56 protein-coding genes and 1 riboswitch (2 of these 57 cut by a window edge) are annotated in these 54,669 nt (G+C 64.4%); of the genes, 22 read left to right on the top strand and 34 right to left on the bottom strand.

Going from position 1 to position 54,669, the window contains the following annotated elements; genetic code table 11:
- Window positions 1-556: the end of an FAD-dependent oxidoreductase gene (locus tag ACWA13_RS16065; RefSeq protein ID WP_463935199.1), read on the top strand. Its footprint begins 578 nt before the window's first position; 556 of the gene's 1,134 nt are visible here — the last part of the coding sequence; the start codon falls outside the window, past its left edge; the stop codon is at window positions 554-556.
- On the opposite strand, the gene ACWA13_RS16060 is transcribed toward ACWA13_RS16065, so the two are convergent.
- Entirely contained in the window at window positions 553-1,179 is a 627-nt protein-coding gene (locus ACWA13_RS16060) for an AmiS/UreI family transporter (protein ID WP_463935198.1), read from the bottom strand. The two genes, ACWA13_RS16065 and ACWA13_RS16060, sit on opposite strands and share 4 nt — an antisense overlap.
- 127 nt (window positions 1,180-1,306) lie before the next feature.
- Here ACWA13_RS16060 and gdhA point away from each other — a divergent pair, with 127 nt between their 5' ends.
- The 3 genes from gdhA to ACWA13_RS16045 all read left to right on the top strand — a co-directional run bounded on the left by gdhA (window position 1,307) and on the right by ACWA13_RS16045 (window position 4,830).
- The gene (gdhA, locus tag ACWA13_RS16055) at window positions 1,307-2,644 is read left to right on the top strand and encodes an NADP-specific glutamate dehydrogenase (protein WP_463935196.1); all 1,338 of its coding nucleotides are present in this window, start codon (window positions 1,307-1,309) and stop codon (window positions 2,642-2,644) included.
- A 25-nt stretch (window positions 2,645-2,669) separates the two neighbouring features.
- A complete protein-coding gene (locus ACWA13_RS16050; RefSeq protein WP_463935194.1) occupies window positions 2,670-3,380 on the top strand; it encodes a TenA family protein in 711 nt (236 codons plus the stop codon).
- A 160-nt stretch (window positions 3,381-3,540) separates the two neighbouring features.
- Window positions 3,541-4,830, top strand: a complete 1,290-nt coding sequence (locus tag ACWA13_RS16045) for an ammonium transporter (RefSeq protein WP_463935193.1) — start codon at window positions 3,541-3,543, stop codon at window positions 4,828-4,830.
- A gap of 121 nt (window positions 4,831-4,951) precedes the next feature.
- Here ACWA13_RS16045 and mmsB read toward each other — a convergent pair whose 3' ends face one another.
- The 5 genes from mmsB to ACWA13_RS16020 all read right to left on the bottom strand — a co-directional run bounded on the left by mmsB (window position 4,952) and on the right by ACWA13_RS16020 (window position 13,696).
- A complete protein-coding gene (gene mmsB, locus ACWA13_RS16040) occupies window positions 4,952-6,256 on the bottom strand; it encodes a multiple monosaccharide ABC transporter permease (protein ID WP_463935191.1) in 1,305 nt (434 codons plus the stop codon).
- A 5-nt stretch (window positions 6,257-6,261) separates the two neighbouring features.
- The gene (gene mmsA / locus ACWA13_RS16035) at window positions 6,262-7,791 is read right to left on the bottom strand and encodes a multiple monosaccharide ABC transporter ATP-binding protein (protein ID WP_463935189.1); all 1,530 of its coding nucleotides are present in this window, start codon (window positions 7,789-7,791) and stop codon (window positions 6,262-6,264) included.
- 114 nt (window positions 7,792-7,905) lie between these two features.
- Window positions 7,906-9,027: a multiple monosaccharide ABC transporter substrate-binding protein gene (chvE, locus tag ACWA13_RS16030; RefSeq protein ID WP_463935188.1), complete on the bottom strand. Its 1,122-nt coding sequence runs from the start codon at window positions 9,025-9,027 to the stop codon at window positions 7,906-7,908.
- A gap of 300 nt (window positions 9,028-9,327) precedes the next feature.
- Window positions 9,328-10,215, bottom strand: a complete 888-nt coding sequence (locus tag ACWA13_RS16025; protein ID WP_463935186.1) for an LssY C-terminal domain-containing protein — start codon at window positions 10,213-10,215, stop codon at window positions 9,328-9,330.
- A gap of 79 nt (window positions 10,216-10,294) precedes the next feature.
- A complete protein-coding gene (locus ACWA13_RS16020; RefSeq protein ID WP_463935184.1) occupies window positions 10,295-13,696 on the bottom strand; it encodes a DEAD/DEAH box helicase in 3,402 nt (1,133 codons plus the stop codon).
- Window positions 13,697-13,805: 109 nt separating this feature from the next.
- Here ACWA13_RS16020 and ACWA13_RS16015 point away from each other — a divergent pair, with 109 nt between their 5' ends.
- Window positions 13,806-14,036: a DUF2000 family protein gene (locus ACWA13_RS16015; protein WP_463935183.1), complete on the top strand. Its 231-nt coding sequence runs from the start codon at window positions 13,806-13,808 to the stop codon at window positions 14,034-14,036.
- A gap of 26 nt (window positions 14,037-14,062) precedes the next feature.
- On the opposite strand, the gene ACWA13_RS16010 is transcribed toward ACWA13_RS16015, so the two are convergent.
- Window positions 14,063-14,416: a hypothetical protein gene (locus tag ACWA13_RS16010; protein WP_463935182.1), complete on the bottom strand. Its 354-nt coding sequence runs from the start codon at window positions 14,414-14,416 to the stop codon at window positions 14,063-14,065.
- 163 nt (window positions 14,417-14,579) lie between these two features.
- Here ACWA13_RS16010 and ACWA13_RS16005 point away from each other — a divergent pair, with 163 nt between their 5' ends.
- A complete protein-coding gene (locus tag ACWA13_RS16005) occupies window positions 14,580-15,470 on the top strand; it encodes a DMP19 family protein (protein ID WP_463935181.1) in 891 nt (296 codons plus the stop codon).
- A gap of 220 nt (window positions 15,471-15,690) precedes the next feature.
- Here the strand turns inward: ACWA13_RS16005 and ACWA13_RS16000 are convergent, their stop codons facing one another.
- The 6 genes from ACWA13_RS16000 to ACWA13_RS15975 form a co-directional block, all read right to left on the bottom strand.
- On the bottom strand, window positions 15,691-16,170 hold the full coding sequence (locus tag ACWA13_RS16000; RefSeq protein ID WP_463935179.1) for an SRPBCC family protein: 480 nt from the start codon (window positions 16,168-16,170) through the stop codon (window positions 15,691-15,693).
- A gap of 47 nt (window positions 16,171-16,217) precedes the next feature.
- Window positions 16,218-17,042 (bottom strand): DUF1206 domain-containing protein, encoded by an 825-nt coding sequence (locus ACWA13_RS15995; protein ID WP_463935178.1) that lies wholly within the window; start codon window positions 17,040-17,042, stop codon window positions 16,218-16,220.
- A 104-nt stretch (window positions 17,043-17,146) separates the two neighbouring features.
- Window positions 17,147-18,061, bottom strand: a complete 915-nt coding sequence (trmB, locus tag ACWA13_RS15990) for a tRNA (guanosine(46)-N7)-methyltransferase TrmB (RefSeq protein ID WP_463935177.1) — start codon at window positions 18,059-18,061, stop codon at window positions 17,147-17,149.
- 25 nt (window positions 18,062-18,086) lie between these two features.
- On the bottom strand, window positions 18,087-18,782 hold the full coding sequence (locus tag ACWA13_RS15985) for a FadR/GntR family transcriptional regulator (RefSeq protein WP_463935175.1): 696 nt from the start codon (window positions 18,780-18,782) through the stop codon (window positions 18,087-18,089).
- Between the two features lie 10 nt (window positions 18,783-18,792).
- Entirely contained in the window at window positions 18,793-19,932 is a 1,140-nt protein-coding gene (locus ACWA13_RS15980; protein WP_463935174.1) for an L-talarate/galactarate dehydratase, read from the bottom strand.
- A gap of 80 nt (window positions 19,933-20,012) precedes the next feature.
- Window positions 20,013-20,918, bottom strand: a complete 906-nt coding sequence (locus ACWA13_RS15975; RefSeq protein ID WP_463935173.1) for a DNA/RNA non-specific endonuclease — start codon at window positions 20,916-20,918, stop codon at window positions 20,013-20,015.
- A 187-nt stretch (window positions 20,919-21,105) separates the two neighbouring features.
- Here ACWA13_RS15975 and ACWA13_RS15970 point away from each other — a divergent pair, with 187 nt between their 5' ends.
- Window positions 21,106-22,332: an MFS transporter gene (locus ACWA13_RS15970; RefSeq protein ID WP_463935172.1), complete on the top strand. Its 1,227-nt coding sequence runs from the start codon at window positions 21,106-21,108 to the stop codon at window positions 22,330-22,332.
- Between the two features lie 67 nt (window positions 22,333-22,399).
- On the opposite strand, the gene soxR is transcribed toward ACWA13_RS15970, so the two are convergent.
- Window positions 22,400-22,870, bottom strand: a complete 471-nt coding sequence (gene soxR / locus ACWA13_RS15965) for a redox-sensitive transcriptional activator SoxR (RefSeq protein ID WP_463935171.1) — start codon at window positions 22,868-22,870, stop codon at window positions 22,400-22,402.
- A 77-nt stretch (window positions 22,871-22,947) separates the two neighbouring features.
- Here soxR and ACWA13_RS15960 point away from each other — a divergent pair, with 77 nt between their 5' ends.
- Entirely contained in the window at window positions 22,948-24,405 is a 1,458-nt protein-coding gene (locus tag ACWA13_RS15960; protein WP_463935170.1) for an MFS transporter, read from the top strand.
- Here the strand turns inward: ACWA13_RS15960 and ACWA13_RS15955 are convergent.
- The gene (locus ACWA13_RS15955) at window positions 24,392-25,099 is read right to left on the bottom strand and encodes a class I SAM-dependent methyltransferase (RefSeq protein WP_463935168.1); all 708 of its coding nucleotides are present in this window, start codon (window positions 25,097-25,099) and stop codon (window positions 24,392-24,394) included. The genes ACWA13_RS15960 and ACWA13_RS15955 overlap by 14 nt on opposite strands.
- Window positions 25,100-25,459: 360 nt before the next feature.
- Between ACWA13_RS15955 and ACWA13_RS15950 the strand changes: the two genes are divergently transcribed.
- Window positions 25,460-27,373, top strand: a complete 1,914-nt coding sequence (locus tag ACWA13_RS15950; RefSeq protein WP_463935167.1) for a DEAD/DEAH box helicase — start codon at window positions 25,460-25,462, stop codon at window positions 27,371-27,373.
- A gap of 68 nt (window positions 27,374-27,441) precedes the next feature.
- Here ACWA13_RS15950 and ACWA13_RS15945 read toward each other — a convergent pair whose 3' ends face one another.
- On the bottom strand, window positions 27,442-28,092 hold the full coding sequence (locus ACWA13_RS15945; protein ID WP_463935166.1) for an MBL fold metallo-hydrolase: 651 nt from the start codon (window positions 28,090-28,092) through the stop codon (window positions 27,442-27,444).
- Between the two features lie 357 nt (window positions 28,093-28,449).
- Here ACWA13_RS15945 and ACWA13_RS15940 point away from each other — a divergent pair, with 357 nt between their 5' ends.
- Window positions 28,450-29,490, top strand: coding sequence for an NAD(P)-dependent alcohol dehydrogenase (locus ACWA13_RS15940; protein WP_463935164.1), 1,041 nt, complete (start codon window positions 28,450-28,452; stop codon window positions 29,488-29,490).
- A 30-nt stretch (window positions 29,491-29,520) separates the two neighbouring features.
- Here the strand turns inward: ACWA13_RS15940 and ACWA13_RS15935 are convergent, their stop codons facing one another.
- The 3 genes from ACWA13_RS15935 to ACWA13_RS15925 form a co-directional block, all read right to left on the bottom strand.
- Window positions 29,521-30,510: an aldo/keto reductase gene (locus ACWA13_RS15935; RefSeq protein WP_463935163.1), complete on the bottom strand. Its 990-nt coding sequence runs from the start codon at window positions 30,508-30,510 to the stop codon at window positions 29,521-29,523.
- Between the two features lie 139 nt (window positions 30,511-30,649).
- The gene (locus tag ACWA13_RS15930; protein ID WP_463935162.1) at window positions 30,650-31,372 is read right to left on the bottom strand and encodes a class F sortase; all 723 of its coding nucleotides are present in this window, start codon (window positions 31,370-31,372) and stop codon (window positions 30,650-30,652) included.
- A gap of 4 nt (window positions 31,373-31,376) precedes the next feature.
- Window positions 31,377-32,804 carry an ice-binding family protein gene (locus ACWA13_RS15925; RefSeq protein ID WP_463935161.1) on the bottom strand — a complete coding sequence of 476 codons (1,428 nt, stop codon included), beginning with the start codon at window positions 32,802-32,804 and terminating at the stop codon, window positions 31,377-31,379.
- 1,147 nt (window positions 32,805-33,951) lie between these two features.
- On the opposite strand from ACWA13_RS15925, the gene ACWA13_RS15920 reads away from it, so the two are divergent.
- Window positions 33,952-34,572, top strand: a complete 621-nt coding sequence (locus ACWA13_RS15920; RefSeq protein WP_463935160.1) for a hypothetical protein — start codon at window positions 33,952-33,954, stop codon at window positions 34,570-34,572.
- A 95-nt stretch (window positions 34,573-34,667) separates the two neighbouring features.
- Window positions 34,668-35,678, top strand: a complete 1,011-nt coding sequence (locus ACWA13_RS15915; protein ID WP_463935159.1) for a YdcF family protein — start codon at window positions 34,668-34,670, stop codon at window positions 35,676-35,678.
- A gap of 12 nt (window positions 35,679-35,690) precedes the next feature.
- Here the strand turns inward: ACWA13_RS15915 and ACWA13_RS15910 are convergent, their stop codons facing one another.
- The 5 genes from ACWA13_RS15910 to ACWA13_RS15890 all read right to left on the bottom strand — a co-directional run bounded on the left by ACWA13_RS15910 (window position 35,691) and on the right by ACWA13_RS15890 (window position 40,452).
- Complete coding sequence (locus tag ACWA13_RS15910; RefSeq protein ID WP_463935158.1) at window positions 35,691-36,323, bottom strand: nucleoside/nucleotide kinase family protein; 633 nt, start codon at window positions 36,321-36,323, stop codon at window positions 35,691-35,693.
- 99 nt (window positions 36,324-36,422) lie between these two features.
- Window positions 36,423-37,082 carry a GntR family transcriptional regulator gene (locus tag ACWA13_RS15905; protein ID WP_463935156.1) on the bottom strand — a complete coding sequence of 220 codons (660 nt, stop codon included), beginning with the start codon at window positions 37,080-37,082 and terminating at the stop codon, window positions 36,423-36,425.
- Window positions 37,083-37,196: 114 nt separating this feature from the next.
- Window positions 37,197-38,216 (bottom strand): transketolase family protein, encoded by a 1,020-nt coding sequence (locus ACWA13_RS15900; protein WP_463935154.1) that lies wholly within the window; start codon window positions 38,214-38,216, stop codon window positions 37,197-37,199.
- Window positions 38,213-39,079, bottom strand: a complete 867-nt coding sequence (locus ACWA13_RS15895) for a transketolase (RefSeq protein WP_463937954.1) — start codon at window positions 39,077-39,079, stop codon at window positions 38,213-38,215. Before ACWA13_RS15895 ends, ACWA13_RS15900 begins: the two co-directional genes overlap by 4 nt.
- Window positions 39,080-39,114: 35 nt before the next feature.
- Complete coding sequence (locus tag ACWA13_RS15890; RefSeq protein ID WP_463935153.1) at window positions 39,115-40,452, bottom strand: MFS transporter; 1,338 nt, start codon at window positions 40,450-40,452, stop codon at window positions 39,115-39,117.
- Window positions 40,453-40,640: 188 nt separating this feature from the next.
- On the opposite strand from ACWA13_RS15890, the gene ACWA13_RS15885 reads away from it, so the two are divergent.
- From ACWA13_RS15885 to ACWA13_RS15865, 5 genes are all read left to right on the top strand, one after another.
- Entirely contained in the window at window positions 40,641-41,465 is an 825-nt protein-coding gene (locus ACWA13_RS15885; RefSeq protein WP_463935152.1) for a sugar phosphate isomerase/epimerase family protein, read from the top strand.
- A 66-nt stretch (window positions 41,466-41,531) separates the two neighbouring features.
- A complete protein-coding gene (locus ACWA13_RS15880) occupies window positions 41,532-42,308 on the top strand; it encodes an SDR family NAD(P)-dependent oxidoreductase (RefSeq protein ID WP_463935151.1) in 777 nt (258 codons plus the stop codon).
- A gap of 32 nt (window positions 42,309-42,340) precedes the next feature.
- On the top strand, window positions 42,341-44,107 hold the full coding sequence (locus ACWA13_RS15875; protein WP_463935150.1) for a dihydroxyacetone kinase family protein: 1,767 nt from the start codon (window positions 42,341-42,343) through the stop codon (window positions 44,105-44,107).
- 2 nt (window positions 44,108-44,109) lie between these two features.
- A complete protein-coding gene (locus ACWA13_RS15870) occupies window positions 44,110-44,601 on the top strand; it encodes a ribose-5-phosphate isomerase (RefSeq protein WP_463935149.1) in 492 nt (163 codons plus the stop codon).
- A 29-nt stretch (window positions 44,602-44,630) separates the two neighbouring features.
- Window positions 44,631-44,882 carry a hypothetical protein gene (locus ACWA13_RS15865; RefSeq protein ID WP_463935147.1) on the top strand — a complete coding sequence of 84 codons (252 nt, stop codon included), beginning with the start codon at window positions 44,631-44,633 and terminating at the stop codon, window positions 44,880-44,882.
- On the opposite strand, the gene ACWA13_RS15860 is transcribed toward ACWA13_RS15865, so the two are convergent.
- The 4 genes from ACWA13_RS15860 to ACWA13_RS15845 all read right to left on the bottom strand — a co-directional run bounded on the left by ACWA13_RS15860 (window position 44,866) and on the right by ACWA13_RS15845 (window position 46,996).
- Window positions 44,866-45,276, bottom strand: a complete 411-nt coding sequence (locus ACWA13_RS15860) for a DMT family transporter (protein ID WP_463935146.1) — start codon at window positions 45,274-45,276, stop codon at window positions 44,866-44,868. The genes ACWA13_RS15865 and ACWA13_RS15860 overlap by 17 nt on opposite strands.
- On the bottom strand, window positions 45,276-45,599 hold the full coding sequence (locus tag ACWA13_RS15855; protein WP_463935144.1) for a DMT family transporter: 324 nt from the start codon (window positions 45,597-45,599) through the stop codon (window positions 45,276-45,278). Before ACWA13_RS15855 ends, ACWA13_RS15860 begins: the two co-directional genes overlap by 1 nt.
- A 9-nt stretch (window positions 45,600-45,608) precedes the next feature.
- Window positions 45,609-45,674, bottom strand: a riboswitch (guanidine-III (ykkC-III) riboswitch).
- 88 nt (window positions 45,675-45,762) lie between these two features.
- Window positions 45,763-46,293 carry a ferritin gene (locus ACWA13_RS15850; protein ID WP_463935142.1) on the bottom strand — a complete coding sequence of 177 codons (531 nt, stop codon included), beginning with the start codon at window positions 46,291-46,293 and terminating at the stop codon, window positions 45,763-45,765.
- Window positions 46,294-46,360: 67 nt separating this feature from the next.
- Window positions 46,361-46,996 carry a HutD/Ves family protein gene (locus ACWA13_RS15845; protein WP_463935140.1) on the bottom strand — a complete coding sequence of 212 codons (636 nt, stop codon included), beginning with the start codon at window positions 46,994-46,996 and terminating at the stop codon, window positions 46,361-46,363.
- 78 nt (window positions 46,997-47,074) lie between these two features.
- Between ACWA13_RS15845 and ACWA13_RS15840 the strand changes: the two genes are divergently transcribed.
- Entirely contained in the window at window positions 47,075-47,698 is a 624-nt protein-coding gene (locus tag ACWA13_RS15840; RefSeq protein ID WP_463935139.1) for a phosphoribosylanthranilate isomerase, read from the top strand.
- 9 nt (window positions 47,699-47,707) lie between these two features.
- Here the strand turns inward: ACWA13_RS15840 and ACWA13_RS15835 are convergent, their stop codons facing one another.
- Window positions 47,708-48,376: a cation diffusion facilitator family transporter gene (locus tag ACWA13_RS15835; protein WP_463935138.1), complete on the bottom strand. Its 669-nt coding sequence runs from the start codon at window positions 48,374-48,376 to the stop codon at window positions 47,708-47,710.
- Window positions 48,373-48,699, bottom strand: coding sequence for an ArsR/SmtB family transcription factor (locus tag ACWA13_RS15830; protein ID WP_463935137.1), 327 nt, complete (start codon window positions 48,697-48,699; stop codon window positions 48,373-48,375). The genes ACWA13_RS15835 and ACWA13_RS15830 overlap by 4 nt, the downstream gene beginning before the upstream one ends.
- A gap of 138 nt (window positions 48,700-48,837) precedes the next feature.
- On the opposite strand from ACWA13_RS15830, the gene ACWA13_RS15825 reads away from it, so the two are divergent.
- From ACWA13_RS15825 to ACWA13_RS15815, 3 genes are all read left to right on the top strand, one after another.
- Window positions 48,838-49,956, top strand: a complete 1,119-nt coding sequence (locus ACWA13_RS15825; RefSeq protein ID WP_463935135.1) for a WXG100 family type VII secretion target — start codon at window positions 48,838-48,840, stop codon at window positions 49,954-49,956.
- The gene (locus ACWA13_RS15820) at window positions 49,953-50,480 is read left to right on the top strand and encodes a hypothetical protein (protein ID WP_463935134.1); all 528 of its coding nucleotides are present in this window, start codon (window positions 49,953-49,955) and stop codon (window positions 50,478-50,480) included. Before ACWA13_RS15825 ends, ACWA13_RS15820 begins: the two co-directional genes overlap by 4 nt.
- Window positions 50,481-50,551: 71 nt before the next feature.
- Window positions 50,552-50,953, top strand: coding sequence for a YccF domain-containing protein (locus ACWA13_RS15815; RefSeq protein ID WP_463935133.1), 402 nt, complete (start codon window positions 50,552-50,554; stop codon window positions 50,951-50,953).
- 1 nt (window position 50,954) lies between these two features.
- On the opposite strand, the gene ACWA13_RS15810 is transcribed toward ACWA13_RS15815, so the two are convergent.
- Window positions 50,955-51,341, bottom strand: coding sequence for a VOC family protein (locus tag ACWA13_RS15810; RefSeq protein WP_463935132.1), 387 nt, complete (start codon window positions 51,339-51,341; stop codon window positions 50,955-50,957).
- A gap of 107 nt (window positions 51,342-51,448) precedes the next feature.
- Between ACWA13_RS15810 and ACWA13_RS15805 the strand changes: the two genes are divergently transcribed.
- A complete protein-coding gene (locus ACWA13_RS15805) occupies window positions 51,449-51,715 on the top strand; it encodes a hypothetical protein (RefSeq protein ID WP_463935131.1) in 267 nt (88 codons plus the stop codon).
- 20 nt (window positions 51,716-51,735) lie between these two features.
- Here ACWA13_RS15805 and ACWA13_RS15800 read toward each other — a convergent pair whose 3' ends face one another.
- The 3 genes from ACWA13_RS15800 to ACWA13_RS15790 form a co-directional block, all read right to left on the bottom strand.
- Entirely contained in the window at window positions 51,736-52,602 is an 867-nt protein-coding gene (locus tag ACWA13_RS15800; RefSeq protein ID WP_463935130.1) for a DUF4031 domain-containing protein, read from the bottom strand.
- 54 nt (window positions 52,603-52,656) lie between these two features.
- Window positions 52,657-53,148: a cupin domain-containing protein gene (locus ACWA13_RS15795; protein ID WP_463935128.1), complete on the bottom strand. Its 492-nt coding sequence runs from the start codon at window positions 53,146-53,148 to the stop codon at window positions 52,657-52,659.
- 136 nt (window positions 53,149-53,284) lie between these two features.
- Window positions 53,285-54,669, bottom strand: partial view of a catalase gene (locus ACWA13_RS15790; RefSeq protein WP_463935126.1) — the 3' portion only. The gene runs 832 nt beyond the window's last position; the window shows 1,385 of its 2,217 coding nt (coding positions 833-2,217); the start codon falls outside the window, past its right edge — the gene reads right to left on this strand; its stop codon occupies window positions 53,285-53,287.

The raw sequence follows: 54,669 nt of genomic DNA, 5'->3' as shown, positions 1-54,669 counted from the left end.
CAACGTGGTGGTCAGTGCCGGCGGCTGGCTGCCGCGGCTGCTGCAGGATCTGGCACTTCCGGCCGGTTTCCTTGCTGCGCTGCCGGAGATCACGGTGCGGCAGGAGCAAGCGTTCCATTTCCGTTACCTGGGCCAGGGCGCTGCCCGCTCCTGGCCCACGTTCATCCACGGTGCCGGGGGGATGATGGTGTATGGCCTCCCCGGCGGGCGCGATGCCGGATTCGAGGGGCAGAAAGTGGCCGAGTTTAACGGCGGTCCCCTGATCCCGTCCGCCGCGGAGCAAACCGGAATGGTGGATCCGGCCAACCGGGAACGCGTGGTGGAGTATGTACGGCGCTACCTGCCCGGCGTCGACCCCCAGCCCTATGCCGAAACCACATGCCTGTTCACCAGTACCCCTGACGAGGAATTCGTGATTGACCGGGTGGACGGCATCACTGTGGTTTCGCCTTGCTCCGGCCACGGGGCCAAGTTTGCGCCGTTGATCGGGCGGTGGGCGGCGGACCTGGCCTGCGGGTCAGGCAGCGTGCCGCCCAGGTTCCGCCCGTCCCGCTAGGACGGCAGGCCGGTCAGTGGCGCCGGAAGGCGCAATGCGGGTGTTGCGCGCCTGGCCAGTACGCCCGCCACCAGGAACAGCGCCGCAAGGAAAGCCGCCAGGCCCAGGGCAACCTCCGCGCCGTAGGGCCACAGCCCGGCGATACCCAGGAAAGCCGGCACCGTTGCGGTGACCTGGCTGGTCAGCACCAGGGACCAGCCGGTGAACAGGTCCACGCCGGTCTTTCCCAGGGCCATGGAAGCGAAGAAGAGGCCCCACAAGACGGCCCAGCCCAGCCACAGGACGGCCAGTACGGGGTCGCTGCCCAGCCATGCGAAGGCCAGCAGCACGCCCAGAACGGCCACCATGCCGCAGAACCAGCCAAGTCCCTTTGAGCCCAGCCTCAAGAAGGTGTCCAGTCCTACATAGACATATGTCAGGCCGAACAGGAGCATCCCTGCAGCACTGAGCAGAACCTGAGTGCCGCCGTCGTGCGTGGCCACATAGCCGACGGCGAGCGAGACCTGGATCGCGCCCACCAGCGCGCTCAATGCGCCGGCATCGCGCCGGGGGAGGCGGCCCAGCAGGCCCAGCCCGTTGATCAGGAGGGCGGCTCCGGAAAGGAGCAGGCAGAGATAAGGCATGACGACCTCTTTGTACGCTGAATGACTTGGGGGCGGTTGCGGGAGTGGAAAATCCGCTATTCTCGATTCCAAGATATGAAAACTTGATACCGTCACGTGGAATTATAATCGATCTGAGGAGACACTCATGGATGCACGCCTGGCCGCCATCAGGGACACGGTCCTGGCGCGAAACCCCGGTGAAGCGGAGTTCCACCAGGCCATCACCGAGGTGTTTGAGAGCCTGGGTCCGGTGCATGACCGGCACCCTGAATTTCTCCATGGCGCTGTCCTGGAACGGCTCTGCGAACCGGAACGGCAGATCATTTTCCGTGTTCCGTGGACTGACGACCAGGGTCAGGTGCAGATCAACCGCGGCTTCCGGGTCGAATTCAACTCAGCGCTGGGCCCATATAAAGGAGGCCTGCGGTTTCATCCTTCGGTGAACCTCGGAATCGTAAAATTCCTGGGCTACGAACAGATTTTCAAAAACGCGCTGACCGGAATGCCGATCGGCGGCGGCAAGGGCGGCTCCGATTTTGATCCGCGTGGCCGCAGCGACGGGGAAGTCATGCGGTTCTGCCAGTCGTTTATGACCGAGCTGTACCGTCACATCGGTGAATACACCGATGTCCCGGCGGGGGACATCGGCGTGGGCGGCCGCGAGATCGGCTATCTTTTCGGTCAGTACAAGCGCATCACCAACCGTTACGAGTCCGGTGTCCTCACCGGTAAAGGCATCTCGTGGGGCGGTTCACTGGTACGGCCAGAGGCCACCGGGTTCGGCACCGTCATCTTCACCAACGAGATGCTCAAGACGCGCGGCCTGTCCTTTGACGGCCAGCGCGTGGTGGTCTCCGGTTCGGGCAACGTGGCCATCAACGCAATCGCCAAGGCCCAGGCGCTCGGCGCCGCCGTGGTGGCCTGTTCAGATTCAAGCGGGTACATCGTGGACGAGGCCGGTATTGACGTTCCGCTGCTCAAGGAGATCAAGGAAGTGGAGCGCGCGCGGCTCAAGGAATACTCGGTGCGCCGGCCCGGCGCCAGGTACGTGGAGGGCGGTTCCGTCTGGGATGCCGGCGCCACCGTGGCGCTGCCCTGTGCAACGCAGAACGAGCTCGACGGCGGAGCTGCCGCCGCCCTGATGCGCAGCGGTCTCCTGACAGTTGGCGAAGGCGCGAATATGCCCTGCACCCCTGACGCGGTGGCCGCGTTCCAGGCGGGCGGCGTGCTGTTCGGACCGGGCAAGGCCGCTAATGCCGGTGGCGTGGCCACCTCTGCCCTTGAGATGCAGCAGAACGCCAGCCGCGATTCCTGGTCCTTCGAACACACGGAGAACCGGCTGACGGACATCATGGTGGGGATCCATGACGCCTGTGCGGCCACTGCCGAAGAGTATGGTGCTCCCGGGGACTATGTCCTCGGGGCCAACATTGCCGGCTTCGTGAAGGTTGCCGACGCGATGCTGGCCCAGGGCCTGATCTAGCCACCAACGCCAAAAGAAAAAGGGGATGAAGCGCTTGGGCTTTGCCGAAGATCTGAGAAGCAAGTGTGCCGCGGAATGGGACGCGGCCGTCGGGCATGAATTTATTGACCAGCTGCTGGACGGAAGCCTCCCGAACTCCGTGCTGCGGCACTACCTGGTGCAGGATTACCAGTTCTGCGATGCCTTTGTTGCCCTGCTGGGACAGGCCGTTGCGTCTGCGCCGTCCTTGTCATCCAGGTTGGTCTTCGCCGGTGTCCTGGGGGCTTTCGCCGCCGACGAAAACAGTTATTTCCGGGACTCCTTTGAGGAGTTGTCCGTCCCGGAAGCTGACCGGAACGCACCTGAGCTGACCCCGGCAACCCGGGATTTCGATGCCCTCATGGGCCGTGCCCTGGACACCCGCTCCTACCCGGATGTCCTGGCTGTGCTGCTCGTGGCGGAGTGGCTGTATGGCGACTGGGCAGCCCGGGCCGGTGATGAGGAATCCTGGCCTGCGGCCGCGAGGCACCGGGAGTGGATCCGGCTGCACAACAACCCCGGTTACAACGGCTGGGTGACGTGGCTTAGGGAGGAGTTCGACGCCGTCGAGCCCGCGGATGCCGCAACCCGCGGGCGGGTGGCGGAGACTTTCACGGAGGCCGTCCGGCTTGAGCGGGCATTCTTCGACTCGGCAATGGATCGGCCATCCGGTCCACCGGAGGCCGCTACTGGTCCCGTCCCGGGAGTTAAACGTTGATTTAACCCGGCCGAAACCTACTTCCGATTCCCCGGCCTACTCTGGATTCCAGACGGCAGCCGCTGCCTCCCCTTGCCCCGCGGTTCTAACTCCGCTTTCCGGTACAGGCAGGTTCTCCGGGCGGCTGGCGCTCTCTCTTCGCATCTAGAAAGGGGCTTCCATGGACTCCGGAAACGTCGCTTGGATCCTGGCAAGCGCAGCACTGGTCTGTATGATGATCCCCGCCCTGGCGCTGTTCTATGGCGGAATGGTGGGTTCGCGCCGCATCCTCAACATGATGATGATGTGCTTCGGTGGAGCCAGCCTGGTGGCTGTTCTCTGGGCGCTCTTTGGGTACTCCCTGGCTTTTGGCAACTCTGTTGGCGGGCTGGGACTGATCGGGGACATTACCGAGTTCCCCGGCATGGGGCAATTGCTGGCCGCCGACGAGGAATCATCTATTCCGGTGATCCTCTTCGCAGCCTTCCAGCTGTTCTTCGCCTGCGTGACCACGGCCCTGGTGGCCGGAGCCGCCGCCGGCCGGATGAAATTCGGCGCCTGGATGCTGTTCGCGGGCATCTGGGCCACCGTTGTCTACTTCCCGATCGCCCACTGGGTTTTCGCATTCTCCTCCGAAGATGGCACTGTTACCGGCGGCTGGATTGCCAGCGGCATTGAAGCCATCGACTTCGCCGGGGGCACGGCAGTACACATGAACGCAGGTGCGGCAGCTCTGGCGCTGGCGTTGGTTCTGGGCCGCAGCTCAGGGTGGCCCACCATGGAGCACACCAAGCCGCACAGCCGCCCGCTGGTCCTGATCGGCGCAGGCCTGCTCTGGGTCGGCTGGTTCGGTTTCAACGCTGGTTCGGCACTGTCCGCCGGCCATTCGGCGTCGGTGGTCTTCCTCAACACCGCAGTCGCGGCCTCCGCGGGCCTACTCGCCTGGGCGCTGGTGGAACGCCTCCGTCACGGTGCCGCAACCAGCATGGGCGCCGCCTCGGGCCTGATCTCGGCACTCGTCGCCATTACGCCGGCCTGTGGCGCGGTGAGCCCTCTTGGTGCGCTTGCTATTGGCGCCATTGCCGGCGCCGTCTGCTCCCTTGCCATTGAACTGAAGTTCCGGCTCGGTTATGACGATTCGCTCGACGTCGTTGGCGTCCACCTGGTGGGCGGCATCCTTGGGACGCTGCTGATCGGCTTCTTTGCTACGGACGCGGCTCCCAACGGTGTGAGCGGACTGTTCTACGGCGGCGGATTCGCGTTGCTCGGTGTCCAGGCACTGGCCACGGTCGCGGTCCTGGCGTACTCGTTCGGCATCACCTGGATCCTGGCCAAGATCCTGGACAGGGTCATGGGCCTTCGCATCCATCCGGAAGACGAGCTCCGCGGCATCGACATTGCCGCCCACTCCGAGTTTGCCTACCTCACGGATGAAGATCCCGTGGAACTGGGGTCTGCGCGCCAGTCATAGGGCCCCTTTATTCGGAAGCCTATTCGGACGCCTGGATTACGCAGAACGCCCGGCCGGAAAACATCCGGCCGGGCGTTCTGCATGCTCCCTGCTTGCTTGCGGTGCAGGGACTATCTACGGGTCAGGACTTGGCGGACGAACCTGAGGAGGCGGCCACCGGCTGCCCGGGCGCCTTGTCCTTGGACGGCGCCGCGTCACCGGAAGTCGGGGGCTTGGTCCGGAACGTGAAGATCTTGCCGATCTTGCTGCTGCCGCCGGTGCGTTTTTTGTTGAAGACGTCGAACGCTACGGCGAGGAGGAGCACCAGGCCCTTGATGAGCTGCTGGTAATCCGTGCCCAGTCCGAGGATGGACATGCCGTTGTTGAGCACACCCATAATGAGGCCGCCGATCATTGCTCCGGCTACCGTGCCAATGCCACCCGTGACGGCTGCACCACCAATGAACGCTGCTGCAATGGCGTCGAGTTCAAAGCCTGTGCCACCCGCGGGCTGCGCAGAGTTCAGCCGTGCCGTGAACACCAGCCCCGCCAATGCGCCGAGGATGCCCATGTTGACGAACAGCCGGAAGGTGACCTGCTTGGTTTTGATGCCGGAGAGCTCAGCCGCGTGAAGGTTGCCGCCGATCGCGTAGATATGGCGGCCGAAGATGCTGTTGTTCATAAGCGCCGAGTAAACGATCACCAGGAGGGCCAGGACAATCAGGACTAGCGGGGTTCCGCGGTAGCTTGCCAGCAGGAAGGTGATGATGAGCATCAGGACGGCAATGAAGCCGTTCTTGACGGCGAACCATGCCATCGGTTCATTTTCCAGGTTGAACTTCCGGCGGACCCGGCGTTCCTTGATGGCCTGGAACAGGATGGCGGCAGTACCGCCGACGCCCAGAATGACAGTCAGCCACTCCAGCACAGATGTTCCACCCGAAATATCGGGCAGGAAACCGCCGCCCAACGCGCGCAGTTCGTCGGGGAACGGAGTGATCTGCTGGTTCTTGAGGGTGATCAGGGTCAGGCCGCGGAAGATGAGCATGCCCGCCAGGGTGACGATAAAGGCCGGGATACCCACGTAGGCGATCCAGTAGCCCTGCCACGCACCTACCAGTGCGCCCACCAACAGGCAGGCAGGGATGGCAATCCACCAGGCCCATCCCCAGTGGACCATCATGACGCCGGAGACGGCGCCGATGAAGCCCGCAACGGAGCCTACGGAAAGGTCAATGTGGCCGGCGATGATGACCATCACCATACCGATGGCCAGAATCAGGATGTAGCTGTTCTGGACCACCAGGTTGCTGACGTTCTGTGGCTGCAGCAGGATGCCGTCAGTCAGTATCTGGAAAAGGATGACGATGAGGATCAGGGCGACGAAGATGCCAACCTGGCGGAGGCGGCTTGTCAGGAAGCCAAGGGATTCTCGTAGGGCGGACATGTTCGCTATTCCTTCTCTTGGGTCATGAAGTGCATGAGGGATTCCTGGGTGGCTTCGGCGATGGGAACTTCGCCCGTGATGTGGCCCGCGGACAGCGTGTAGATCCTGTCACAAATGCCCAACAGTTCGGGAAGCTCGGAGGAGATCACAATGACGGCTTTCCCCGCGGCGGCGAGTTCGGCAATGATCGTGTAGATCTCAAACTTGGCGCCCACATCAATCCCGCGGGTCGGCTCGTCCAGGATGAGGACATCGGGGTCAGAGAACATCCACTTGCTCAACACCACTTTTTGCTGGTTTCCACCAGAGAGCTTTCCGGTGATGGCAGCAACGGAGGGAGCCTTGATGTTCATGCTCTTCCGGTACTGGTTGGCCACAGTGGTCTCTTTGTTGGCGTCTACCCATCCGCCTTTGGCCAGCTTGTTCAAGGCCGCCATGGAGATGTTCCGCTTGATGTCCTCAATCAGGTTCAGCCCGTAGTGTTTCCGGTCTTCCGTGGCGTAGGCGATGCCGTGGTTGATTGCCTGGGAAACGGAAGAGGTATTGATCTCCTTGCCGTACTTGTAGACCGTGCCGGAGACCTGCCGGCCATAGGTCCGTCCGAACACGCTCATGGCGAGCTCCGTCCGGCCGGCTCCCATGAGCCCGGCAAGGCCTACCACCTCGCCTTTGCGGACGTTGAGGCTGGCGTTATGCACCACCGTGCGGGAGTGGTCCTGGGGATGCTGGACGGTCCAGTCCTCAATGCGCAGGACCTCTTCGCCGATCGCGGGCGTCCGTTCCGGATAAAGGCTCTTAAGGTCGCGGCCGACCATGCCGCGGATGATGCGCTCCTGGGTGATCTGCCCTTCATCCAGCCGCAGAGTCTCAATGGACTTGCCATCGCGGATGATGGTGACGGCGTCTGCTACCTTGCGGATCTCGTTGAGTTTGTGGCTGATGATGATGCTGGTGACACCCTGGCCCTTGAGGTGCAGGATGAGGTCCAGCAGGTGATCGGAGTCCTCATCGTTCAGGGCTGCGGTGGGCTCATCGAGAATGAGGAGCTTCACCTCCTTGGAGAGCGCTTTGGCAATTTCCACGAGCTGCTGCTTACCAACGCTGATGTGCTGGATGGGCGTAACCGGGTTCTCGCTGAGTCCCACTCGCGCCAGCAGCTTGGCGGCTTCCAGGTTGGTTTTTCGCCAGTCCACCCAGCCGCTCTTGGCCAGCTCGTTGCCGAGGTAAATGTTCTCCGCGATGGACAGATATGGGCTGAGGGCCAGTTCCTGGTGAATGATCACGATCCCGCGCTTCTCGCTGTCCGAGATGCTGGAAAAGTGGCAGGGCTCATTCTCGAAGAGGATGTCGCCATCGAAGGTGTTATGTGCGTAAACGCCGGAAAGCACCTTCATGAGAGTGGACTTTCCGGCTCCGTTCTCGCCACAGATGGCGTGAACTTCACCGCGGTTGACATCCAGAGTGACGTCCTGGAGGGCTTTAACCCCTGGGAAGGTCTTGGTGATTCCTCGCATTTGAAGAATGGGTACGTTCATCGTCAATTCCCGCTGACTGGTTGGAACTTGGCCGGGCCGATGCTTCGACGGGGCTCTTGGGATGGGCTGTGGCCCCGCCTCAGTGCACGGCGGGGCCACAGCTTGGGGACTTAATTACTTGATATCGGCTTCGGTGTAGTAGCCGGAGTCGATGAGTTCCTTCTGGACGTTGTCCTTGGTGATGATCACGGACTCCAGGAGGTAGGCCGGAACAACCTTGACCTTGTTGTCGTAAGTCGTGGTGTCGTTGACTTCCGGTTCCTTGCCCTTGAGTACATCGTCAACCATTTTCACGGCCTGGGCACCGAGCTGGCGGGTGTCCTTGAAGATGGTGGAGTACTGCTCGCCGGCCATGATCGATTTCACGGAGCCCTTCTCGGCGTCCTGGCCGGTGACCACAGGCAGATTTCCGGTGGAGTAGCCACCGGTGCTGGTCAGCGCGGAGATGATGCCGATGGACAGGCCATCGTACGGGGACAGGACGCCGTCCAGCTTGGTTCCGGAGCTGTAGGCCGACGTGAGGATGTCTTCCATGCGCTTCTGGGCTACGGGTGCCTGCCAACGCAGGATTGCGGCCTGCTCAAACTTGGTCTGGCCGCTGGGGACCACCAGGGTGCCGGCGTCCAGGTACGGCTGGAGAGTGGCCATCGCGCCGTCCCAGAAGAAGTTGGCGTTGTTGTCGTCCGGGCTGCCCGCGAACAGTTCGACGTTGAACGGGCCCTTGCCCTCAACCTTGTTGCCGCTGGCGTCAACCAGGCCCAGGCCGGTCAGCAGCGAGGTGGCCTGCTGTACGCCCACGGTGTAGTTGTCGAACGTGGTGTAGTAATCAACGTTCGGCGTGCCGTTGATGAGGCGGTCGTATGCGATGACCTTGACGTTCTGTTCCTTGGCCTTGGCCAGGACATCGGTCAGGGTGGTGCCGTCGATCGCAGCGACGATGAGCGCCTTGGCGCCCTTCGTCAGCATGTTTTCGATCTGGGAAACCTGGGTGGGAATGTCGTCGTTCGCGAACTGGAGGTCCGTTTTGTAGCCCAGTTCCTTCAGTGACTTTTCCACGTTGGCGCCATCTGCGATCCAGCGTTCAGAGGTCTGGGTGGGCATGGAAATGCCGACCACGGAGTCGCTGGGGTTTGCGGCAGTGTCCGTTGCGCCTCCGCCGCGGGTTCCGCAGCCTGCGGCGCTCATTGTGACGGCGACCGCGACTGCGACGGCGCCGAGGAATTTGCTGATTCTCACAATTTTCTCCTTTCGCGGAAAATGCTCCGCGAAGTGGTGCTGGGCCGGCAGGCATCTGCGCCTGCCGACGGGTAGGACCGCCAGACATGTCTGGTTTTGGTGCCGATGCCAAGGTTCTGGAACGGACAGGAAAGCCGGCTCCGCGGTATTCCGGTCGGTGTCCCGCGATGCGTCTATACATCATGGGTGTGTGAGCGCTAACAACGAAAGGATACTATGAGGGCAACTGTGCGTCAAAACACATCCCGTACCTATGGGAAGGGGCCCGGTCTCCTGGCCAACCGGTGCCGGACCCCCTGGCTACAGTTCCACTGCTCGGCTCTTCCGGGTAGCCGGGCGTAGCGGACCAAGGTCAATGATGGGAAGGTCGCCGTCAGTTTCTATGGCATCACCGCCACCGTTACGGCTGTGATAACCGGAGGAGAAGTGCCGCACCACATGCACTGCCGCTCCCGCCTCCCTGAGGATCCCAACAATGAAGTCACGTTCCTGGTCTGTGTCCCGGGCGATCTTGTGGGTGATTTGCAAGGTAAACAGCGACAAGCCCACCCTGCGGTCAAAAGTTGCGGCACCCACCAGGTCCACCTCGAATCCGCCGGGCAGCTTCCAGCCGGGAGGGCATACCCAAAACCGCACATGATGACGTTGGGCAGGACTCCCGGCCACCTCCCGCTCAAAAGCCAGATCCTGCCTTCGCTGAAACACAAACAGCGGGCTGACCGGTGCTTGAGGGTAACTCCGGTGCAGCAATGCGGCGCGGATGATGCGCCCGCTACTGCGCAGCGTCACGGGATCCGGTTCGCTCCAGCCCGCCGATAGCATCGATGAGCGCAGCACCTCCTGTGTCCCAACAACCGCCAGGTTGACCGGATCCCCAAGCAACCCATCAGAGGTTCTGGTTCGGCCAATAAAATAGTCGGGGACGTAGATCCTGGTCAGCAGCCTGTTCAGCCTTGGCAGGAGGACATAGGAAGCCAAGACCCAGATGATCAGGAACGGCCAAAGCTGACGCCCTCCCTCGTCGATCTCATCCAGCGCCAGCCCATAGATCACCCAGCCGACCAGAACGGTCAGGACCAAAAAGAGCGTTCGCTTGGACCATAAGAAAAGGGTCTCCGACACATTGGCGAACCGCTGCCGCCACAGCGTCCTGTCTTCCTTTGAGCCTGCCCCGCCCCTACCGGTCATGGTCCCATTATGGAGCCGGGCCGTGCACTCTGGTGGTCTATCGCTTTCCGCCGGCCAAAGGTAGTGCGGGGCGAAACGCCTAGTCTTTGAACAGAGCCGCCAGGTCCTCGGCAGTAATTGCGCCGCCGGCGAGGGCCTCGCCTTCCATCACGTCGGAAAACAGCTGCGACTTCCGGGCCTTGAGCGCCATGACCTTCTCCTCGATCGTGTCCTTGGCCACCAGCCGGTAGACCATCACGTTCTTGGCCTGGCCGATCCGGTGCGTCCGGTCCACGGCCTGCGCCTCGCTCGCCGGGTTCCACCAGGGATCGAGCAGGAACACGTAGTCCGCCTCGGTGAGGTTGAGTCCAAAGCCGCCGGCCTTGAGCGAAATCAGGAACACCGGTGCGGTTCCAGTCTTAAAGGAATTGACGACGTCGGCGCGGTTGCGGGTGCCGCCGTCGAGGTAGCAGAACTCGATGCCGCGCTCCACCAGTCGTTCACGGACCTTGCCCAGGAAGCCGGTGAACTGGCTGAAGATCAGGGCGCGGTGGCCCTCGGCCACGAGGTCATCCAGCTGTTCGAACAGCGCGTCCAGCTTGCTGGACCGCACCGCTGACAGGGCGGGATCCACCAGTGACGCATCCAGGCTCAGCTGCCGCAGCAGAGTCAGCGACTGGAAAATGGTGAAGCGGTTCTTGTTGACGTCCTCGATCAGGCCCAGCACCTTCTGCCGCTCACGCTGCAGGTGCGTCTGGTACACCTTCTGGTGCCGCGGATTGAGCACCACCTCAAGGATCTGTTCCTGCTTTGCCGGCAAGTCCCGGATCACCTGGTCCTTGGTGCGCCGCATCATCAGGGGACGGACCCGACGCCGAAGCTTATCCAGCTGCCCCTTGTCCCCGGACTTTTCAATCGGCTTCTGGTAGTACTCCGCGAAGCGCTGCGGGCTGGCAAAAAGCCCGGGTGCCACAATGGAGGTCAGCGCCCAGAATTCCATCAGGTTGTTTTCCAGCGGCGTTCCGGTGACGGCCAGCTTAAAGCCGGCCGGCAGCTTCCGGGCACACTGGTACGCCTTGGACTGGTGGTTCTTGACGAACTGGGCCTCGTCCAGCACCAGGCCCGCCCACGTGCGGCCGGCGTAGGCGTCGTAGTCGATCCGGAACAAGGCGTAGGAGGTGATCACAATGTCGACGCCGTCCAGGACGTCCGCCGGGGTGGTGCCGCTCTTGGCAAAGGTTTCGCCGATCGCATGGACCTTCAGGCCCGGCGCGAAGCGGGCGGCCTCGCTGGCCCAGTTGCCCACCACGCTGGTGGGGGCCACCACCAGGAACGGGGCAGTGCCGTTGCCATCGGCGGTGTCCTCAACGGCTTCCTTCGCGGCGCACATCAGCGCCAGCGTCTGCACGGTTTTACCCAGGCCCATGTCGTCAGCCAGCACGCCGCCCAAGCCGTGCCGGTACAAGAAGGTCAGCCAGTTGAAGCCCTCCAGCTGGTAAGGACGCAGCTCGGCGTTAAGGGTGTCAGGCAGCGGAAGTCCGTCCACACCGCCGTCGAGCAGGCCGCCTACGGCGTCCCGCCAGGCGGCCGCCTGCTGGTCCACGATCCCCAGGTGCGCCAACTCGTCCCACAGCCCGGCCTGGAAGCGGCTGATCTGCAGCGGAGCGTCCTTGTTGTCCTGCAGTGCGCGGGCCTCGTCAATCAGCTCGCGGAGCTGGTGCAGCTCCGGAATGTCCAGTGAGAAGTAGGCGCCGCTGGGCAGCAGCATGCGGCTCTGGCCCGCAGCGAGGGCGGAAAAGACGTTGCCGAACGCCAGCTGCTGGCCTTCGAGGGTGATAACAATCCCGAGGTCGAACCAGTCCCGTTGCTCAGTGGCGGAGGTGGAAATCGAGACGACGGGCGCTTCCTCGGCTTCGCGGTAATCGGCGATGTCGCCGGTGGTCTCCACCTCGACGCCGGGTGCCTGGCGCAGCTGTGGAAGCAGTTCCTCGGTGAAGGTGAGGGTGTCCAGGCCCTTGAGCTCGGCAGTGGGCGCCAGCCGGGGTGTTCCCCAGCCGCCGGTCATCGACTCGCCCAGTGCAGCCACAACTTCCCAGGGCCTGCCCAGCTCCTCAAGGATGCGGTCTTCGTTGACGGGGTCGCGGAAGCCTTCGTCACCCGGATGCGGCCAGAGCGGCTGCGCGGTGACCTTGGTGCCGGCGCGGTAGTGCCATTCCCAGTGCAGCCGGACGTGGTGGTCCGCCCCGTAGTTGGCCAACAAAGAGAGCGTGGGCACAGCCAGGACGGGCAGCTCCACGGATTCGTCCTTGGCCGTGATCCGCGCGGACTGTTTGAGCTTGGGGTAGTAGCCGGAAAGGAAGCGGGCCTCATCCCGGCCGGGAATATGCAGCGAGCTCCCGGACGTGACAAAGGAGAGCAGCTCTTCGCTGAGGATTTCCTCAAGCGGCGCCAGGCACAGCTGCTGCTCCGCCTTGGAAACCGGCGGCATCTCGGCAGCGATCTGCCCAATGGGCAGCGAATAGAAAATGCCGTGTGCCGGCCTGCCGATCGTGCCCACCAGGGAAGGTTCGATCTCTTCGCCGTCCACGGAAATCGAGGACTCCAGGTCTAACCCGTCGCCGCCGTCGCTGTCCTCGTCGGAGGACCGGCTCAGGTTAAGGCTCACGACGGCGGGATCCCCGGCAAGTGCCACCGGTTCCTGGCCACGGCCGTGGATCAGCGTCAGGCCGATCTGCTTTGCCTCGGCGAGCAGGGTCCAGAGGTTTCGGGAACCGAAGGTGTTCATGCCGAGCCAAAGCGCGGTGGGATCGTAGCTGCCGCTGCGCCGGGTGGAGTGCGCAGCGAAAAACCTGGTCAGCCAGTCAATGTGTGCCTGGTTGGCGTCGTGCTGGTAGGTGAGGTTGTACCAGGAGAGGTCACCTCGGATCCATTTGCCCCTGCTGCCCATCATCATCGGGCGGGCGCGGAGCTGGCGGAAACTTCGGATCGGATCGCGGCGCCCTGTGTAGGAGAAGTGCGGCGGCGGTTCCTCCACCTCGAACTGCAGGGCCAGGGCGGTTCCGCCGGCAGGCTTCCCGGGGCCGCCGCCGGTCCCGGAGAGCAACGGGCCGAGAGCCCTCTCCCAGTCGCTCAGGTCAGCGCCGGCCTGCCGGCGCAGCCCGGTGGCCGCCGGGGGAGCCAACAGCTGGACCCGGATAGCGGAATTATCTTCAGCAGAAAACAGCAGGGCGGCCACATGCTTGCAGTCCTTGCGCACCGGGCAGCTGCAGATGCCCACCGTGCAGCTCCAGCCCCCGCCCTTGCGGACCAGCTTGGCCGACGTCGAATACGGCGTAGCGGCACCGCCCCGGACCTTGCCCAGCAAAAGCCCGGTGCCGGCGTCGAACTGCATTCCGCTCACGCGGCTGCCCATGGCGTAGGCGAGCCCGGCCGCGAGGGAGCGGTCGTTAATGGCAGGAGTCTGGATTGCCAGGGCCGCACTTTCGTCCGGTTGGGATGGCATGGGAGCGCACTACTTTCGGCAGGCCGCCAAATAGTGCGACCGCGGGTTGATTATCTGATCCATCTTAGTCAAGCCCTGACGCCCCTCAAACCTGGGAGAAAAAGCTTGGGTGAAAGCCGGGGTGAAAGCCGCCCGAAGTTCACGCCCGGTCAGGCTACGAACCAGGTGGCTGGGGTGGACGCAGAGTACGCCGGCTGCCTCGGCAACGGTGAAAGACCCGAACAATCGGTCCGCCGTGGCAGAAGTCCACACCCACGAACTCGACCTCGTGCGGATTGGCCTCCGAGGGCCACGCAACGTGATTGACCGCATCGTCAAGGGCGCACGGATGCATGAGTGATACGAAGTTCAGCCTTGCCGTTTCCTTTACCGCGACAGCGGGCGGAGCCGGTCCTCGTTCACCGGGAATGGCAGGGTGTAGTAAATCTGGGGTGCGGTCATATCTCCCCAGTCGTCTTTCTTAACCTTTATCACCGCCGTTGACACCTCGGCGATTCGCACGCGTAACCAGGTGCCGTGCTCCACCAGCAACTCATAGGGATCTGCGAGGTAGCTCAGGCCCAATTCATCCAGCGTCTCCTCGGCCAGCAGCCAGTCCACAGTGTCGGTACGCCTGCGGCCCAAGAGATCGATGGCGACAAAACCGTCGTCGATGGGTTTCATCCAGCCCACCCTTTCGCCGTCGTCGGAACGCCGATGTTCGATCCAGTCCCGTTCCATGACTCAAGACTAACAATCACCCATCTGAGACCCGCAGGGTCATGCCTCCCGTTGATGCCCCTCAAACTTCGCCTGACGTTCACTTTTGGCTGGGTTGGCGCAGAGTGCGCCCGTCCTACGCTGAAAATGTCCCGAACAGTCCGCAACAGCCGTGAGGATCGCCATGACGAACAACCAATACCCCGTAGTCCTGACCATCGACAGCCGGGATGCCAGCGAAGTCGTCGACTCCAACGTTGACGTGGTGAACACGATGTACCAGGAACTCCTGGGCTCGGATGAGATCGCGCCGAACGCCCTGCGCAGCTACTACGTTGACTTCTACCTCACCCAGGCGCTGGGCGGCGGGTTTGCCCAGTACGTCTTCACCGCACCGGAGCGGGAAGAACTGGACGCGTACATCCGCGAAGGCCTCGAGGGCATGGGCGCCACAGCCCACCTGGACCTGTTCAACCGGACTGTCGCCGCGTTCGATGCCCTCAGCGAATCCGAGGCTGACGAATATCTGGACGGCGACACCGACGACGAGGACGAGACCTCCCAGGCCGTGCTGGAGCTGGAGGAACTCGACAACGAGTTCGAGACACTGCTGGAAACCGAGGACATCACCGCCCTCAACGCCGCGTGGCTGCTCAGCCAGGAGGGACTCCTGGTGATGGACAATGACGACCTCAACGCCCATATTGCCGTGCGCGTTTCCCGCGTTCCGGATATGGCCGAGCGCCAGGCCGAAGCAGAGGAGGAAGCACGCGAAAACGCCCCGGAATTTGAGCTGATCATCCTCGAACTGTGCGATGTGGCGGGCTACTCGCTGGAGAAGATCACCATGGGAGATCCCAATTACATGCACGACGGGGCGAAGGTCCTGGCCTGGCACTTCGCCACGGACCACGGCGACTTCATCATGGTTGAAGAGGAAGAAGAGGCCTTTATGATCAACCCCGCCAACGGCGAGATCATTGCCGCCGTCGAGTTCGAAGAAGCGGACACGGAATTCGAAGACGATGACGACTTCGAGGACGCAGAGGAAGATCCGGCCAAGGTAGGCGCCTAGGCTCCTCGCTCAGTGTGTTCGCCGGAACGGAGCGGGTCCGCTTGAACGTTCCGGCGAGCCTGCACTGTTCCGGCGAGCCTGCACTGTTCCGGCGAGCCTGCACTGTTCCGGCGAGCCTGCACTGTTCCGGCGAGCCTGCACTGTTCCGGCGAGCCTGCACTGTTCCGGCGAGCCTGCACTGTTCCGGCGAGTTTGGCGTTAGGGCCTCGGAGCCGTTCCGTCAGCCGTCCAGTGAACGGAACTCACGCACCAGCTCCGGATCTTCACACGCCCTGGCAAACGCCTCGATCCGCCGTTCGATCTCCCGGCCCAGCAGCCACGTGCCGACTCTCTCCGCAACCGGCCGCAACCACGCGGGGCGGCAGGAAAAGGTGTACTTCCAGACTGCCCGGGTACCGGCGTCGTCCTCGGTGAAACGCCAGCCGCCACCGAACGTTTCGAAGAACCACGGGCCGGACACCATGGTCATCCCCACGTTCCGGGGCGGCATGAAGGACACATATTCGCTGACCATTACCAGACCTATCCGCGATACCGTCCGGGTGCGGACACCCTTGCCCGCAGCCGTGGCGCCATCCATCCAGTGTTGACGGGAGATGAAGGGATCCCATTTGCGCCGGAACGCTCCGGAGGACTGGGAGAAGGCGAAGGCGGTATCAGGATCGAGCCTGATGGAGCGTTCGGCGCGTACCTGGGGCATGGCTTCACCCTATCGGCTCCCTGTAGGACAGGGGGAGCCGAGGCGTGTTACATCCGGGCGAGGCGGGCGCGCACCATCATGTAAACGCCGTAACAGATTAAACCGAGGCCGACGGCGATGAGCAGGTATACGCCGAAAGGCTGCTCCCGGAGGGCCTTCAGTCCGCCGTCGAGCCCGGTGGATTGCTCCGGCGTAGCGCGCAGGGTAGCGAGGACGATCAACAGCCCGGCCAGCAGGAGCACGGCGCCTTTGGCCACGTAGCCGCTGATGCCCAAGCCCAGCACCGCGCGCCGCAACCCTGGCTGGCGCGGCAGGCTCAGGTGCTTCGCGAAGGACCGCCTGATGCCGCGGACTGCATAGACGGCTCCGGCAATGGCGATTCCGGCGCCCACCGCGACCATCAGGGCAACGCCGCCGGGCGCCTCCAGGATGTTCAGGGTCAGGTCCGTAGCGGAGCGGCTGTTATCGCCGCTGGAGCCGGTGCCCAAAGCGAAGGATGCGAGGGTGGCGGCTAAACCTGCGAAGATGACGGCCTGTCCGGCGGCCTTCAGTTTGGTTGCTGCCTTCCTGCGTTTGGAAAGGTGGCTGAAGTCGAAGATTGCGTCGCTGGCCTGCCAGATGGCAAGGGCGGCACATGCAGCGAAACTGCTCCAAAGCAGTACGGGTCCGGCAGGCCGGCTGGCCAGTTCGGACACCGCGCCGCTGACGTCGGCGCGGCCACTGCCGCCCACAGCCAGCCTGATCGCGATGAAGCCGATCAGCAGGTGGAGCAGTCCGCTCACGGCGAACCCTGTGCGGGCCACCATTTCCAGGGCATGGGAGTTGGTGACGTCTTCCGCCGTCGCCGCGGCATGCTTAAGTTCGCGTTTCATGTCAGGTCCTCACCGCGGTGGCATCACTGGCTAAATCGTGCCACGCCGGAGTGCACTCTGGAAGCACCGGCCGCCGGACTCGACCGTGGCGCGGACAGGTCCGGCTAGACCCGTCGGTAGCAGAGGTCAAAGATCATCCTTCCGGCTTCGTGGGCCTTGGCCTCGAAGCTGGTCAGGATGCGGCCTTCAAACCGGGGTGCCCAGCCGCCTGCCAGATCCACGCCTTCGTTAGGTCCGGTGTGCGCCGTGCTGACCGGCTCGCGGCCTTCGCGCACGGGCGCACCGCCCACCACGGATTCGACGCCGGATTCCCACACCTGGGTGAGCGGGCTGTCCGCACCGCTGCGCTCGCCTCCGTGGAGGTTCTCAAAGTCCGGAGCCGCAGCCATGACCTCGCGGACGTGCACGGCGTAGTTGGACCAGTCGGTGGCGATCCGGAACAATCCGCCCGGTTCCAGCGCACGGGCCGCCAGCGCAGCGAACTCCGGCTGGATCAGTCGGCGCTTGTGGTGCCGTGATTTGTGCCATGGGTCCGGGAAAAACACCCACAGCTCGCTGACGGAGCCGGCCGGCAGCATGGTGGCCAGGACCTCGGGGGCGTTCGCTTCTACAACGCGGACGTTTTCCAGGCCGCGGCTGTTGATCTTGATGATGGTGTTGGCCAGTCCGGGGGTGTAGACCTCCACCGCCAGGAAGTCTTTGTCCGGGTTCTCCGCGGCTGCGTGGCAGATTGCGTCTCCCAGCCCGGACCCGATCTCCACTACCAGGGGCGCCTTACGGCCAAACTCCGCGACGGCGTCGAACGTGTACTCCGGGTGCACGGAGGTGTTGGCGACGTGCCGGGGAACGTCAATGGCCCAACGCTCTGCATGATCCTCCCAGGCGGTCTGCCGGCGGCCCTGCAGCCGGGTCCCGCGGCGCACAAAACTCACCGGCCGGCCGCCGTAGGTGCCAAAGGATGCCTGCGTTCCGGGCGTGACAGGGCGGGGTGTTTGCGGGGCTTGGGTGGATTCACTCATCCCTTCCAGAATACCCGCGCGTGGATTACTCCTGTGGCGCCCGCATCCTGCGGCGCGAGTTGGCCAGGTGGCTGCGCATTGCCGCCGCTGCTGCCGGGCCGTCACCATCGGCGACGGCGGCCAGCACTGAGCGGTGTTCGTGGACCACCTGCGCGAAGTGGTCGCCCGGATAGTGTTCCTCACCGGTAACGAGGCGAGTCCGGGGCATGGTGATCATGGTCTGGCCCAGGGCGGTCAGGCAGTCCAGGTAGAAGGGGTTCCCGGAGGCCGCCGCTACGGCGCGGTGGAATTCGTAGTCCGCCTTCATAGCCCGGGCCGGGTGTTCCCCACTGTCAGCGAAGTCCGCCAGGGCGGATTCGGCAGCCTTGAGTTGGCGGTCCGTGCGGTTCAGGGCGGCCAGGGCGGCGGCCTCCGATTCCACTCCGATCCGGAACGCCAGGAGGTGGAGGCGGTCCTCCAGGGTGACGGCCGTGCGTGCGCCGGGAGCCGCCGTCGCACCGGCCGACGGCGGCGTGAGAGCAAAGCTGCCACGTCCCCTTTCTGTGGCCACCAGTCCCTCCGCCTGAAGCCTGGTGAGCGCGGCGCGGACCACTGTGCGGCTGACCCCGTGCTCCGTGATCAGCGTGTTTTCGCTGGGCAGTTTCTCGCCGGGGCGGATGGCGCCCTCGACGATGCGGCTGCGAAGGTCCGCAGCAAGGTCTGCGGTCAGGTTCCGGCTCATGGGTCCTAGGTTACGTGGCGGACGGTTCGCCGAACTGCACAGACTCGGTGGTCCAGGCCCGGGCCTGATCGCTGAGGGTAACGCCAAGGCCGGGACGGTCCGGCACGATCATCCGGCCGTCCTTGGTTTCCAGGCGTTCGTTGAAGAGCGGATCCAGCCAGTCGAAGTGCTCCACCCAGGGCTCGCGCGGATAGGCAGCGGCCAGGTGCAGGTGGATTTCCATGGCGAAGTGCGGAGCCAGGCCAAGTCCGCGTTCGTCAGCCAGCGCGGCGAGCCGAAGGAACTGCGTGATGCCGCCGACGCGCGGCGCGTCAGGCTGGATGATGTCGCAGCCGTTGGCGTTGATGAGGCCCTTGTGTTCGGCTACGGAGGCCAGCATCTCGCCGGTGGCAATGGGGGTGTCCAGAACGTTAGCCAAGTGGGCATGGCCTTCGAAGTCGTAGGCGTCCAGTGGTTCCTCGATCCAGACCAGGTTGAATTCCTCCAGCTGGCGGCCCATGCGAAGGGCGTTGGCGCGGTCCCACTGTTGGTTGGCGTCAACCATCAAAGGTACATCCGCGCCGATGTGCTCGCGGATGCCGGCCACACGGCGCAGATCTTCCCTGCTGTCCGGCAGGCCTACCTTGATCTTAATACCGCCGATCCCGTCGGTCAGCGACTGCGTGGCGCGCTCCTTGACCTCGTCCAAAGAGGCGTTGAGAAAACCGCCGGAAGTGTTGTAGGTCTGCACGGAATCGCGGTAGGAGCCCAGCAGTTTGGCCAGGGGGAGTCCGGCACGCTTTGCCTTGAGGTCGTAAAGGGCGATGTCGATAGCGGCAAGTGCCTGGGTGGCGACGCCCGAGCGGCCCACCGATGCGCCGGCCCACAGGAGCTTGGTGTAGATCCGGCCGATGTCGTTGGGGTCCTCGCCGATCAACCCTTCGGCCACTTCCTTGGCGTGGGCATACTGTGCAGGACCGCCGGCCCGCTTGGAGTAGCTGAAGCCGAGCCCGTGATGGCCCAGTTCCGTGGCGATCTCCGCGAACAGGAACACCACCTCGGTCATGGGCTTCTGCCGGCCCGTGAACACTTTTGCGTCGCTGATGGGTACGGCCAGCGGCAGCGTGGCGGTGGACAGCTTGACGTGTCGGATGAGGTCGACTGCACTCATTGGGTTCTCCTCGGCTGGAAGGGCATCATCGCCACTTCACTGAGGATACAAGTTAACAACTTGTAGATCAAGTTGGCTCGTTACCGCTCCAGGTCGAAATCCAAGTCCAGGTCTTCGGGCGCGCCAAGCAGCCGCCAGGTGGTGGCCACCCTGGCGGTGGGCAGCGTTGAGGCTGCAGGCATCCGGTCCGCCGCTTCCAGCTGTGCCAGATCGAGCCCGGTCAGCGCGGCGATGTCCCGGATGGGGACCTGGAAGGTGCGGAACGGACCCAGCGGCGGGGCCTCCTTTTCGCTTTCCCGGGCCCCGGGCCTCGGTACGTCCGGAAGCTCGGCCAGTTGCGGCGTCTGGTCCACGACGTATCCGGTGGCGGCCAGCTGGCCGTCCTGGATAAACGCGGCCACTTTGAAGAACTGCAGCGGGATCTGGACGCCGCGGTACACCGGGTCCTTGCTGCCGAAGATCGTGCCGGTGAACACCACCAGCCGCCTGCTGTAGTCCGTGGCGTGGTCCAGCAGGTAGGACTCCAGCCCCAGCCAGAGTTCCATACCCTGGTTGAAGTCAGCTGCCTGTGGGGCGGCGTTGGTGTAGTAGAAGGTGTCCCGGTTAGCCTGAGCGGCTTCAGCCCGGGTGGTGCCCCAGACGGCGGACGCCCGGCGGACCAGGTGCCCGCGGTCAATGTCGTTCCGGGCGTACAACGCCTCACCTGCCTGCTGGCCCTCCGGCAGCCGCGGGTCCAGCCGCCAATTGATGCCGGAGCGGTCCAGTTCAAACAGCCTGGCGCCATCGATTCCAAGTGCCGTCACCGCGGCAAGGCGCTTGTCCGGGCGCAGCAACACGGAAAAATGCGTATAGGGCAGCAGCACCGTCTTTACGCCACGGAGCGCGGGGACAGGCAGGACCAGCCCCAGGAAGTTTTCATCAAAGCCTTCCCGGTCCGCGAGATCACGGGGGGCTTGCGCCAGCGGGGCCTGCGTTAGATCATCCATGCGCCGAAGCTATCAGGTGCCGGTGACAGCCGGGTGAACGCACCCTGTGAATAAGGTACGCCGGCTTGCCTGCCGATCACCCTGCGGGCATAGGTGGCCTGGCCCCGCATAGGCGGCGCTGGCCAGCACCGTCCCTGTGGGCCCGGGCCGCTCGTGGCCCGAGCAGTTGCCCTGCAAGAATGGCCCCGTGACCAAAGCATCCGATGCAGCGCTGAACATCAAGGCCGCGCCGCCCGGCAACCGCCGGCGCCTGGCCTTCCTGGGCGTCTGCCTGGTACTGATCGGCCTGAACCTGCGCACGGTCTTCTCCAGTTTTTCCGCGGTACTTCCGGAACTAACCGCCGACGTCGGTCTGCCGGGCTGGGCGGTGGTGGTGCTTACCACGGTACCGGTGACCCTCCTGGGCGTTTTCGCGCCGCTTGCCCCCTTCCTGGCCCGCCGTTTTGGGGCTGAGCGGGTGCTGCTGGGTGCCATGGCCGTACTGACAGCCGGCCTGCTGCTGCGTCCCTGGGAGGTGCCGGGTTCCGGCCATCTGCCGACCCTGCTGGCCGGAACTGCGCTGTGCGGGGCGGCGATCGCGTTGTGTAACGTGCTGCTCCCCGGAGTGGTGAAGCGGGACTTCCCGCACCGCCTCGGTCTGATGGGCGGCCTGTACACCACCGCAATCTGCGCCTCGGCCGCGCTGGGAGCCGGCCTTACCTACCCGGTCTACACGGCTACGGGGGAGTGGACCGGGGCGTTGTGGTTCTGGTCGGTTCCCGCCGCCGTCGTACTTCTGCTGTTCCTGCCCTTGGCGCTCCGGAAGCGCACTGATCCTGCCCCGCCTGCCGGTGGCGGCATCAGCGTCTGGCGCTCCGGCGTTGCCTGGCAAGTGACCCTGTTTATGGTGCTGCAGGCCATGATGTCCTTCAGCGGATTCGCGTGGCTCTCGCCCATCCTCCGCGAACGCGGTATCGACGGCGGCACAGCCGGGGCGCTGGTCGCTGCCTCGATTGTGCTGCAGATGCTGGGCTCCCTCTTCGCCCCGGCATTGGCGGCGAGGATGTGGGACCAGCAGGCCATCAACGTGGCAGTGGCGCTGATGACGGGAATCGGGTTCGCGCTGAGTATTTTCGGCCCGCTGGACCTGATCTGGGTGTGGGTGGGCCTGTTGGGACTGGGGCAGGGGAGCCTCACCGCTGTTGCCCTGACCATGATCATGCTCCGCACGCGGGACGGCCACACTGCGGCGCGGCTGTCCGGGATGATGCAGGGCGTTGGTTACGGGCTGGGGTCCAGCGGCACCTTGCTGGTGGGGCAGCTGCACCAGGTGACCGGGACGTTTGCCGCCGCGGGAGTGCTGTTCCTGGTGGTGGGAGCGCTCGCCGCGGTGTTTGGCTACCGGGCGGGAATCAAGCGGTACGTGGGCGGCTGACCTGCGCCCACCCACTCAACTGACTGGCACTTAACGCACTCAAAACGCTAAATGACGACATTAAATGTTAGTCAGTTGGGGAGGGGGAGGTCCACAGCACCGGGCCGTCTCCCTGAACCCGCAGTCCGTCGTCGGGGTTCTGCAGCCGGCAGGATTTCAGGCTGAGGCAGCCGCAGCCGATGCAGCCGTCCAGGTCCCGACGGAGGTGTTCCAGGGCCGCAATACGCTGGTCCAGTTCGGTCCGCCACAGGCGCGAGAGCCGGGACCAATCGCGCTTGGTGGGCGTCCGGCCGTCCGGCAGCGACTCCAGCGCGGTGCGGATCTCCTTGAGCGGAATGCCCACCCGCTGGGACACCCGGATGAACGCCACCCGCCGGAGCGCATCGCGACGGTACCTTCGCTGGTTGCCGGACGTACGCTCGGAACTGATCAGTCCGCTTCTTTCGTAAAAATGAAGGGCCGACGGCGCCACCCCGCTGCGTTGCGCCAACTCACCGATGCTGAGGGTATGGTGCGCCGTGATGCCGTGCTGTGGCATGCTTCCCCCAAGTGGTCCGGTGTTGGGCCGCTGCCCGCCTTGACCTCAACAATAGTTGAGGTTCTAGCGTTGCGTCCATGACTACGAACCAGGCTTCCGCAGTGAGCGATTCCAGCCCTCCCATAGATTCCCAGCCGGGCACCGGGGTCTCGACGGGCTCGACCGCCGGCGGCATCCTCAGGCGCCCGTACCTCTGGGCCACCATCGGCTCGTGCGCGCTGGTCTTCCTCACCGCTTTCGAGTCGCTGGCGGTCACCACCATCATGCCGCTGGTCAGCCGTGAACTCGATGGAGCGGCGCTCTACGCCCTCGCTTTCGCGGGCCCGCTGGCCACCGGCGTGATCGGCATGGTCGCGGCCGGAAACTGGTCCGACAGGCGGGGACCCGCGCTGCCGCTCTACACCTCCGTAGCCCTGTTTGTTGTGGGCCTGCTGATCGGTGGAACCTCCACCACCATGGGCGCGCTGGTGGCAGGCCGGCTGGTGCAGGGGCTGGGCGGCGGAGCCATCACCGTGGCCCTCTATGTGGTGGTGGCCCGGGTGTACCCGCCGGTGCTGCACGCCAAGATCTTCGCTGCGTTCGCCGCCGCCTGGGTCATTCCCTCGCTGGTAGGCCCGGTCGCTGCGGGCGTCGTGGCTGAGGTCATCAGCTGGCACTGGGTGTTCCTTGGCGTGGTGTTCCTGGTGGTTCCCGCGCTCGCCATGATCGTTCCGGTGCTGCGCGGGATCGACCATCAACCGGCTGCCGAAACGGTCCGCTGGGATTTGGGCCGCCTCGGCTGGGCTCTGCTGGCTGCCGTCGCCGTCCTGGCGCTCAACCTGTCCAGCCAGATCCGTGCGGAAGGCCTGGTGCTGGCCGGACCGCTCGTGGCCCTTGCCGCCGTCGTGGTTGCCTTCCTTGCTGTGCGGCCGCTGCTGCCGCCGGGAACGCTGGTATCCCGGCGCGGACTGCCCAGCGTCATCCTGTCCCGCGGCATGGTCTCCGCGGCGTTCTTCGGCGCCGAGGTGTACCTGCCGTACCTGCTGATCGAGCGCTACGCCTTTACCCCGGCGTTTGCCGGCCTGGCACTCACCCTCGCAGCCGTGGCGTGGGCGGCAGCGTCAATGATCCAGGGACGGCTCGGCACCAGGCTGAGCCACCGCACCGCCGTATGGTTCGGTACCTTGATGGTCGTCGGCGCTATCGGCATGGTGTTGGCCACTGCCACGCTCAACTGGCCTGCCGCCGTCGCGATTGTTGCCTGGTTGTTCGCCGGAGGCGGCATGGGGCTGATGTACCCGCGCCTGAGCGTGATGATGCTCGCACTGTCCACCAAAGACACCGAGGGTTTCAACAGCTCCGCCCTCTCCATCGCGGACTCGCTGGGCGGAGCGCTGGCCCTCGCCGCGACGGGACTGGTTTTCGCAGCGTTTACGACGCCGGAAGGGTCCTTTGCAGGGGTCTTCGCCTTCGCGGCGGTGCTGGCGGTCGCGGCGGTCCTGGTGGCGCCGCGGGTGGGGTCAGGGGTTCAGGAGGACCAGCCTAGATATCAATGATCAGACGGGTGGCGCGGAGCACGGCATCGCCAATGGTGAAGTCCCGGCCGTCCGGTGCCGTGGCGCTGCGTTCACGTACGGTGCAGACTTCAAGCTGCCATTCGGGGGTTTCCAGGCGTAGCTCGGCAACGACCTCCTCAGACGTGAAAAACATGTCCGATCCCTCATGGTTGCCTCCCGGCGGCAGATGGTCCGGGTGGTGGCCGACCACCAGCAGCGTCCCGCCGGGGCTCACTCCCGCAGCCGCGGTGGCCAGTGCATGCTGCCACGGCAGCACGGTGGAGTGCAGGAACTGTGCGGAAACCAGGGCGAATTCAGGCTCCGGCGTCCACTCCGCGAGGTCGTGCTGTTCCCAGGAAATCCGGTCCCCATGGACGTGGACGCTGCCCTGTGCGTGTTCTTTTGCGCGTTCCAGGGCGACGGCGGAAACGTCGACGGCGGTCACGGTCCAGCCCTGTTCAGCGAGCCAGAGGGCGTCCGCACCTTCGCCGCAGCCCAGGTCCAGGGCCTTGCCCGGTTTCAGGCCACCGGCTTCCTTGACCAATTGCGGATTGGGCCGGCCGCTCCATTTCTGCGGGCGTTCCGAGTAGATGCCATCCCACAGCTGTGCGGCGTCCGCGGGCAACCCGTCTCCATGCTCGTGGCCGGAGTCGTGGGAGTGGGCAGTGCGGGCCTCGTGCGTGTGTTCGGTCATGGTTCCAAGCCTGCCCCGGCCGGTCCGCAACCGCAACACATAGTCCGCCGCAGCAGCACGGGACGGCTCGGTAGCCAGCCGCCCGGGAGGGGCCGGCGGCCAAAGATGCTAGACTGGTGGAACTTGATGTGCAGTGATGCCCGCTTGCTCCTTGTTTGGAGTCCCTTTATTGGGGGAAGCGGGCTTTTTCATGTGAGAGGCACATCCTGCGTCGATGAACGCGTTCCATTTGGTCCCGGACAAAGCCTAGAAGGCTGAAAGCCTGGTTGATCACCTGACTTTTCTTCGGCGAACCCTTGGGCCAACCGGCACCGGGGGCCGATATCCGCTTGGATACCGCCTGAAAGACCGTATAAATACATGACTACTTTTGCTGCCCTCGGAACTCCCAAGGCTCTCGCAGACACTCTGACCGCACAGGGAATTGTTGAGCCGTTCCCCATTCAGGTCAAAACTCTCCCTGACACCCTGGCCGGACGCGACGTCCTTGGCCGCGGCCGCACCGGCTCCGGTAAGACCATTGCCTTCGCCATCCCGCTTGTAGCAAGACTCGCTGAGCGGGAAGCAAAGCACTTCCGTAAGCCCGGCCGCCCCATGGGCCTGGTGCTTGCACCTACCCGTGAACTGGCCACCCAGATCAACGCCACCATCGAGCCGATGGCCAAGGCGCTGGGCCTGAACACCACCGTGATCTACGGCGGCATCTCCCAGGCGCGCCAGGAGAAGGCGCTGCGTGCCGGCGTCGACATCGTCATCGCCTGCCCCGGCCGCCTGGAGGACCTGATCCGCCAGCGCATCCTGACCCTTGAAGCCGTGGAAATCACCGTCCTGGACGAGGCGGACCACATGGCTGACCTGGGCTTCCTGCCCGTGGTCAAGAAGCTTATGGACATGACCCCCAGCCAAGGCCAGCGACTGCTGTTCTCGGCCACCCTGGACAACGGCGTGGACAAGATCGTCCAGCGTTACCTGTCCAACCCGCTGACCCACTCCGTGGATGACCCGCAGGCCGCGGTCACCACCATGGAGCACCACGTCCTGGTGGTCAATGACCAGACCGTCAAGAAGCAGCTGATTGTTGAGCTTGCTTCCGGTGCCGGCCGCCGTGTCCTCTTCATGCGGACCAAGCACCACGCCCGCAAGTTGGCCAAGACCCTGACCGACGCCGGGATCCCGGCTGTTGATCTGCACGGCAACCTTTCGCAGAACGCCCGTGACCGTAACCTCGCTGAGTTCTCCACCGGGGACGTTCGCGTCCTGGTGGCCACCGACGTCGCAGCCCGCGGCGTGCACGTGGATGACGTCGAATTGGTGATCCACGTTGATCCGCCCACAGAACACAAGGCCTACCTGCACCGCTCAGGCCGTACGGCCCGCGCAGGTTCGGACGGCACAGTGGTCACGTTGACCCTTCCGGAGCAGCAGAGCGACGTCAAGAAGCTCATGAAGGCTGCCGGCGTCGAGGTCAACTTTGAGCGCGTCACTGCCAACTCCCCGTTGGTGGCCGAACTCGTAGGTGACATCGCGGACAAGGTTGATCCTCGCACCCGCGCCGCGCTGCAGGCAGCAAAATCCAACCAGGGCGGTGGCACTTCCACCGGGGCCAACGCCCAGCGCAAGCGTGCCAACCGTTCAGTTCAGGGCGCACCCACTGCGGGTGGCCGTGGCGGGCGTGGCGGACGCGGCCGGGTGGCCGCTGAATCAACACGCACCGATGTACCCCGCGCCGAGCGCCGCGCTGTAGCCTTCGAAGGCCGCACCGAGGCCCGCGCGGCGGTAGACCGCATGAACGAGCAGAATGAGGATCGTGCCATCGCAGCAGCGGCGGCACGCCGCAACGCACGTGGCCGCGGTACCGCAGCCGGAACGCACCGCAACGACGTCCCCGCGGCAGGTGGCCGTGCATCGGCTGGCCGCGGTTCGGACGGACGCGCCGCTGAAGGCCGCACGGATTCCCGCGTTACGCGCAGCGCCGCTCCCCGCGGTGGCACCGGACGACCGGCTACCGGCGGTGGCCAGCGCAGCGGCCGTCCCGCGACCGGCCAGCGTGCAGCTGCTGCCACCGGCGGCCAGCGTTCCGGCTCTGCCTCGAGCAGTACCGGCAACGGCGGTAACGCCGGCAACGCTGGAAACAAGGCCGTCTGGTCCTCCAACACCGGTGGCACCTCAGGCGGATCCTACGGCGCCGGCACCGGCAACGGTGGCGGCCGTCCCGCCCGCAGCGGTCCTCGCCGCGCATCGGCTCCGGCTTCGAATGAACGCCGCGGCCGCTAAAGCCACTGAAATGTCAACGACGGCCGCACCCCTCGTCAGGGGTGCGGCCGTTCGTTGGTTATAGGGGGCTACCAGCCGCGGGCGCGCCACTCCTGAAGGTGCGGGCGTTCCGCGCCGAGGGTGGTGGGCTTGCCGTGGCCGGGATGAACGAAAGTGTTGTCCGGGTAGGCGTCAAAGAGCCGTTCCGTAACATCTGTGATCAGCTGGTTGAAGCGCCCGGCGTCCTTCTGGGTGTTGCCCACGCCGCCGGGGAACAGCGAATCTCCGGAGAAGATGTGCGCCGGCCCTTCGGGGTCCTGGTACACAAACGCCATTGATCCCGGAGTGTGACCGCGCAGGTGGACTGCTGTCAGCTCAAAGCCATGCACAATGCACGGGTCACCGTGTTCCAGAGTTTGGCTGACCGCTACCGGCAGCGCCCCGGCGTCGTCGGTTCCCGCAGCAGTTGGCGCTCCTGTCAGGCCCACCAGTGCCGACAACGCCCGCACATGGTCCCAGTGCTGATGGGTCGTGGCAATCAGTTCCAGCTGCGGCACGGCCGTAGCGTCGGAAGCGGCGTCGGACAGCAGCGCCTGAATGGCCGGAAGATCATCGGCGGCGTCGATCAGCAGCTGCGCGCCGGAGGCCTTAGAGGTCAGCAGGTAGACGTTGTTATCCATCTCGCTGACGGAAATGCGCCGGATGGTGATGTCCCGCATGTCGTGAATGAGTGAGTCCATGCGACCAGTCTATTCACGGCCCTCGGACACCCAGGTTCTTGTCCTTGCCTTGCGACATCAGTGCCGCCTTTGCCTCCACGGTTTCCACATTCGGAACGCGGCGGTCGCGGCGGTGCATCGCCGTCTGGTGGTCTTGAGCTTGCGTTCCTTCGTTATGGCGGGCGTGCTCCTCACCGTTGGCCAGGCTTCAGCTGTTATCGTTATTGCCGCGATGAGCCTTCGACGGGCTGGTCCTGCCGGTCGTCATGGCCTGGCCGGGCGCCGTCGCGCTCTTGCTCACATGGCCGGACACCGCACAGCGTTTCCAAGATAACCACCGTCACTCCTATCACCCAACCAACAACCAACAGGAGAAACATGACAACCGCAGTTTCCTACGCTGCCCCGTCCGCTACCGGCGACCTGGCCCGCACTACTATCGAACGCCGTGCTGTGGGCCCGCACGACGTGCTGATCGACATCAAATTCGCTGGAATCTGCCACTCTGACATCCACACCGTCCGCGGTGACTGGGGACCACAGCAATACCCGCTCGTCCCCGGCCACGAGATTGCCGGCGTCGTCAGCGAAGTGGGTGCAGAGGTGACCCGCCACAAGGTGGGCGACCGTGTCGGCGTCGGCTGTATGGTCAACTCCTGCAGGGAGTGCGCGAACTGCCAGGCCGGTGAGGAGCAATACTGCATCAAGGGCATGATCGGGACCTATGGCGCCGTGGACCGCGACGGAACGATCACCCAGGGTGGCTACTCCAGCCACGTCGTGGTGAACGAGGACTTCGTCGTCACCATTCCCGGATCCCTTGCCCTCGACGCGGCCGCGCCGCTGCTATGCGCAGGCATCACTACCTACTCGCCCCTGAAGCACTGGGGCGCCGGGCCCGGCAAGAAGGTGGCCGTCGTGGGACTAGGTGGACTCGGCCACATGGCCGTGAAGACGGCCCATGCCATGGGTGCTGAGGTCACGGTCCTCTCGCAGTCGCTCAAGAAGCAGGAAGACGGGCTGCAACTCGGCGCCGACTACTTCTACGCCACCAGCGAGCCGGAAACCTTCCAGCAACTCGCCGGGACCTTCGACCTGATCATCAACACCGTCAGCGCATCGATCGATATCAGCGCGTACTTGCAGCTCCTGAAGCTCGACGGCGCACTGGTGAACGTGGGTGCCCCGGCGGAACCGCTCCCGGTGAACGTGTTCGCGCTGATCACTGGCCGCCGCTCCTTCGCCGGCTCGTCCATCGGTGGTATCCGCGAGACCCAGGAAATGCTTGACTTCTGCGCAGAGCACAGCCTCGGCGCAGAAATCGAAGTCATTGCCGCTGACAAGATCAACGAAGCCTACGAGCGCGTACTGGCTTCCGATGTCCGCTACCGCTTTGTGATCGACACCGCCACCCTCTAAGGGTGTCCGCTGCGAGCCAGGGTACTGACCTTATTCACGGCCCTCGGACACCCAGTTGGGGTCCGCGGACCGTGAACCCACGACGGCGGCTGCTGCCTGGTCCAGTGCCTCCAGTTGGGTGCCGCTCAGTTCCAGGGAAAGCGCGCCCAGGTTCTCGTCGATCCGGTGTGTCTTGCGCGTGCCGGGGATGGGGACCACCGACAGGTTCAATCGCGTGCCTTGGTTGAGGAGCCAGGCGAGGGCAACCTGCGCGGGCGTCGCGGAAAGCTGGTCCGCGACGCCGCGCACGGTGTCCACCACCTGCTGGTTCGCGGCAGCGGCGTCGTCCGCAAACCGGGGGATCCGGCGTCGGAAGTCGTTGGCTCCCAGGCTGGAGGTATCAACGGTGCCGGTGAGGAATCCCCGGCCCAGCGGTGAGTACGGCACAAAGCCCACGCCCAGGCGGGCCGCTTCAGGAACAACGTTGCGTTCCACGTCCCGGCTCCAGATGGACCATTCGCTCTGGACGGCGGCGATCGGATGGACGGCATTGGCTTCGGCCAGCTCGGCAGCCGTCACCTCGGACAGGCCAAGGTGCTTGACCTTGCCTTGCTGCACCAGGGCCGCCATGGCCTCCACGGTTTCCAGAATCGGAACCCGGAGGTCGCGGCGGTGCATGTAGTAGAGATCAATCACGTCCGTGCCCAGCCGTTGCAGGCTGGCGTCGACTGCCTGCCGGATGTAGGCGGCGTCGCCCCTGATGTCTGTGTAGCCGGCCGCGGGATTGCCCACCAGGCCGAACTTGGTGGCCAATTGGACCTCGTCCCGTCGTTCTTTAAGCAGCCGGGCAATAAGTTCCTCGTTGCCGCCGCCGCCGTAGATGTCCGCCGTATCAATGAACGTGACACCGCAATCGACGGCGTGGTGGAGGGTTTTCAGGGCATCGTCCGGGTCCACCCCGCCGTAGACGGGCGTGAGCGCCATTCCGCCGAAGCCGAGCGGGCTGACCGAGAGGTTGTCGCCGAGCTGTACCTGCGCCATAAGTGTCTCCGTTTCGTTTCCGCAATTGGGATCACTGCTGGCAACCCCGGCATCCGGGGGTGTATTCCCTGCGCGTGGAGCAGGGCAGCTCCCTGACAGTGAACGCGTGGGGGAGTGGCGCAAATCGGAGGCACACGAACTAACCGGCAGGCTGGGGGCTGGCCTGAATGATGATGTTTGTTTCCCATATATCTGCCGTGTAGCAGGTGATGAGGACAAGCTTCCCCGGCACCTTCACCCAGATCGAGCTGTCTTTCAGGCTGTCTTTGTCCTCAGTGGTGACCTCATCGATTGTGTATTTCAGGGGCCCTTCTTCCGTGGTGACGGTGAGCTGATCACCAGGTTTTGCCCTGGCGCTGATGTTGTTGAAGGCAGAAGTCCTGCCCTCCCAGCTGTGCCCCACGATGTAAGTGGTGTTCGTTGATTCCACACCCGGCATTCCATACATGCTGAGCCAGTATGCATCTGTGGTCTGAGGCGGGACGATCGAGCCGAGCTCCGTCTCCTGCTCCGTCGGAGACAGGGGGAGGACAGCCTGGTCCATACCTACTGCCTCATAGGCGATGTGTAAGGGCGGCGAGCCATTGCCGGAAGCCGGAACCTCAGCCGCCGCCTCTGATGACTCAGACGGGGCGCCTGGGGAGTACGAAACGGCCGGGGCGGCTGCTGGAAGTGAATGGTCAGGGCTGGTAGTGGAAACGGGAGATGCCACCGAGTCCGGCATTTTGACCTGTGTCCACCACCAGCCCAGGAGCACCAGGGTCAGCAGGACCGCAGTACAGACGGTGGCCAGGCGGCGGGCGCGTTCTTCCGAGACAGACCTGGAGCAATGCCGGCCTTGTGGAACGCGTTGCCGCCGCAAGGCGCTAGTCCTGACTGTCCCGGCGTTTGCCGACCATCAAGCAGGCTCCGAGGAGAATTCCGCCCACCCCGGCCAGCCCGACCACGAATGAACCGGAGGCCGTCAATCCGCCGCCGGAGTGGTTATCGAAGGCGTAGGCCGCAGTATCGACATTGGTCCCACGATTTCTGGCAACGATGGCGGACTTGGTAGCCGTGGCGGTTGCCTTACCTGTGGCCGTTTGGGTGGCGGTTGCCTTGCCTGTGGCCGTTTGGGTGGCCGTTCCGGTTTGGGTCGCGGTCGCGGTGCCTGTGGCGGTTGATGTCTGGGTAGCCGTTTGGGTGGCCGTTCCGGTTTGGGTCGCGGTCGCGGTGCCTGTGGCGGTTGATGTCTGGGTAGCCGTTTGGGTGGCCGTTCCGGTGTCGGTCGCGGTCGCGGTGCCTGTGGCGGTTGATGTCTGGGTAGCCGTTTGGGTGGCCGTTCCGGTGTCGGTCGCGGTCGCGGTGCCTGTGGCGGTTGATGTCTGGGTAGCCGTTTGGGTTGCCGTGGCGGTGTCGGTGGCGGTCGCGGTGTCGGTGGCGGTCGCGGTCGCGGTGCCTGTGGCGGTTGATGTCTGGGTAGCCGTTTGGGTTGCCGTGGCGGTGTCGGTGGCGGTCGCGGTGTCGGTTGCCGTGGCGGTGTCGGTCGCGGTTACCGTGTCGGTGGCGGTTGCCGTGCCTGTTCCGGTAGGTATTGTTGTGTCGCAGGATGGCATGGTGAAGACATTGGAATCCAAGGTGACCGCCCCGGTGAGGGCGATTGCCCGGCCTTCAATTCTTGCGCCAGTCTGAACTGTAACCGACGTCTGAGCGATGATAGTGCCTACGAAATCCGCGGTGGTGCCTATCGTTGCTGAACTGCCTACCTGCCAGAACACATTGCAGGCCTGGGCGCCGTTTATGAGAACGATGCTGCTGCCCGAGGCCACGTCTAATGCGGAGCCGACCTGGAAAATAAACACGGAGCCAGGATCGCCTTGGCCATCAAGTGTGAGCTGTCCGGTCAACCCCATAGTGCTGGTTGACGTGTAGACACCTCCGACCAGCGTCTGGCCCGCGAGGTCGGCCGTTACAACGGCAGTCGTTGGCTGCCCGGCGGCATCGTTGTAGGCTGTTGTGGCGTCTGCCTGCGCCTGCTGGGCCACTGCATCGGCCGAATGAATAGTCGCCGGAGGGAGGACTTGGCCGGGGGGGAACCCGGTGATTGCAGTTCCCGGGCTCACCCCGAGATTCCCCTCCAAGGTGGTGGGGCCGGTGTTGGTAACAGTTTCGGCGCCAAGGACTGAAAATGAGGCTGCGGTGCCAAGATCGGGTGCCGTGGCCGCGAACGCGGGTGACTGTGGCGAGAGCATTGCAAAGGCCAGCAGGGCGACCCCGGATGCCGCGCTCAGTGCTGCTGCGGCTTTTCGTCGCATCAATCCCGTGGCTGGCTTTCGTGAATCGACTTGTTCAGAACTGTGTCGCATGGCAATTCCTCCCCCAACAGGCAAACCCAAAAAACCAGCCGCCCACGGGCGCAGGTGGCTTTAACGAAGGACTGTACGCCCGAAAGTGCAGCCTGCCTAGAGCCTCATATGCCCGGAATACAGTCGCGGAGGAGTGCTAGTCGTCAGGCGGGAAGGACAATTCCAGCATTATGGCTGTTCAGGGGCATTTAGGGGAAGTGCCAAACGGTGAGCTCCGCGAGGAAAAACCCCGTATTACTCCATTTGCCGGGTATATAACTTGCGCATGTTTGGATACCCGAAAAACCGGGACCTAACCCGGCTGGTCCTGTGGGAGAACTTTTAGAGCGAGTCCCGCCGTCGCGCTGTCCGTCCGGAGAACGGTGCGCGAAGAATTTTCACCCACAGCGACCGAGAGCGGGGACTGGGAGAAGCGCCGCATTCCCTTTCCGCGCGGTCTAAGGCGTCTTCGATCAGCGCATCATGCATGGGATGAAAAAACAGCGGCCAGCTAAATACCGCTGTTCCGCTTAGTGACATATGAAGCTCGTGGCGGAGCAGGGTCGAATTTTCTGTGCGGGCCACGGCGGTCAAGGAATGGCCGCCGTTGAAACCCGCTGGGCCGGTGAATTGAAACTCGACCCGTCGTCCGGGCTGGTATGAGGTCACGAAATACCGCACTGGGCCATGCCCTCCGGCCGCACCCACACCAAGAGGACCGTCTAAGCGCATCGCCGGCCATTCATACCGTGGCCAGAGCCGGTCCTTCCTGCTGGCGAGCGAATCGATCAGCATTCCTACCTCGTCTGCCGGTGCCGCTATTACCCGCTCATGCACGTTATGGATCATGCGATGAACATACCGTCGTATCGCCATTTGCTGCGCCATCCCCAACGCCCCGCGCTAAACTGGCTCCATCATGACCGGTGCCCATCCCCGTCGTCTGGCCTGGCTCGTAGCCCTGGCCACCCTTGTCGCGGGCTGCACCCCATCGATCGGCCTCGACGAGGTCGCCAGCGAGCAACCGACCACGACCTTATCGGTCCAGCCGCCTGCTGCAGATCCCGCACCGGCAACCCCGACGCCGGATCCCACGCCGACACTCACCCCTACTTCGGTGCCTACGCCCGCCCCGGTGCCTCAGGCATTCGCCTACAACCTCTACCAGGAGGGGGACTTCGTGCCGCAGTACACCTTTGACTGGTGTGTTGGGGCGAGCATCCAGATCGCGCACAACCTCATCGATGACACCGGCGGCGGCACGTGGGCCGATCCAGCTCAGCAGAGTGAATTGTGGGAGATGGCACGCGCGCGGTCGTTCGACTCGTACAACGGTGCCAATCCGTTGGGTTGGGCGCAGGTGCTGACCGAGACCGGGATGGGTCCCTATACCGTGGTGAGCATTGCCGACTACGGAGAGGCTCTCCGGACGGCGGCGCGAGCCATCACGGACACAGGCCGACCGGTTGGCCTGGTGATGTGGCGGGGTCGCCACGCGTGGGTTATGAGCGGATTCGAATCGCTCGGCGACCCCGCCCAATATTCCGGGTTCTCAGTCACTGGCGTCCATGTCCAGGATCCGCTCTACCCGCACGGCAGCGGTCAATGGGGCCCGTCGCCCGCTCCTAACAGCCTGCTCACCCCCGAGGAGTTGGCGACGCAGTTCGTTGTCCGCGAGCCGCGACGCTGGAGCAGCGACCTGCCCTCTGGCTACCTCCTGGTGCTGCCGGTCGCCTAGGCCACCGCAGGCCCAGGTCTGGTGAGGGAACTCGCGGCTTGCACCAGTGCCGCACAGAGTCCGCACGGAGAAGGAGTTTTGCCTAGGGTTGGATCATGATGAATCTGGTCCTTGGCCTCCTTTTTGCCGGCCTTTTCCTCGCCTCGTTTCAGACGGACCGGCGGAGGCTGCGCAACGGTGTGCTGCTGGCGGCGGCGTCCTGGTTCCTCCTTCAGGCCCTCTTCGTGTTCCTGATTTCCTTGAATCCCTGGTTCGAGTGGCTGCACCTCGCTGTGCTGCTTCTCCCTCCGCTGTGTGCTTTGGTCTTCGCTGGGTTCCTGATCGCTAACGGGGTGACCATGGTCCGAAAGGAGGGCCGGGGGATTACCAGCCTTTTGCCGTTCGTGGTTGGTTTAACGGTGTTCCTGGCTCCAGTGATCGCGTCTTTCTTGGTGCTGAGCGGGCAGCCGGTGCTGGCCGGCGTCGCAGTGCTGGCGTTCTTCCTGTGCTCCTACCTTGGTTGCGCGTTCGTCGTGTTCCTGGGCTACGCCGTCGTGTATTCGCGGATGCGTTTTGACTCAAACCCGGCCGCCGTCATTGTCCTGGGTTCCGGACTGATCGACGGCGGCGTTACGCCGTTGCTCGCCTCACGGCTCAACAAGGCCCTGGAAATCTATGAGCGAACCAGACCCGCGAAGCCGTTGCTGGTCCCTTCCGGTGGTCAGGGGCCGGACGAGCCCCGGGCGGAATCGGAAGCTATGAAGGAGTATCTGGTGGCAAAGGGCGCCGACGAGCTCGATGTTGTGGAAGAGGACCAGTCTCGAACCACTAGTGAAAATCTCGGCAACTCCGCACGCCTACTGGCCGAAAGAGGCATCAAAGGCCCCTTGCTCGTCTGCACCAACAACTACCACGTGCTCCGGGCGGCCCTTCTATGCCGTCGTCAACGGCTGAACGCGGAGGTGGTGGGTGCCCCGACCGCACGGTACTTCGTTCCCGGTGCGTTCCTGCGTGAATTCGTGGCCGTGATGAGGGACAACCGGCTAACGAACATCCTGCTCGGCCTGCCGATGCTGGGCATCTCAGTGCTGATCACTGTGGCTCTGATGAACGCGTCTGTAGTCTGAGTCCTGCCGCCGTCAACCCCACGCAATGACGACGTCGGCAATCGCCCGGGTGCGCCGGACCAGGTCCGCGTTGACCTGGTCCGGCCCGGCCGCCCACGCGGCGGCTGCGGCCCGGTCCATGCCGAATGCCATGTGCCGGGCCACCAGCCGTTCGATCCGCAATTCCTCTGGGGTTTCCACAAACCAGGCCTCCGTGAGGATTGATCTGACCTCTTTCCAGGCCGGGAGACCTGCCAGCAGGTAGTTGCCCTCGGTGATGACAACCGGCACGTCCGCCGGGACGGCAATTGAGGCCGCCACCGGCTCGTCCAGCTCGCGGCGGAATTCCGGGGCGTACACAACATCCTCGTCCCGCCGTACCAGCCGGGCCAGCAGCGAAGAGTACCCGCCGACGTCGAATGTGTCCGGTGCGCCCTTCCGCTCCCGCAGTGGAGTGCCGTCGATGATCGCATTCCCCAGGTGGAAACCGTCCATGGGAACCACGACGGCGGCCACCGGCTGAAGGAGCTCCCGCACCGCTGCCGCCACGGTGGATTTTCCCGCGCCGGGCGCTCCGGTGATGCCGAGGATTACGCGGTCACCACCGGCGGCGCGGCGCCTCAAACGCTCGACGGCTCGGGCGAGCTCAGGCGAAGTCGATTCCATGGCTATAGCCTAGCCAGCGGAGGGCAGTGCCTGACATGACACACATGCGTGGTCCTGATTCACCGGCATCCTTTAGGGGATTACGGGCGGGTGGAAGCCTCAGGCCATGAGATTGGCGGCGGCATTCTCCATATGAACGATGATGGTTTGCCGGGCCATGGAGGCATCGCCTGTTTCAATGGCGGCAACGATTTCCCGGTGGCGGTCCACACCCATGTTCTTGATGCCTTTTTCCCGGCCGGCAAACATAATGGACATCCGGATGGAACCCTCCAGTGAATTCCAGGAGTGCAGCAAAGTTTCATTCCCGGTCAGCCTGCACAGGGTGCGATGGAATTCGAGGTCCGATTCAACCCTGTCCTCCAGTGACTCGTCCTGGGCTGCTTCCATAACATCGATGGCCTCGTGCAGCGCCTTGACCACAATGGCGCGGTCCGGAATTTCGCATAGCGTCCGGGCAGCGAGGGCTTCGAGGGCGGCGCGGACGGCGTAGATGTCGCGGATCTCCTTGGCGTCCAGGTGCCGCACGGACAACCGGCCGCGGGGCCCGGCCGACAGGAGGCCTTCCTGCTCCAGCTGGCGCAGGGCTTCACGCAGCGTGCCCCGGCTGATCTGGAGCATGTCCGACAGTTCCGTCTCCACCAGGTGCCGGCCCGGCTCCAGCTCGCCGCTGGTGATGGCGGCGCGCAGAGCGGACAGCGCCTGTTCGCGAAGGCTCTTCTTTTGCAATCCCAACAGGGTTGCTGATGCTCCGGCCATCCTGGTCCGTCCTCAATGTCAGTGGTCGACTGTTTACAGTCGATGTTTTATCTTTTGATGCTACGTCAGAAGCGCGGGGCCGGCTGGTGCGGCCCCGCGCTTCTATGGAAATGCCTACTTCAGTTCGGCGAGGATTTTCGCCACGATGCGGTCTACGGTGAGTCCGTAGCGGTCGTGGAGGGTGGGTAGGGCTCCGGCGTCGAGGAACTGGTCCGGGAGTCCGATGGGTACCACGCGTTTGCCTACACCGGCGGTGACGACGGCGGAGGCCACGGTTTCGAACAGCCCGCCCACCACGGAGTGGTTTTCCAGTGTTACGGCGAGCCGGTCGGTGTTGATCTCCTTGAGGACGGTGGCGGCGTCGAACGGTTTGATGGTGGGGGTGTGGACGACGGCGACGTCCACGTTGTGTGCCGCGAGTGCCTTGGCTGCCTGCAGCGCCCGCATGGTCATCAAACCGCTGGAGATGAACACGACGTCGTTGCCGCCACGCAGGACCTTGGCTTTGCCGAGTTCGAAGGTGTAGTCGTACTCGTCCAGGACGGTGGGGACGTTGCCGCGCAGCAGCCGCAGGTAGGTGGGGCCGTCGCTGGCTGCCAGTTGCGGGACGGCCTGCTCGATGTCGATTGAGTCGCAGGGGTCGACGATGGTGAGGTTGGGCATGCCGCGGAAGATCGCCATGTCCTCGGTGGCCTGGTGGCTGGGCCCATACCCGGTGGTGAGCCCGGGCAGGCCGCCGACGATGTTGACGTTCAGGTTCGGTTCTGCAGCATCCAGGCAAAGGAAGTCGTAGGCGCGGCGGGCGGCGAACACGGAGTAGGTGGACGCGAACGGCACCAGCCCGGTCTCGGCCAGGCCGGCCGCTGCACCGAAGAGCAGCTGCTCGGCCATGCCCATCTGGAAGAACCGCTCCGGGAAGGCCTTGGCAAAGATGTGCATGTCCGTGTACTTGCCCAAGTCCGCGGTGAGCCCGACGATCTTGTCGTTTTCCTGCGCGGCCTTGACCAGTGCGTGCCCGAACGGTGCCGAAGAGGTCTTCTGGCCCGGATCGGCGAAGGACGCGATCATCGCTGAGGTCTTCAGCTTCGGCTTGGTTGCTGTTGTTGTGTCCGGGGCCTCGGTGGTGGTGCTCATGCTGAAGCCTTTCCCTCGTAACCGGCAGTCAGCTGCTCGCGGCAGGTCTGCCATTCGTGTTCTTCGATGCGCATGAAGTGCGCCTTCTCGCGGTCTTCCAGCAGCGGAACACCGCGTCCGACCTTCGTGTCGCACAAGATGACGGAGGGACGTCCGACGGCGGCGGCCTGGGCTGCTGCGTTATCGAACGCTTCCAGCAGCGCGGCCATGTCGTTCCCGTCTACCCGCTGGGTGTACCAGCCGAAGGATTCCCACTTCTCGGTCACCGGCTCGGTGCGCAGCACCGTGTCGGTCTTGCCGTCGGCCTGCAGGGCGTTGATGTCCACCATGGCGGTCAGGTTGCCCAGCTGGTGGTGGTGGGCACCCATGGCAGCTTCCCACGTTGATCCTTCGTCCAGTTCGCCGTCGGAGAGGAAGTTGTATACGCGGGCCTGGGAACCCTGATGACGCAGGCCCAGGGCCATCCCGACGGCGATGGTCAGGCCGTGGCCCAGGGACCCACCGGAGATTTCCATGCCCGGGGTGTAGGTGGACATCCCTGACATGGGGAGCCGGGAGTCATCCGAGCCGTAGGTTTCCAGTTCCTCCACCGGGACAATGCCGGCTTCGGCGAGGGCCGCGTAATGGCCGATTGCATAGTGGCCGGTGGAGAGCAGGAAGCGGTCGCGGGCTTCCCAGTGCGGATCCTCGGCGCGAAAGCGCAACTGATCCGCGTACACGGCCGCGAACATATCCGCGGCTCCCAGGGCCTGCCCCACATAACCCTGGCCCTGTACCTCGCCCATATTAAGGGCATGATGCCGGATCCGGTACGCAGCGGCACTGATCCTGGTGACCCGGTCCTGAACCGTCGCTGTTGGCATGACTGCTTCCGTCTCTGCGTGGTGTGTGGTGGTCATCAGACGCTCACCGTGTTGGGCGTGTTGATGGTTGCTTCGTCAGCAAGCTGGCGTTCCCGCCTGCCCCAGGTTTCACGGGTGACGAGTGCTGCCCACAGGCCGATTGCGGCGTAGAAGCTGAAGAGCAACGCCGGGCCCATCCAGCCCAGGGCCACAAACAGCAAGGTGGTGATGAAGGGGGTGAAGCCCGAGACCATTGCCGAGATCTGGTAGGCAAGCGATGCGCCGGACGAGCGTGTCTTGGCCTGGAACAGCTCCGGGAACCAGGAGCCCTGGGCGCCGGCAAGCGAGTTCTGGCAGACGGCGTAGGAGATGACGATGGTGGCGATGACGAAGATAAACATTCCGGTGTTGACGAGCAGGAACATTGGAATGCCGAACAGTGCGGCGAAGGCCGTAGACCAGATGTAGAGGGGACGGCGGCCGATGCGGTCGGTGAGGCGTGCCCAGGCCATGGTGGCGAAAATGCCGATGAAGGAGGCGATGCAAAGGGCAACGAGGGTTTCGGTCTTGTCCGCCAGCTGCTGGGTGTGGAGGTAGGAAATCATGTACGTGATGGAGACGGCGTAGCCAGCGGTCTCGGCGATGCGAAGGCCGATGCCGCGGACGATGCTGCGCCAGTCGGTCTTGATGACCTCGATGATGGGATTCTTGACGATTGCGCCGCTGTCCTTCACCTCGTCGAAGACCGGGGACTCAGGCACCTTGGCGCGGATGATAAGGCCGACGACGACAAGTACGATGCTGGCCAGGAAGGGAACGCGCCAGGCGAGCTCGCCGCCGAGGTTGACGCTGAACAGGAAGACGAGGTTGGCCAGCAGGAGTCCTACCGGGAAGCCGGCCTGCACGATGCCGGTGTATTTGCCCTTGGATTTCCATGGTGCGTGCTCGTAGCTCATGAGGATGGCGCCGCCCCATTCGGCACCAAACGCCAGGCCCTGGACGATGCGGACGAACACCAGCAGGGCCGGAGCGAGCAGTCCCACCTGCTCGTAGGTAGGCAGCAGGCCAATGAGGAACGTGGCCACGCCCATGAGGATCAGGGAGGCCACCAGGACCGGCTTGCGGCCGACTTTGTCACCGAGGTGTCCGCCGATGATGCCGCCGATGGGGCGGGCGGCGAAGCCGACGCCGAGGGTGGCAAAGGCGGCCAGGGTTCCGGTCACTGGGTCGGTGTTGGGAAAAAAGACTGTCCCGAAGTACAAGGCCGCGGCAGTGCCGAAACCGATGAAGTCGTACGTCTCAATGACGGCGCCGACTCCGGAGCCGATGGCGACGCGCTTGGCGTCTTTGGTGCCGTGGACGTGGCCCCGCATTTTGAGAGCTTCGTTGCTCATTGGTGAATCCCTTTCGATGAGTGTCGCGGCGGTTGGGCGCCCCAGCACTGTCGACTGTTAACACATGATACGACAAGTGTGACCTGCGTCATTATCAATGTCAACCGTCAATGTCTGAGGTTGACTGTCAACAGTGGGATGCCTATAGTGATACAAGTCACCCATGACCTTGTAGAGGATCAACGAAGATGTTCAATACCCGACTCGGTTGCTCGTCCATCAGCTTCCGGCACCAAAAGCTCGGTACCGCACTGAAAACAATCGCGGGCCTTGGTTTCAAAGAAATTGATCTGGGTGCCCTGCCAGGCGTCTGTGACCACGTTCCGTACGAACTGGATGCAGCGGCTATCAATGAAGTAGCAGTGGAAGTGCAGGCTTCCGGGCTCCGGGTGCGCTCCGTGAACGGGGACATCGGTGATCTCAACGCCGTACTCGGCGCGGACGAGCAAGCCGCACGTTCCCGGCACCTGGACGCGCTCCTGGCCCTGACAGCCAAAACCGAAGCGAAGGCCCTGGTCCTGCCGTGCGGAGCACTCAGCCACGAGCCGGTCCTAAGCCTCGAAGAGGATCTGGACACCATTGCCGGTCAGCTTCGGTGGGCCGGAGCGCGTGCGGAGGATGCCGGCGTCGAACTGTGGACCGAGTCCCTGCACTTCCTGCGCTTTTGCTGGAACCTGGAGCGGGCGGAGCTGCTCGCTAAGCGCCTGAAAGGAAGCGACGTCGGAATCGTCATGGACTTCAGCCACATCGTGGCAGCGGGGGAGGTCCCTCTGGAGTACCTGGACCGGCACCGGGGCCGAATCTCCCATGTCCACCTGCGGGACGCCGTGCCGGGGAACATCAACCTCAGCATCGGCAACGGGGCCGCCGATTTTGCGGCCGGCCTGAAACGACTCGCCAACCACGGCTACACCGGCCATTTTTCACTCGAGCTTGAAACGCGGGACGTAACCGACGACGAACGCCCGGCGGCCGCCGCCAGAGCTGCAAGCTTCATCTCGGATCTCATCTAATCCGTACAACCAGCACTTCCAACGTAAACAACAACTCTTTCATCTATCGCACTAAGTAGGAGCATCATGAGCAACACCATCCAGCGCACCGCCGTCCTTACCGGGGCCACCTCCGACCGCGGAATCGGTCTCACCACTGCCCGCCGCTACGCCAGCGAGGGCTGGGCCATTGTGATCCTGGACCTCGATGGCGAAAAGTCCGCCAAGGTTGCTGCGGAAATCAGCAATGAGTTCGGCGTTCCCGCGTTCGGCCACGAGATCGACGTCGCCAACGAAGCGTCCGTCAACGCCGCCTACCAGGCGGTCAAGGCCGAGGTCAGCAGCGGTAACCTTCCGGTCGTCGGCGGCCTCGCCAACATTGCGGGCATCACCTCGCCGCTTCCGTTCCTGGAGACCACCCTTGAACTGTGGCACAAGGTCATGGACGTCAACGCCACCGGCACCTACTTGGTGACCAAGGCCTTCCTCCCGGACATGATCGAGAACGGCTGGGGCCGGATCGTCAACATGTCCTCAGTGTCCGCGCAGCGCGGCGGCGGCGTCTTCGGCAAGGTTCCTTACTCCGCAGCGAAGGCAGCCATCCTGGGCTTCACCAAGGCACTGGCCCGCGAGCTGGGTACCACCGGCGTCACCGTCAACGCCATTACGCCCGGCGCCGTGGACACCAACATCCGCGTCGGCAGCACCGAGGAACAGGAGGCTGCCATCAACGCCGGCATCCCCCTGGGCCGCAACGCCACCACTGAAGAAGTAGCCGCCGTGATCACGTTCCTGTCCTCCGAGGATGCCGCGTACCTCACGGGCACCACCGTGGACATCAACGGTGGAAGCCACCTCCACTAAGACTGCGAGCTGACAGGGAACCGGAACACGCCATGACCAAGATCTGCAATGACCCATCGGACTTCGCCGAGGAAGCCCTGTCGGGCTTCTGCGATATCCACTCGGACCTGGTGCGCCAGGTACCCGGAGGGGCCGTCCGGCGGCTCCGTCCGGCACAGCCCAAGGTGGCTGTCCTGGCCGGTGGCGGTTCCGGCCACTACCCAGCCTTCGCGGGCTTGATCGGGGACGGGTTCGCCGACGGCGCCGTGGTGGGAAACGTCTTCACTTCCCCTTCAGCCCAACAGGCGTACTCGGTGGCTAAGGCCGCGGAGTCGGGTGCCGGCGTCGTCTTTACGTACGGCAACTACGCCGGTGACGTCATGAACTTCGGCATGGCCAGCGAACGCCTCAGCGCCGAAGGCATCGCCGTGGAAAACGTCCTGGTGACCGATGACATTGCCAGCGCTCCGCCGTCCGAAGCAGATAAGCGCCGCGGCATCGCCGGCGACTTCGTCGTTTTCAAAATCATGGGTGCTGCGGCTGAGGCCGGAGCAGACCTGGCGGAAGTGGCCCGCCTTGGCCGCAAGGCCAATGCGCAGACCCGCACCATAGGCAGTGCTTTTTCCGGGTGCACCTTCCCGGGTGCTGACGCGCCGTTGTTCTCCCTCCCGGAAGGCCAAATGGGGCTGGGGCTGGGAATTCACGGTGAGCCCGGCCTCTTTGACACCGCGCTACCCTCCGCCAGGGAACTGGGCCAGGAGTTCGTGTCCAGACTGCTTGCCGAAACCCCGCCGAATGCGGGCCAGCGGATTGCGGTCATCCTCAACGGGCTGGGTTCCACCAAGCATGAGGAACTGTTCGTACTCTGGGGCACCGTCGCGCCGTTGTTGCGGGCAGCCGGTTACATGCTGGTGATGCCGGAAGTGGGCGAGCTGGTGACCAGCCTGGATATGGCCGGCGCCTCGCTCACCGTCACCTGGCTGGACGAAGAGCTGGAATCCTTGTGGCGTGCACCCGCGGAAACGCCTGCCTACCGCCGTGGCAACGCTGCCAGGGGGACCGGCCCGGCAGCTTCGGAAGAGATTGGCGACGACGACGCAACCTTTGCCGCCTTCGTCGCAACCGACGACTCACGGGATTACGCCGGCCGTTGCGTGGCTGCCATCACAGCCGTGCAAACCCGCCTGCATGATGCGGAGGAGCGGCTGGGCAGGCTCGATGCCATCGCCGGAGACGGCGACCACGGTCGGGGGATGGTACGCGGTATTGACGCCGCCGCAGCAGCAGCGTCCTCCGCCCTGGAGCAGGGTGCCGGTGCAGGAGATGTCTTGGCGGCTGCCGGTGACGCCTGGGCGGATAAGGCCGGTGGAACTTCCGGCGTCCTCTGGGGGGCCGGCCTGCGGGCGCTGGGCGAAACGCTGGGCAACGCTGCTGCCCCGGACCGCACAAGACTGGCAGCAGCGGTAAACGCGTTCTCGAACCGCATCGTCCAGCTTGGCAAGGCAGAAACCGGCGACAAAACCATGGTTGACGCTTTGCTGCCGTTTACCTCCACCTTCAGCCGGCTCGTAGCTGACGGGACGCAGGTTGATGCAGCGTGGGACGACGCGGCACGGGAGGCAACGGCTGCAGCCGATGCCACGGCGAATCTTCTCCCGCTCAAAGGCCGCGCCCGGCCACTGGCCCAGAAGAGCCTGGGAACGCCCGATCCGGGTGCTATCTCGCTCGCCATGATTTTCACCGTAATGGGAGCGCATCTTGCCGGCAGCGATGCCGCTCCCGCACGTACCGGTTCCGCCCAGGCGGCGGCAGGAGCATAGTCATGACAAGGGAAGGACTACCAATGGGACTAAGGGTTGTACTGGGCGCGGATGAAGCCGGAGTGGATTACAAGGACAAGGTCCTTGAGGATCTCCGGCAGGATCCACGCGTCAGCGAGGTTATCGACATTGGCGTCAATCACTCGGATGCAGCAGCTGACTTCACTAAGCCCTACCCCTATGTGGGGATTGCGGCGGGGGAAATGATCCGCGACGGCGATGCAGACCGGGCCATCCTGTTTTGCGGTACAGGAATCGGCGTTGCCATCGCGGCGAACAAGGTGGACGGCATCCGGGCAACCACTGCCCATGATTCGTTGTCCGTGGAGCGCTCGATCCTCTCGAACGACTGCCAGGTCCTCACCATGGGGCAGCGCGTGGTTGGCATCGAACTGGCGCGGCGCCTGGCCCGGGAATGGATCGGCTACAACTTCGATCCAGATTCCGCGTCGGCGTCGAAAGTTAAGGTCCTGACTGACTTCGAAGGCTGCTAGGCCTGCCCGCGCAGAGCCGGAGGACAATCATGAGCTCGTATTCCTACCGGGACTGGAGCCGCCTGATCGGGGCGCCGGTTGAAATCTGGAAGGATTTCCGGCATGTCCGGTCAGGAGTCGTGGACGACGCTATGCCGGATTCATCCGCGGTTTGGCTGGCTGCGGACAACAGGCACGGGCGGGCAATTTATACCGCCGCTGAAGGCTACCAGGTGCGGATCCGGCCACAGAAGATCGACGGAAAACTCTGTTTCAAGATGGCTGCTAGACATCTTCCCTGACGTTCCTGACCCCTTCTGTAGTGGCGGCCCGGCCGACGGGCTGAGGTGGATCCGGCAGCTTGTCTTCCGGCAGCGCTTTCAGCCCGCCGGCGCACGCCACGATCCCGGCAATAAACAGGAGCTTGAACACGCTGAAGGGCTCTTCACCGGTGGCCATGGCCCAGATGACAGTCAGCGCCGCGCCCACGCCCACCCAGACGGCGTAGCCGGTACCCAGCGGAACGGTGCGGACTGCATACCCCAAACCCAGCAGGCTCAGTGTTGCGGTGACGGCGAAAATGGCGGTGGGCAGCGGCTGGGTGAACGCCTCGGACAGGCCGAGAGCGGTAGCCCACACCGCTTCCAGCACGGCCGAAGCCAGCAGCACCAGCCAGGCAACGGTACTGGTCCGCATTAGGCCACCACCTTCAGCCCGACCACGCAGGTGACGATCCCGGCGAGCAGGAAGATGCGCGCCGCCGTCGGGCGTTCCACCTTGGTGGCGATGGCGTAGATGCTGGTGAGGACTACGCCCACACCTACCCAGACGGCGTACGCCGTGCCGGTGGGGATGGACTGCATAGCGATGGCGAGGCCGCCGGTGCTCGCCAGGACGGAGATGAGGAAGACTGCTGCGGGGGCAACGCGCCGCCGGCCGGTAGCCTTGGAAGCTTTATGCAGGGAGGCGGCCCACACGGCTTCGAGTGCGCCGGACACAATGAGGATTAACCACGACATGAGAGATCCTTTGGCCAGTCTTGTCGCGTTCCGGGTACTGAACCGTCGTCCGGAGGCTCCGGTGGGGAGCCTTGTTTTCAACATAGCAACGCCCGACGGCGGTTGGCCACCTTTGGTGGCCAACCTCACCGCCGGGCGGACTGCCACGGCTGATCAGGTCAGGCTAGAGCGTGCCGCCCGCGGCCTCGGGCGCGGAGGAGTCGTGCCCGGCGTCGCCCACGGATTCGCGGGCAATGAAGTTCTCGATGTCGAACAGGTTGTCCGCACGCTCGGCAATGTTCAGCAGCGTGGTCATGGAGGCAACTTCCTCCACCTGTTCCTTGAGGAACCACAGCATGAACTGCTCGCCCAGGGCATCGTCCTCGGCACGGGCTGCGCGGAACAGTGCCTCGATCGCCGCTGTCACCTGCTTTTCCTGCTCAAGCGCCAGGGCCAGCGGTTCGGTGACGGAGGCAAAGTCATTGCGGATGGTGCCGATGCCGGGGATGGCCACGGGAAGATCGCGGTCCAGCATGTACTGGACCATCATCATGGCGTGGTTGCGCTCCTCGACAGATTGGCGGTAGAAGTACTTGGCCAGCTGCGGGAGATCCTGGTTGGCAAACCAAACGGCCACTGCAATGTACTGCTGGGAGGCCGAGAACTCGTTGCCTACCTGGGTGGACAGAAGCTCGTTGAATCGTGAAGTCATCATAGGCCAGAGTCTAGGCCGGGGTGGTGCATCCCTCCAGTGTGGAAAGGCTGCGATAACGAAGGCGAGCCTAGCCTTCAGCGCTGTCGATGGACACCACGGCGAGAAACCCGCGGCCCAGGATCTCGGGGCTGCGGGAATCGGAACCCACGACGGCGTCGAAGCGGTTGAGTGCCAAGGGTTCAGACGGCGCAAGGGCGTCTTCCCCGGCGCCACCATCAGTGCCGCTACCGGTGTCCGCGGGCGCGGCGCCCTCGCTCACGCTGGCCTGGCCCTGCAGCAGCACGCCGAACTGGCCTGCGAAGACGGGGTGGGCGCGCTTCTTGGACAGCTCGATGATGGAGGTGTAGCCCTTGAAGGCCCCGGCGCGGGTGATGACATTGAGGTCCCGGACGTTACCGGTGGGCAGGGCGCCGTAGGCCCGGGCATCGCCGGAGAACCGGAAGGGGCGGTACTTCTCCAGCGGGTGCTCGGCGCCGTCAACCTTCAGCAGGAACAGCTCGCCATCGACCACGGTGAGGACCCGTTCCATGCCGGGAAACGCGGAAAAATCGCCTTCCTTTGACACCTCGGCGATGCTGATCCGCCAGTCCCACGTGCCGTCCTGCGACGAAGCCGCCTGAGGGTGGCAGGCCAGCTCATGGGTCACCCCGCCGCCGTTGCGCCAGGGTTGGGGCCGAAGGTCTGCGAACCGAATGATCTCCATCTCCCAACCCTAACCGGCTCCTTTCCGCCGCCCGTTCTTGCTAACGTCAAAGAGATGAAAAACGTGGAGGAGCCTGCAATGTTCGTCAAAGTGTGCGGCCTGAGTACGCCGGAGTCCGTCAGGATTGCCGTCGAGGCGGGCGCGGACGCCGTCGGTTTTGTCCTCACGCCCAGCCCCCGCGAGGTGTCCGCCGAGCGTGCCGGCAACCTGCTGCTGGAGGTGCCCAAGGGGGTTGCCGCCGTGGGAGTCTTCCGCCATGAATCCGCCGCTGACGCCGTCAAAGCCGCTCTGGCCGCCGGACTGGAGTGGGTCCAGCTGCATGGCGAGCGGACGGCGGCTGATGTTAAAACAGCGCACGACGCCGGACTCAAGGTCATCCGGGCCGTCACCATCGGCGCTCCGGACGAAGCCTTTGGTGACTTCGGAGAGGACATCATCCTGGTGGATGCCGCCGTGCCCGGTTCGGGTGAGGCCTGGGACTATGCGTCGGTACGGGACCGCTGGGCGGACGACGCCGGTACTTCCGGAGGTGCCGGCGGACGGCAGTGGCTCCTTGCCGGCGGGCTCGATGCCGGGAACGTGGCAGCTGCGGCAGAGGCGGCCGGTGCGTGGGGCGTGGATGTCTCCTCCGGCGTCGAAAGTTCCCGTGGCGTGAAGGACCTGGCGAAGATCACCGCCTTTGTGGCGGCCGCGAAGAAATAGCGGCCGCAATCAGGGCAAAGACGCCCGGGCAGCGCTCTTCACGGGACCGCAGTCTGTGCAGCAGGCCTCGCCCTTCCAGGCGTTGAGGCCTTCCTTGACGGCGATTCCGGCGATCACCAGGGCGGCGCCGGCGTCGGCCCACCACCAGCCGAGCGCGCTGTTCAGCAGCAGCCCCACGAGCAGGACGGCCGAGAGGTAAGTGCACAGCAGGGTCTGCTTGGAATCGGCAACCGCGCTGCGGGATCCAAGCTCGCGGCCGGCGCGGCGCTGCAGCCAGGACAGGACCGGCATGATCGCAAGGCTCAGGGTGGCGATCACGATGCCCGCGGTGGAATGCTGCGCCGGGTCCCCGCCGACGAGAGAGCGGACGGCATCCAGAGTCACGAAGGCGGCCAACGCGAAGAAGGAAATGGCGATGATCCGCAGTGTGAGATGCTCGCGCCGCTCCGGATCTTTGGCGGCGAACTGCCAGGACAGGGCGACGGCGGATGCAACCTCGATCACTGAGTCCAGGCCGAAACCGATCAACGCGGACGAGTCCGCCACGCCGCCTGCCCAGAGCGCTGCCACCGCTTCGATGACGTTGTAGGTGATGGTGCCTGCGGCGAGCAGCCGGATGCGGCGCGTGAGTACAGCCCGTCGTGCAGAGGACGGTGAAAGGGCGATCGTGATGCTCATGCCACGCACTCGCCATCAGGGGCGCAGCAGGCCGGATCCACGGAAAGCACTACGCCGAGCAGGTCCGTGATGGCGTGGCCCAGCCGGGCGTCAGCAAGTTCATACTGCGTCCTCCGGCCGTCAGGAACGGCCACCACCAGGCCGCAGCCGCGAAGGCAGGTCAAATGGTTGGAGATGCTCTGCCGCGATACCCCAAGGGACTCGGCAAGGTCCGAGGGGTGGGCGGGAGCCTCCGCCAGGGCCAGCAGGATCCGGGCACGCGTGGGATCTGACACGGCGTAGCCAAAGCGCGCGAGTACCGGGGCGTGGATGAGCGTCTCCATTCCTCGACGGTACATTGAACAGTGTATTCACGCAACGATGTACTAACTGCCGGTTGAAGACGAGGATGGGCTCCCTGGCTGCTGCCATGGGAACTACTTCCCATGGGCGTTTCCCTACAGCTCTGACAGGATGCTTCCATGACTGATTTTGTTGGTGCCGATCCTGAGCAATTGCGTGCACTCTCCCAGCAGATGGCCAAGAGCGCCGAGCGGATCGGCTCGTCAGTCCGGAACCTCTCCTCGATGCTGGACGCGCCCGGCGCCTGGTTCGGGCCCGATATGCGCGAATTCCGGCAATCCTGGCAGGCCGATTTGATGCCCCGCTCCAAATCGGCGGTGCAGAGCCTCCTGCAGGCTTCCAAAGCGTTGCAGGCCAATGCCGAGCAGCAGGAGAAGGCCAGCCAGGGCGCGGGCGGGCAGGGCGGCGGCCAGTCCGGCGGCGGCCAGTCCGGTGGCGGCCAGTCGGGCAGCACCGACCGCCGGGACGAATCCCGTGGTTCAGCCGGATCGCGCACCGGCCGTGAGGATGAGGGAACCGATCCGGGTGGGCATACACCAGGGGAGGAGGCTTACCCCGGTGGCCTCGGTGAGCCGGTGCCCGGTGAAGACGTACCTAAGCCGGAGGCGCCGCCGTGGTCCTCAGACGGTGATTCACAGGAGCACGGCTCCGAAGATGCCGGTTTGAAGGACCAGGCGGCCAAGCTGGGGGTTGAGGCTGCGGCCAACGCCGCTGCTCCAGTGATCCCCAATGCATCGCGGAACCTGCTGCATTTCCTTGGGAACTCGGGTGAACCCCTTGGACAGGACGTGGACCAGATGCTCAATGACGTCCCCGACTTCTCCGGCCAGGCAGACGCCGACGTCGAAAACCTTGCCAGGAGCGCGGTGGAAGACGCCAGGAACTCCGGCGTCAGCGGACCGGTGACCTATCCGGTGAGCACGGACTGGACCGGCTACTACATCGGCAAGGACCAGAGCGCCGACTGGTTCTATGCCAGCGGCGGCGTCAGTTACAGCACTCAGGGGCAAGTGACCGTATACCCGCCCAGCACGCCGGGAGGTGAGTGGACATACAAGACGGAGACCAGCGTGAGCTATCGTGACCGGTACAACTGGGACGGTGGCAAGTCCACGGACATCGGTCCCTTGAACGTGTCCGACGAACAGCTGGGAAGGCTCAACGAAGTGGGAATCGCGCAGAATTACGACATGACCGGCGAATCTTCCACGCGCCACAGTTCGGGAAGCGTGAAATGAACTGGCGCGCCCTGGCCGGCCTGGTAACCGCCGGCCTCCTGCTGGCCGGATGTGCGGTGCCGGGAAACCCTGCGCCTGCTGGGACTACCGCAGAGGCTTCGCCCGTACGGACAACGACGACAGGAACAGACATGGAACCTCAATCCACCGGCGCCAGCGATACACGCGACATCGTGGTGTCCCTGTTCGAGCCGCTGGGGCTCGAACTCCCTGCAAGCGCGGATAACATCACCGTGGACCAGAGCCCCCTCGAACCCTTCGAGAATGCATCCTTGACCAGCTTCGTGGCTGACACCGCAGAGGTGAAGGCCGCGTGCCAGTCAGCCGGGGCTTTGGTGGCACCGGGCGCCCGGATCGGACCGCAGGACGCGAAGGTCTTCCGTGACGCCGAGCTGGCGGAGGAGTCCACTCTTTGTTCGAAGGATTCGGATTCCGGACGCGGTCCGGCCTTCCGGGTGGCCATCCCGCCGTCGGAACGTGGCACTGTCCACGTTGCCATCTATCAACTCCCCGCCGGGCGCTGAACTCCAAAAATCAGGGACAGGTCAGGCCAACCCCTGGGGTTTTGGTTCACCCCGCAAGGCAGAATGGGACTATGAAAACACTGCTCAACATCATCTGGCTGGTTTTCGGCGGCCTGTGGCTTGCCATTGGCTACTTCGTGGCAGGCATCATCTGCTGCGTGCTGATCGTCACCATCCCGTGGGGTATCGCCTCGTTCCGGATCGCGGCCTACACACTCTGGCCGTTTGGCCGCATGGTGGTGGACAAACCCGGAGGCAGCGGCGCCTTCGCACTGCTGGGCAACGTCATCTGGCTGGTAGTGGCCGGAATCTGGATCGCGATCGGCCACGTCATGACCGCGATTGCCATGGCCGTCACCATCATCGGCATTCCGCTGGCCATCGCCAACCTGAAACTCATTCCTGTTTCGCTGATGCCGCTGGGCAAGCAGATCGTGCCCACCGACCGGCCGTTTGTCAGCGCCTACCGCTGATTCAGTTTTCCGCTTCGCCTTCACGAAGGGCGCGGAGCACGCAGAATTCGTTGCCGTCCGGGTCCGCCAGCACCACCCACGTGACGTCGTCGCCCTGGCCAACGGAGATGCGGGTCGCGCCCAGGGCTTCAAGACGGGCGACTTCGGCATCACGGTCGTCGGGACGGAGATCAAGGTGCAGGCGGTTCTTCACCGTTTTGCCTTCCGGGACACGGATGAACAACAGGTCCGGTGAGACCCCGTCCTCCGGGCTGCCCTTGGGCGGTTCGAGGCAAACCTCGTCGTCGCTGTCCTCGGTGCGGCGCCAGCCCAAGGCCTTCTCCCAGAAGGCGGCCGGGACACGGGGGTTTGTGGAATCGATAACCACGCACTGGAGTCGTAACGTCATTGCAGCAGTTTGGCATGAACTCCCATTCCAAGGCAGCCCCCGGGCGGACCCGGCACGGGACGCCCCATAGACTTGGAGCCCACCAATCGCGGAAGCGGGTACTCCCTTTGATCAATCTGCAGCAGGATCCTGACGGCTTCATTCGGATGAAGCGCCATTTTCCGGCCAGTGTTAACGTCACTGTCATCTTCAACGACGGGACGCAGGAGGTGGTGGCCGGCGGCGCACTGAACGCCGCGTACGACCAAGCGCTTGCCGAATACCGCGCAGAGAACCAGCTCGATGCCAAGGGCTTTTCCCGCGGCTCGAAGAAGCGCGTGAACCAGAGCATCGAGTTTGTCCCGGTCAAGCCGGGTATGGGCGAGCGGCTGTAATTGCGCTGCGCCCCGTCGGGCTACGCGAGTTCGGCCTGGAGGTTCCGCCGGGCGGCGTCGAGCCAGAGGCTCTGTGCGCGTGGGGTGCTGAAGAGTGGTTCCAGTTCCAGAAGGTAACGCACGACGGCGGCGCGCCCGGCCGCGAAGTCGGCGTCGCCGATGTGCGCGTAGTCTTTCCTGACGGCGGCCAGGTAGCGCGAGTATGCCTGGGGTTCGCTGCCCAGAATGGACAGGTCTGCGTCGCAGAGCAGGGCGCCGTCAGGATCTTCCGGTCCGGGCCGGTGGCCGGCAGTGAGGCGGACCAGCCGGGCAACCTCCGCAGTATCAGCCTCCGGAATGCCCGCCTGCAGCAGCCGAACCTCGGCGAGCCGGGCTGATTCCTCCTCGTCCTCGCCCGGTATCCCGCGGTACACGGCATCGTGAAACCAGGCGGCAAGAACTACGGTCCTGGGCGGGGCGGCGGGCTCGGCCAGCAAGTCAAGCGCCTCGAGGATGGCCAGCAGATGGGTGCGGCCATGGTAGTTGCGGTGCTCCTCGCCCCAGCGCTCATAGAGGTCCAAAAACAGGGCGTCGTGGCCCGCCATAACGTCATTCCAGCGGTTCAACAACGGCACCTTGAGGGAGGAATTCCTGGCCCGGGCCGGGATCCGCAGGCCGCTGTCGATCAGCTTCCGCACCAGCACCCGGCCCTCCACGGGGATGGCGCCGGCGGCAACGAGGTCCGGAATGCGGCGTTCCGGGACGTCGTAGTGATCGCCGTCGAACGCCCGTTCCGGAATCCCCGCCGCCGTCGCGAAGGCGTGCAGTTCCGCCAGCGAGGTGTCTGAAACCAGGTGCGCAAAGTGCGTGCCGTGGGCAGGCCACAGTGGCGGGTCGAGGTAGATCATCCCGGAAGTCTAGCCGGGGCAGGGTCGCGGTCGGAGGACATCCCTGCCGTCCGGTCAAAACACCAGCCCGTGCCGCTGAACCACCGGCATCGTGGCATCGAAGTCCACGTCGCAGCCGTACTCGGCTGCCAGGGCAGGCAGCGTTTCGGGGGAGTACTCTCCTCCGGGTTCGGCAAGTCGGCGGAACAGCTTGTCAATGCCGCCGGGTACGATTATTTCCAGCACGCGGAGTTCGTCGTCGCCTGCGTTCCAGAAGGTGTGCCAGCGTCCGCGCAGCTTGGTGACCAGATCCCCAGGCGAAGCCGTGACCTCGATGCCGTCCTCGATAACCCCGAGTGTGCCCGTCAGCACAAACGTGTATTCGTCTTCGCGGCTATGCCGGTGCATCGGCGCAGCCAGCCACTTCGGGCCCAGTACGTGCTCGACGATCGCTACGCCAGCGCTGGAGTCTGCGCTCTCGATGAGGTACCGGTCGAGCAGCCCGGGCTCGCCAGTGACGTCGCCCTCACCTGCCCGGATCACGCGGGGACCAGTTGGTGTATTCATGCCTAATGGTAGGGCCGCGGCATGGTGCCAACAAGGGTTCCCCGGCTGGCTGCGAACCTCTCCACTCCTGCGGAGGGAAGCGCCGCCGTCGGAATTTAATGACGGCGCTCCCCTCCGTAGGCATGCTTTTCGTTTCCTAGACCGTTGCGGCGGGGAACCGTTCCCAGACGCGGTGGGCTGCCAAGAGCCCGGTCAACTGCGCTACAAGGGCTTCCGCATTCCCGTCGGTGATAATTCCTGGCGCTTCCTTGGGTATGCCCGCCGCAGTCAGAACCTCCGAGCTGGCGTCGAGGGAGCCAATGGCTTTGGCGTGGCGGAATGCTTCAGTCAGCAGCAGCACGGCACGTGGATCCAACGTGCCTCCGGGAGCGCCCGCCTTGGCGTCGAGCCCGGGTGCTGCGTCGGGAGCCGGAGCGGCGGCAGCAGCAACGATGACGGCGTCGAACTCAGTAGAGCGGGCGGTGAGGTACGTGCGCTGCACGGGGACCCCGCCGTCGTTCTCTGTTCCCAGGAATCCGCCTGCCGGGGCGATCACCAGCGGGACGATACCTTCGGCGTCCAGAGCCTTTCGTGCCGTGTTCACGGCTGCAAGGTCGCTGTTTTCATCGGCGACAATTCCGACGATCCGACCGGCAACGGGCCAGGTTTTGCCCACCTGTGACAGGGCAGGGCTGGGGTCAGACTCCGGCACTTGTTCCGTTGCCTGCGGGGCGGGCAGGCCCAGACCCTTGGCCACTGCGGCACACAGGCCGGCGTCCACGTTGGCCAGGGCTGCAAGCTGCCGTTCCCGGATCGACTTTTCGTAACACTTGCCCAGCTCGAACGTGTAGGCCTGGATCACGTGGTCCTGCTCCACAGCGCTCAGACTTCTGAAGAAGAGGCCCACCTGGCTGTAGTGGTCATCAAAAGAGGCCGGGTTCTTTCGCTCCTTGATGGAGGCCGCCACTTCCTCCGGCACGTCGATAAAGGCACCGACGTCCTGTCCGGCAAGGAACGGGCAGCCGCCGTCCAGGGAGTTGGGTTGGTAGGGAGCCACTCCCCCGTGGACCGCCTGCTGGTGCATGCCATCGCGCAGCATGTCATTGACAGGGGACTGGGGCCGGTTGATGGGGATCTGGCCGAAGTTGGGTCCTCCGAGCCGGGAGATCTGGGTGTCCAGGTATGAGAAGAGGCGTACCTGGAGCAGGGGATCGTTGGTGACGTCGATCCCGGGAACGAGGTGTCCGGGGTGGAAAGCGACCTGTTCGGTTTCGGCAAAGAAGTTTGTGGGGTTGGCGTTAAGGGTCATGACGCCGATGGGCTGGACCGGAGCGAGTTCTTCCGGCACGAACTTGGTGGGATCGAGCAGGTCGATGCCTTCAAACATCTGGTCTTCGGTGTCCGGAAATGTCTGGACGCCGAGTTCCCACTCGGGGTAGGCACCGGCTTCGATGGCATCGGCGAGGTCGCGGCGGTGGAAGTCCGGATCCATGCCGTTGATGATTTGTGCTTCTTCCCACACCAGCGAGTGGACGCCCTGCT

Source organism: Pseudarthrobacter sp. TRD_SC_9, from assembly GCF_055361265.1.
The sequence above is the reverse complement of the archived record's forward strand: the minus strand, read 5'-3'. Positions and strand labels throughout refer to the sequence as shown.

Bases quoted from the DNA above. Each gene is read 5' to 3' on its own strand.
- ACWA13_RS15900 (WP_463935154.1), bottom strand. From the start codon at position 38,216: ATGAGCACCACCACCGAGGCCCCGGACACAACAACAGCAACCAAGCCG.
- ACWA13_RS15795 (WP_463935128.1), bottom strand. From the start codon at position 53,148: ATGAATACACCAACTGGTCCCCGCGTGATCCGGGCAGGTGAGGGCGAC.
- ACWA13_RS16050 (WP_463935194.1), top strand. From the start codon at position 2,670: ATGAAGCGCTTGGGCTTTGCCGAAGATCTGAGAAGCAAGTGTGCCGCG.
- ACWA13_RS15845 (WP_463935140.1), bottom strand. From the start codon at position 46,996: ATGGAGATCATTCGGTTCGCAGACCTTCGGCCCCAACCCTGGCGCAAC.
- ACWA13_RS15830 (WP_463935137.1), bottom strand. From the start codon at position 48,699: ATGGAGACGCTCATCCACGCCCCGGTACTCGCGCGCTTTGGCTACGCC.
- ACWA13_RS15825 (WP_463935135.1), top strand. From the start codon at position 48,838: ATGACTGATTTTGTTGGTGCCGATCCTGAGCAATTGCGTGCACTCTCC.
- ACWA13_RS16000 (WP_463935179.1), bottom strand. From the start codon at position 16,170: ATGCCCCAGGTACGCGCCGAACGCTCCATCAGGCTCGATCCTGATACC.
- ACWA13_RS15865 (WP_463935147.1), top strand. From the start codon at position 44,631: ATGAGCTCGTATTCCTACCGGGACTGGAGCCGCCTGATCGGGGCGCCG.
- ACWA13_RS15980 (WP_463935174.1), bottom strand. From the start codon at position 19,932: ATGAGTGCAGTCGACCTCATCCGACACGTCAAGCTGTCCACCGCCACG.
- ACWA13_RS16005 (WP_463935181.1), top strand. From the start codon at position 14,580: ATGACGAACAACCAATACCCCGTAGTCCTGACCATCGACAGCCGGGAT.
- ACWA13_RS15810 (WP_463935132.1), bottom strand. From the start codon at position 51,341: ATGACGTTACGACTCCAGTGCGTGGTTATCGATTCCACAAACCCCCGT.
- trmB (WP_463935177.1), bottom strand. From the start codon at position 18,061: ATGAGTGAATCCACCCAAGCCCCGCAAACACCCCGCCCTGTCACGCCC.
- ACWA13_RS15925 (WP_463935161.1), bottom strand. From the start codon at position 32,804: ATGCGACGAAAAGCCGCAGCAGCACTGAGCGCGGCATCCGGGGTCGCC.
- ACWA13_RS16020 (WP_463935184.1), bottom strand. From the start codon at position 13,696: ATGCCATCCCAACCGGACGAAAGTGCGGCCCTGGCAATCCAGACTCCT.
- ACWA13_RS15800 (WP_463935130.1), bottom strand. From the start codon at position 52,602: ATGATCTACCTCGACCCGCCACTGTGGCCTGCCCACGGCACGCACTTT.
- ACWA13_RS15960 (WP_463935170.1), top strand. From the start codon at position 22,948: ATGACTACGAACCAGGCTTCCGCAGTGAGCGATTCCAGCCCTCCCATA.
- ACWA13_RS15850 (WP_463935142.1), bottom strand. From the start codon at position 46,293: ATGATGACTTCACGATTCAACGAGCTTCTGTCCACCCAGGTAGGCAAC.
- ACWA13_RS16060 (WP_463935198.1), bottom strand. From the start codon at position 1,179: ATGCCTTATCTCTGCCTGCTCCTTTCCGGAGCCGCCCTCCTGATCAAC.
- ACWA13_RS15950 (WP_463935167.1), top strand. From the start codon at position 25,460: ATGACTACTTTTGCTGCCCTCGGAACTCCCAAGGCTCTCGCAGACACT.
- ACWA13_RS15945 (WP_463935166.1), bottom strand. From the start codon at position 28,092: ATGGACTCACTCATTCACGACATGCGGGACATCACCATCCGGCGCATT.
- ACWA13_RS15890 (WP_463935153.1), bottom strand. From the start codon at position 40,452: ATGAGCAACGAAGCTCTCAAAATGCGGGGCCACGTCCACGGCACCAAA.
- mmsA (WP_463935189.1), bottom strand. From the start codon at position 7,791: ATGAACGTACCCATTCTTCAAATGCGAGGAATCACCAAGACCTTCCCA.
- ACWA13_RS15855 (WP_463935144.1), bottom strand. From the start codon at position 45,599: ATGTCGTGGTTAATCCTCATTGTGTCCGGCGCACTCGAAGCCGTGTGG.
- ACWA13_RS15905 (WP_463935156.1), bottom strand. From the start codon at position 37,082: ATGGCCGGAGCATCAGCAACCCTGTTGGGATTGCAAAAGAAGAGCCTT.
- ACWA13_RS15870 (WP_463935149.1), top strand. From the start codon at position 44,110: ATGACAAGGGAAGGACTACCAATGGGACTAAGGGTTGTACTGGGCGCG.
- ACWA13_RS15875 (WP_463935150.1), top strand. From the start codon at position 42,341: ATGACCAAGATCTGCAATGACCCATCGGACTTCGCCGAGGAAGCCCTG.
- ACWA13_RS15910 (WP_463935158.1), bottom strand. From the start codon at position 36,323: ATGGAATCGACTTCGCCTGAGCTCGCCCGAGCCGTCGAGCGTTTGAGG.
- ACWA13_RS15840 (WP_463935139.1), top strand. From the start codon at position 47,075: ATGTTCGTCAAAGTGTGCGGCCTGAGTACGCCGGAGTCCGTCAGGATT.
- ACWA13_RS15935 (WP_463935163.1), bottom strand. From the start codon at position 30,510: ATGGCGCAGGTACAGCTCGGCGACAACCTCTCGGTCAGCCCGCTCGGC.
- ACWA13_RS15955 (WP_463935168.1), bottom strand. From the start codon at position 25,099: ATGACCGAACACACGCACGAGGCCCGCACTGCCCACTCCCACGACTCC.
- ACWA13_RS16010 (WP_463935182.1), bottom strand. From the start codon at position 14,416: ATGGAACGGGACTGGATCGAACATCGGCGTTCCGACGACGGCGAAAGG.
- ACWA13_RS15880 (WP_463935151.1), top strand. From the start codon at position 41,532: ATGAGCAACACCATCCAGCGCACCGCCGTCCTTACCGGGGCCACCTCC.
- ACWA13_RS15885 (WP_463935152.1), top strand. From the start codon at position 40,641: ATGTTCAATACCCGACTCGGTTGCTCGTCCATCAGCTTCCGGCACCAA.
- ACWA13_RS15860 (WP_463935146.1), bottom strand. From the start codon at position 45,276: ATGCGGACCAGTACCGTTGCCTGGCTGGTGCTGCTGGCTTCGGCCGTG.
- ACWA13_RS15895 (WP_463937954.1), bottom strand. From the start codon at position 39,079: ATGCCAACAGCGACGGTTCAGGACCGGGTCACCAGGATCAGTGCCGCT.
- ACWA13_RS15940 (WP_463935164.1), top strand. From the start codon at position 28,450: ATGACAACCGCAGTTTCCTACGCTGCCCCGTCCGCTACCGGCGACCTG.
- ACWA13_RS15815 (WP_463935133.1), top strand. From the start codon at position 50,552: ATGAAAACACTGCTCAACATCATCTGGCTGGTTTTCGGCGGCCTGTGG.
- ACWA13_RS15995 (WP_463935178.1), bottom strand. From the start codon at position 17,042: ATGAAACGCGAACTTAAGCATGCCGCGGCGACGGCGGAAGACGTCACC.
- ACWA13_RS15820 (WP_463935134.1), top strand. From the start codon at position 49,953: ATGAACTGGCGCGCCCTGGCCGGCCTGGTAACCGCCGGCCTCCTGCTG.
- gdhA (WP_463935196.1), top strand. From the start codon at position 1,307: ATGGATGCACGCCTGGCCGCCATCAGGGACACGGTCCTGGCGCGAAAC.
- ACWA13_RS16025 (WP_463935186.1), bottom strand. From the start codon at position 10,215: ATGACCGGTAGGGGCGGGGCAGGCTCAAAGGAAGACAGGACGCTGTGG.
- ACWA13_RS15975 (WP_463935173.1), bottom strand. From the start codon at position 20,918: ATGGATGATCTAACGCAGGCCCCGCTGGCGCAAGCCCCCCGTGATCTC.
- ACWA13_RS16045 (WP_463935193.1), top strand. From the start codon at position 3,541: ATGGACTCCGGAAACGTCGCTTGGATCCTGGCAAGCGCAGCACTGGTC.
- mmsB (WP_463935191.1), bottom strand. From the start codon at position 6,256: ATGTCCGCCCTACGAGAATCCCTTGGCTTCCTGACAAGCCGCCTCCGC.
- soxR (WP_463935171.1), bottom strand. From the start codon at position 22,870: ATGCCACAGCACGGCATCACGGCGCACCATACCCTCAGCATCGGTGAG.
- ACWA13_RS15985 (WP_463935175.1), bottom strand. From the start codon at position 18,782: ATGAGCCGGAACCTGACCGCAGACCTTGCTGCGGACCTTCGCAGCCGC.
- ACWA13_RS15915 (WP_463935159.1), top strand. From the start codon at position 34,668: ATGATGAATCTGGTCCTTGGCCTCCTTTTTGCCGGCCTTTTCCTCGCC.
- ACWA13_RS15835 (WP_463935138.1), bottom strand. From the start codon at position 48,376: ATGAGCATCACGATCGCCCTTTCACCGTCCTCTGCACGACGGGCTGTA.